Source organism: Burkholderia sp. BCC1988 (assembly GCF_905339895.1).
Taxonomy (GTDB): domain Bacteria; phylum Pseudomonadota; class Gammaproteobacteria; order Burkholderiales; family Burkholderiaceae; genus Burkholderia.
In genome coordinates this window covers 228,727-277,125 of record NZ_CAJPHA010000010.1, presented here as the reverse complement: position 1 = coordinate 277,125, position 48,399 = coordinate 228,727, and the positions used below count along the sequence as shown (strand labels likewise).

Annotated in this window: 46 protein-coding genes and 1 pseudogene; 6 read left to right on the top strand and 41 right to left on the bottom strand. The window is 60.5% G+C overall.

Annotated elements, in window-relative coordinates; translation table 11 throughout:
• Window positions 1–103: 103 nt before the first annotated feature.
• The 8 genes from U4012_RS17145 to U4012_RS17110 all read right to left on the bottom strand — a co-directional run bounded on the left by U4012_RS17145 (window position 104) and on the right by U4012_RS17110 (window position 8,595).
• The gene (locus U4012_RS17145; protein WP_321800162.1) at window positions 104–1,672 is read right to left on the bottom strand and encodes an FAD/NAD(P)-binding protein; all 1,569 of its coding nucleotides are present in this window, start codon (window positions 1,670–1,672) and stop codon (window positions 104–106) included.
• Window positions 1,673–1,772: 100 nt separating this feature from the next.
• Window positions 1,773–2,801, bottom strand: coding sequence for a methyltransferase (locus U4012_RS17140; RefSeq protein ID WP_321800160.1), 1,029 nt, complete (start codon window positions 2,799–2,801; stop codon window positions 1,773–1,775).
• Between the two features lie 1,405 nt (window positions 2,802–4,206).
• Entirely contained in the window at window positions 4,207–4,374 is a 168-nt protein-coding gene (locus tag U4012_RS17135) for a DUF6726 family protein (RefSeq protein ID WP_321800158.1), read from the bottom strand.
• 18 nt (window positions 4,375–4,392) lie between these two features.
• On the bottom strand, window positions 4,393–4,773 hold the full coding sequence (locus U4012_RS17130; protein ID WP_321800186.1) for a PqiC family protein: 381 nt from the start codon (window positions 4,771–4,773) through the stop codon (window positions 4,393–4,395).
• A 197-nt stretch (window positions 4,774–4,970) separates the two neighbouring features.
• Window positions 4,971–6,599: an intermembrane transport protein PqiB gene (locus tag U4012_RS17125; protein ID WP_415750384.1), complete on the bottom strand. Its 1,629-nt coding sequence runs from the start codon at window positions 6,597–6,599 to the stop codon at window positions 4,971–4,973.
• Window positions 6,592–7,860: a paraquat-inducible protein A gene (locus U4012_RS17120; protein ID WP_321800156.1), complete on the bottom strand. Its 1,269-nt coding sequence runs from the start codon at window positions 7,858–7,860 to the stop codon at window positions 6,592–6,594. Before U4012_RS17120 ends, U4012_RS17125 begins: the two co-directional genes overlap by 8 nt.
• Window positions 7,857–8,066 carry a hypothetical protein gene (locus U4012_RS17115; RefSeq protein ID WP_321800154.1) on the bottom strand — a complete coding sequence of 70 codons (210 nt, stop codon included), beginning with the start codon at window positions 8,064–8,066 and terminating at the stop codon, window positions 7,857–7,859. The genes U4012_RS17120 and U4012_RS17115 overlap by 4 nt, the downstream gene beginning before the upstream one ends.
• Before the next feature lie 109 nt (window positions 8,067–8,175).
• Window positions 8,176–8,595 carry a DUF3313 family protein gene (locus tag U4012_RS17110; RefSeq protein WP_321800152.1) on the bottom strand — a complete coding sequence of 140 codons (420 nt, stop codon included), beginning with the start codon at window positions 8,593–8,595 and terminating at the stop codon, window positions 8,176–8,178.
• 229 nt (window positions 8,596–8,824) lie between these two features.
• Between U4012_RS17110 and U4012_RS17105 the strand changes: the two genes are divergently transcribed.
• A complete protein-coding gene (locus tag U4012_RS17105) occupies window positions 8,825–9,406 on the top strand; it encodes a TetR/AcrR family transcriptional regulator (RefSeq protein WP_321800150.1) in 582 nt (193 codons plus the stop codon).
• Window positions 9,407–9,473: 67 nt separating this feature from the next.
• On the opposite strand, the pseudogene U4012_RS17100 reads toward U4012_RS17105, so the two are convergent.
• Both U4012_RS17100 and ltrA read right to left on the bottom strand, forming a co-directional pair.
• Window positions 9,474–9,834 (bottom strand): annotated as a pseudogene (locus U4012_RS17100) (UTRA domain-containing protein); the annotation flags it as partial.
• A gap of 230 nt (window positions 9,835–10,064) precedes the next feature.
• A complete protein-coding gene (ltrA, locus tag U4012_RS17095; protein ID WP_124586142.1) occupies window positions 10,065–11,312 on the bottom strand; it encodes a group II intron reverse transcriptase/maturase in 1,248 nt (415 codons plus the stop codon).
• Window positions 11,313–12,390: 1,078 nt separating this feature from the next.
• Here ltrA and U4012_RS17090 point away from each other — a divergent pair.
• Together U4012_RS17090 and U4012_RS17085 are read left to right on the top strand one after the other, a co-directional pair.
• Window positions 12,391–13,224, top strand: coding sequence for a DUF932 domain-containing protein (locus U4012_RS17090; protein WP_321800148.1), 834 nt, complete (start codon window positions 12,391–12,393; stop codon window positions 13,222–13,224).
• Window positions 13,225–13,349: 125 nt separating this feature from the next.
• Window positions 13,350–13,769, top strand: coding sequence for a hypothetical protein (locus tag U4012_RS17085; RefSeq protein WP_321800146.1), 420 nt, complete (start codon window positions 13,350–13,352; stop codon window positions 13,767–13,769).
• 858 nt (window positions 13,770–14,627) lie between these two features.
• On the opposite strand, the gene U4012_RS17080 is transcribed toward U4012_RS17085, so the two are convergent.
• The 4 genes from U4012_RS17080 to U4012_RS17065 form a co-directional block, all read right to left on the bottom strand.
• Window positions 14,628–15,359 carry a hypothetical protein gene (locus U4012_RS17080; RefSeq protein ID WP_321800144.1) on the bottom strand — a complete coding sequence of 244 codons (732 nt, stop codon included), beginning with the start codon at window positions 15,357–15,359 and terminating at the stop codon, window positions 14,628–14,630.
• Complete coding sequence (locus U4012_RS17075) at window positions 15,349–16,056, bottom strand: P-loop NTPase (protein ID WP_321800142.1); 708 nt, start codon at window positions 16,054–16,056, stop codon at window positions 15,349–15,351. Before U4012_RS17075 ends, U4012_RS17080 begins: the two co-directional genes overlap by 11 nt.
• A 9-nt stretch (window positions 16,057–16,065) precedes the next feature.
• Window positions 16,066–16,527, bottom strand: a complete 462-nt coding sequence (locus U4012_RS17070) for a hypothetical protein (protein WP_321800140.1) — start codon at window positions 16,525–16,527, stop codon at window positions 16,066–16,068.
• 531 nt (window positions 16,528–17,058) lie between these two features.
• Window positions 17,059–17,352 (bottom strand): hypothetical protein, encoded by a 294-nt coding sequence (locus tag U4012_RS17065; protein ID WP_321800138.1) that lies wholly within the window; start codon window positions 17,350–17,352, stop codon window positions 17,059–17,061.
• A gap of 106 nt (window positions 17,353–17,458) precedes the next feature.
• Between U4012_RS17065 and U4012_RS17060 the strand changes: the two genes are divergently transcribed.
• Entirely contained in the window at window positions 17,459–17,938 is a 480-nt protein-coding gene (locus tag U4012_RS17060; RefSeq protein ID WP_321800136.1) for a hypothetical protein, read from the top strand.
• A gap of 161 nt (window positions 17,939–18,099) precedes the next feature.
• On the opposite strand, the gene U4012_RS17055 is transcribed toward U4012_RS17060, so the two are convergent.
• The 27 genes from U4012_RS17055 to U4012_RS16925 all read right to left on the bottom strand — a co-directional run bounded on the left by U4012_RS17055 (window position 18,100) and on the right by U4012_RS16925 (window position 46,032).
• Entirely contained in the window at window positions 18,100–19,110 is a 1,011-nt protein-coding gene (locus U4012_RS17055; protein WP_321800134.1) for a relaxase/mobilization nuclease domain-containing protein, read from the bottom strand.
• 546 nt (window positions 19,111–19,656) lie between these two features.
• Window positions 19,657–21,180 carry an LPD7 domain-containing protein gene (locus U4012_RS17050; protein ID WP_321800132.1) on the bottom strand — a complete coding sequence of 508 codons (1,524 nt, stop codon included), beginning with the start codon at window positions 21,178–21,180 and terminating at the stop codon, window positions 19,657–19,659.
• A 57-nt stretch (window positions 21,181–21,237) separates the two neighbouring features.
• A complete protein-coding gene (locus U4012_RS17045) occupies window positions 21,238–23,094 on the bottom strand; it encodes a PriCT-2 domain-containing protein (protein ID WP_321800130.1) in 1,857 nt (618 codons plus the stop codon).
• Complete coding sequence (locus U4012_RS17040; protein ID WP_321800128.1) at window positions 23,091–24,806, bottom strand: type IV secretory system conjugative DNA transfer family protein; 1,716 nt, start codon at window positions 24,804–24,806, stop codon at window positions 23,091–23,093. Before U4012_RS17040 ends, U4012_RS17045 begins: the two co-directional genes overlap by 4 nt.
• Window positions 24,803–25,177, bottom strand: coding sequence for a hypothetical protein (locus U4012_RS17035; protein WP_321800125.1), 375 nt, complete (start codon window positions 25,175–25,177; stop codon window positions 24,803–24,805). Before U4012_RS17035 ends, U4012_RS17040 begins: the two co-directional genes overlap by 4 nt.
• Before the next feature lie 8 nt (window positions 25,178–25,185).
• Window positions 25,186–26,304, bottom strand: coding sequence for a P-type DNA transfer ATPase VirB11 (gene virB11, locus U4012_RS17030; RefSeq protein ID WP_321800123.1), 1,119 nt, complete (start codon window positions 26,302–26,304; stop codon window positions 25,186–25,188).
• Window positions 26,301–27,536 carry a type IV secretion system protein VirB10 gene (gene virB10 / locus U4012_RS17025; protein ID WP_321800121.1) on the bottom strand — a complete coding sequence of 412 codons (1,236 nt, stop codon included), beginning with the start codon at window positions 27,534–27,536 and terminating at the stop codon, window positions 26,301–26,303. The genes virB11 and virB10 overlap by 4 nt, the downstream gene beginning before the upstream one ends.
• Window positions 27,529–28,341 (bottom strand): TrbG/VirB9 family P-type conjugative transfer protein, encoded by an 813-nt coding sequence (locus U4012_RS17020; protein WP_321800119.1) that lies wholly within the window; start codon window positions 28,339–28,341, stop codon window positions 27,529–27,531. Before U4012_RS17020 ends, virB10 begins: the two co-directional genes overlap by 8 nt.
• Window positions 28,342–28,349: 8 nt before the next feature.
• Window positions 28,350–29,048 carry a type IV secretion system protein gene (locus tag U4012_RS17015; protein WP_321800117.1) on the bottom strand — a complete coding sequence of 233 codons (699 nt, stop codon included), beginning with the start codon at window positions 29,046–29,048 and terminating at the stop codon, window positions 28,350–28,352.
• A 209-nt stretch (window positions 29,049–29,257) separates the two neighbouring features.
• Complete coding sequence (gene virB5, locus U4012_RS17010; RefSeq protein WP_321800114.1) at window positions 29,258–29,953, bottom strand: P-type DNA transfer protein VirB5; 696 nt, start codon at window positions 29,951–29,953, stop codon at window positions 29,258–29,260.
• Window positions 29,954–29,969: 16 nt separating this feature from the next.
• Window positions 29,970–31,139, bottom strand: a complete 1,170-nt coding sequence (locus U4012_RS17005; protein ID WP_321800112.1) for a type IV secretion system protein — start codon at window positions 31,137–31,139, stop codon at window positions 29,970–29,972.
• The gene (locus U4012_RS17000; RefSeq protein WP_321800110.1) at window positions 31,139–33,604 is read right to left on the bottom strand and encodes a VirB4 family type IV secretion/conjugal transfer ATPase; all 2,466 of its coding nucleotides are present in this window, start codon (window positions 33,602–33,604) and stop codon (window positions 31,139–31,141) included. The genes U4012_RS17005 and U4012_RS17000 overlap by 1 nt, the downstream gene beginning before the upstream one ends.
• Window position 33,605: 1 nt before the next feature.
• The gene (locus tag U4012_RS16995; RefSeq protein ID WP_059493347.1) at window positions 33,606–33,926 is read right to left on the bottom strand and encodes a type IV secretion system protein VirB3; all 321 of its coding nucleotides are present in this window, start codon (window positions 33,924–33,926) and stop codon (window positions 33,606–33,608) included.
• 18 nt (window positions 33,927–33,944) lie between these two features.
• Window positions 33,945–34,241: a TrbC/VirB2 family protein gene (locus tag U4012_RS16990; RefSeq protein WP_321800106.1), complete on the bottom strand. Its 297-nt coding sequence runs from the start codon at window positions 34,239–34,241 to the stop codon at window positions 33,945–33,947.
• A 93-nt stretch (window positions 34,242–34,334) separates the two neighbouring features.
• Complete coding sequence (locus tag U4012_RS16985) at window positions 34,335–35,006, bottom strand: lytic transglycosylase domain-containing protein (RefSeq protein WP_321800105.1); 672 nt, start codon at window positions 35,004–35,006, stop codon at window positions 34,335–34,337.
• Complete coding sequence (locus tag U4012_RS16980) at window positions 35,003–35,551, bottom strand: hypothetical protein (protein WP_415750383.1); 549 nt, start codon at window positions 35,549–35,551, stop codon at window positions 35,003–35,005. The genes U4012_RS16985 and U4012_RS16980 overlap by 4 nt, the downstream gene beginning before the upstream one ends.
• A complete protein-coding gene (locus U4012_RS16975) occupies window positions 35,544–36,386 on the bottom strand; it encodes a ParA family protein (RefSeq protein WP_321800104.1) in 843 nt (280 codons plus the stop codon). The genes U4012_RS16980 and U4012_RS16975 overlap by 8 nt, the downstream gene beginning before the upstream one ends.
• Before the next feature lie 755 nt (window positions 36,387–37,141).
• Window positions 37,142–37,393 (bottom strand): helix-turn-helix transcriptional regulator, encoded by a 252-nt coding sequence (locus U4012_RS16970; RefSeq protein WP_081052594.1) that lies wholly within the window; start codon window positions 37,391–37,393, stop codon window positions 37,142–37,144.
• 280 nt (window positions 37,394–37,673) lie between these two features.
• Complete coding sequence (locus U4012_RS16965; RefSeq protein WP_124570587.1) at window positions 37,674–38,132, bottom strand: hypothetical protein; 459 nt, start codon at window positions 38,130–38,132, stop codon at window positions 37,674–37,676.
• A 154-nt stretch (window positions 38,133–38,286) separates the two neighbouring features.
• A complete protein-coding gene (locus U4012_RS16960; protein WP_321800101.1) occupies window positions 38,287–39,270 on the bottom strand; it encodes a porin in 984 nt (327 codons plus the stop codon).
• Between the two features lie 115 nt (window positions 39,271–39,385).
• The gene (locus tag U4012_RS16955; RefSeq protein ID WP_321800099.1) at window positions 39,386–39,940 is read right to left on the bottom strand and encodes an amino acid synthesis family protein; all 555 of its coding nucleotides are present in this window, start codon (window positions 39,938–39,940) and stop codon (window positions 39,386–39,388) included.
• A complete protein-coding gene (locus tag U4012_RS16950) occupies window positions 39,937–41,349 on the bottom strand; it encodes an amidase family protein (RefSeq protein WP_321800097.1) in 1,413 nt (470 codons plus the stop codon). Before U4012_RS16950 ends, U4012_RS16955 begins: the two co-directional genes overlap by 4 nt.
• A 52-nt stretch (window positions 41,350–41,401) precedes the next feature.
• On the bottom strand, window positions 41,402–42,580 hold the full coding sequence (locus tag U4012_RS16945; protein WP_321800179.1) for an ABC transporter substrate-binding protein: 1,179 nt from the start codon (window positions 42,578–42,580) through the stop codon (window positions 41,402–41,404).
• An 8-nt stretch (window positions 42,581–42,588) separates the two neighbouring features.
• Complete coding sequence (locus U4012_RS16940; RefSeq protein WP_321800177.1) at window positions 42,589–43,359, bottom strand: ABC transporter ATP-binding protein; 771 nt, start codon at window positions 43,357–43,359, stop codon at window positions 42,589–42,591.
• Window positions 43,346–44,080: an ABC transporter ATP-binding protein gene (locus tag U4012_RS16935; protein WP_321800095.1), complete on the bottom strand. Its 735-nt coding sequence runs from the start codon at window positions 44,078–44,080 to the stop codon at window positions 43,346–43,348. The genes U4012_RS16940 and U4012_RS16935 overlap by 14 nt, the downstream gene beginning before the upstream one ends.
• On the bottom strand, window positions 44,080–45,153 hold the full coding sequence (locus U4012_RS16930) for a branched-chain amino acid ABC transporter permease (RefSeq protein WP_321800093.1): 1,074 nt from the start codon (window positions 45,151–45,153) through the stop codon (window positions 44,080–44,082). Before U4012_RS16930 ends, U4012_RS16935 begins: the two co-directional genes overlap by 1 nt.
• 3 nt (window positions 45,154–45,156) lie before the next feature.
• On the bottom strand, window positions 45,157–46,032 hold the full coding sequence (locus U4012_RS16925; RefSeq protein WP_321800091.1) for an ABC transporter permease subunit: 876 nt from the start codon (window positions 46,030–46,032) through the stop codon (window positions 45,157–45,159).
• Between the two features lie 249 nt (window positions 46,033–46,281).
• Here U4012_RS16925 and U4012_RS16920 point away from each other — a divergent pair, with 249 nt between their 5' ends.
• Complete coding sequence (locus U4012_RS16920) at window positions 46,282–46,521, top strand: helix-turn-helix transcriptional regulator (protein ID WP_321800089.1); 240 nt, start codon at window positions 46,282–46,284, stop codon at window positions 46,519–46,521.
• A 342-nt stretch (window positions 46,522–46,863) separates the two neighbouring features.
• On the top strand, window positions 46,864–48,291 hold the full coding sequence (locus U4012_RS16915; protein ID WP_321800088.1) for an amidase family protein: 1,428 nt from the start codon (window positions 46,864–46,866) through the stop codon (window positions 48,289–48,291).
• Window positions 48,292–48,399: the final 108 nt, after the last annotated feature.

The window sequence follows — 48,399 nt, the reverse complement described above, 5'->3', positions numbered from 1 at the left end:
ACGGGTTAGATTCCGTGCAATCGAAGCGTCGTTCATTGCCCCCCCAGTGATAAGGAAACCACTTCTTCTACGACATATTGTCCACCAGTCACACATCTATTCATCACGCCGAGTAGGCATCTGCCGCGTTGACGACAACATCAAATCCATGCCCGCCCGCCGGACCGTACTCGACTTCCGGTTTTTGCATGCCGGACACCATATTGGTAATCACTCGATCCGCTAACGCGACGATGAAAGGCAGCCCATTAATTGCCAAAAGACGCGTCTGTGCGATGTTGCCCACGAACCAGATGCTCTCGTCACCGTGCAGGCAAGGGTGTCGAGCAGCCATTTCCGACGACACCTCAACGGCGCCCTCTCTACGCTGTCCCAACACGTCGAGTTCCAGTTCGCCCGAATCGTTGAACACGTAGCACGGAATCCGAAAGCCGGCAGCGGAGACCACTGCATCGAAATACTGATTTCCCTCGCCCCAATCGACTGACCAAAGACCGCCCGAGTCACGGGTGATGGAAATTGCGACATGAAATAGCTCGCCTCGGCCAACGCTAAGCGATCCGCCTTCGATGTAGTTCATCAATTTCCTGGCATTGGGCAATGCGATAGCACCGGTATATCGACCGAGAGTTCTCCGAAATTCTGGATGCAAGCCACCGCTAAAGTTCTGTTCTCCCAGGTAAAGCGCATTGGCTGCTGTCAAGTAACTAACAATTATGTCCTGCCATTGACTACCGCCACTCTCGGCGATGGAAATTTCCTCGCGAAGTTTTTCATCGTATCGGCATGCGACAGAAAACTGCCTTCGCCAAGATCTATCCGTATGCGCAGTCAATATAGACGCCACGTATTTTATATAGGCATATTTAATCCCAGCATGAACGGAATTACGCTTTTTCGTATCCCAACACTTCAGAAGAGATTCGAGACGTTTAACGTCAACCGAGATTCCGCCGTTCAGCGGGATACGTTCGCGCACCGAGGGCAATTCTCCCGACGGCGATATCATCACAACCTTGTGCCCCTCGCGACACAGCAAGATGGTCGCATCTATCGCCGAAAGCTTTGTACCAAGTACCAGCACTCTCGATTTGGGCGGTACCTTACCCAACATGTCGGCTTCCGGATATGGACATTCGACGAATGTTGGTTGATCACGAAATTTCAGCAGGAGATCAGGTACACAGGCCGCACCGTGCCCCGTGCAGAAAACAACGTCGGTGACTTCCAACGCGTCCGGCACCGGTGACCCGGTGAATCGAAGCACATAGCGCCTGTCGCCGGCGATCTTCAACGATCGAAAGCGATACGGTAGATAGGTAACCTCGATACCGGCTCGCTGCGCTAAGTCACGATACAAGCGAAAGCGGTTTACCAGATATCGTCTGACCAATGACCTCGGGATAAAGGAGGACCATGTAGCGTTGCAGTCGTTTTCCTCCAGATAGTCGACAAGGTCCAAAGGCTTGCCGGGCACCACCGACATCATGTCCGCGGAGCTGTTGCACAGAATATCTTCGTCGGTACTGGAATATGCAATTCCCGCTCCCACTGGATGAGGATCGATCACAAAGATTCGCCGGGCGACTCGGTGCTTGACTGCAGAGATAAACGTGGCGACACCTGCTGCCCCACCACCGACAATGGCGATGCATGCATTCTGATTGACCATAACGTATACCTGTTTTTTCGCGATGTGACGTTGCAACGCGACAAGGCCTCTGGCCCTGTCGCGTCCGGTCTCGACCGTGAAGTACCCCAAGTGCCGGTTATTAGTCAGGAACTGCTTCGACAATCGAAACGTAAAAACCGGTGTCGACGACACGTGTTAGCCCGAAACCCGCTTCGGAAAGCAGCCGCCTGAAATGAGGCTCGGAGCGTTCTTGGCCAACCGCGTAGATCGCCATGACGAGCATATCCATCAGCTTGCCGGGATGTTCGACGTTTTCTTCCGGAATCACGGGGTCCATGATGATCACTCGCCCCCCCGGCCTGATCGCCTTGCGGATGTTACGCAAGATGCGCACGCAATCGGTGTCGCTATTGTCGTGAAGAATGTATTTCAGGACGTAGACGTCTCCTGCGGGAATCGACTCAAAGTAGTTCCCCGCGACGGTCTCCCAGCGCGTATCGTCTCCAAGTTCATTGAGTCGATGGCTGGGCACGATATGTTCCTGATCGAACAAGACGCCGCGCGTGGTCGGATTCTCCTGCATCACCTGTAGCAGCACATCGCCCTTGTTGCCTGCGACGTCCACGACGGTTGCACCCTTCGGAAACTCATAGGCTCGCACGAGAAGCTGATTCTCGAAGCTCGACATCGAGGACATCCCCACATGGAAATGCGTAAGCGATTGGGGATGTTTGGCCCAGTACTCGAAGAAGGTCCCGCCGAATAGTCTCTGGAACACGGGGTTTTCGTCGGCGCTTTTCACGATCTCGGCCAGATCGGCCAATGGCTTCCAGAACGTATCGTCGCCCAGCATCATGATTCCGGCCCGCAACGATTGTGGCCGCTTCGAGCACAAGTACTCTGCCGATGGCGTCAACTCGAACTGCCCCTTGTCGCTCAGACGGAAGACGCCGCGAGAAGCGAGCAGCCGTAATACCCGATACAACTTCCCTTCGTCGGTATTGGTGTCCCGAGCAAGCTCGGCCGCAGTCTTCGGTTTTTCGACGAGATGGTCTGCTATTCCGATGGCCGCAGCAGCGCGCAGCGCGGCCGAGTAGCAATACTCCATCATCTGTTCCAGTAAAAATACCCCAGCTTTTTCACGACCGGAAAGCTCAATCGTACTCATTTTCGATTCTCCATCAAAAGGTGTCGATGAACCATATTGCAGCTTCACCATGCCGGTGATTTGGCGCCGCCATCCACCAATTACTACATAGTGACGTTTATCACACGAAAAACGTAACACACTTACACAGACGAAAGCTTGAGCCAAATAGCGATAGAGCACAACAAAATCCCGACCCAGATCAAACCAAATAATCAATTTGACTCACGATCGACAAAAAATCACTTCAGCGAAAGATGCGACGTACTTATTTTTATTTTTAGAAATAGATTGGATTTAGTTAGGGTGACGGTTTTTTGAAGCGCACAAGGCATTCGACCCGATCTACCGCGCTCACCGACAGGCAGATGTCCGTGAGTAGGCAACCGTGCAGCCCGAATACTGTTTTGATTGTTGCGGACAAGCGGCCCACGAGTGGAAGGCCGCAGGAAACAGGATTCGGCAGCGACATGACGTACTAGACAAGCTTCGCGACGTGGAGAAGAACATGTCTCGAGCGATGGCTCCTCCCGGCGGGACCATATACCGACTGACGGCCTGCCGCACAGTCGCTGCCAACAAATTGCTCTTGAGCCGGATCGGAGCCGCGTCAAGGCCTTTAGCCAAGACAATCCCGTATTAGTCGCCGACAGGATGCCGTTGTGCACTGGCCGATTGCACATATATGGAAGCATCTTAGCCGGGAGTTCCAGTCGCGGCTGCGATAGTTCGATCAACATCCCAAAATCGCATTCAATGCCTCGCGCTTTCATCCTCTGACGCCCTTTAATTAGGTCCAAATGAGACAGCCCGCCTCAAAACGTCAACTCAAGCAATCACCAGCGCTTTGCCAAGCAAAATTTCCCCATGAGCGAAGTCTAGGTCTATGCCAGGAGACATCAATACAACGATTGTCAAAATCACCTCACTCCAGCGAACCCCACCCCAATCACAAAACCCGTCCCTAAATAACTCCAAAATCGATCCTACTGGAGACTTTTACAATTGTTTCATTGATAAACGACCAGAGACATCTATAATCTCGCCGACAACAAACAATTCGAACCAAATATAAACCACCACCAATTGATTATTTCATTTTTACGACACACATTCGATGAAACACATGTCCAGCCGGATCAACAGGAAACCGAGATGAATATCTCGACTTTTTCCCCGTCTGCTGATGGTCAGCAGCGCCACAATTGCGACTTGGCGCGCGTCAGTTCGTCTCCGTCACCGGCCGTGCGATGGGAAGTCGGCTCCGTCTGCACACTGACTCGCCCTTGCCGACAAAGGGGGTACAACTCTGGTATGGCGCAGTCGCCGACGTGTGTGCGGATCGCCGCGGAAACGTTCAGCTTTGCGGTCACGTAGCAAGATTGCTGATTTCCGGAATTATTTTTCCTGGGGTAACCGCTTACGGTCAGTCAATGGCCGCCGCACAGGCGTCGGTTGGCGCTGCGGCCACATGACCGACCACCGGCACGACCTTCAAACCCGCCGAGGCCACACGACATGGTGCTGCGGCCAAACCGCAGCCGCCAAGCGTGGGGCACAGAACCGCCAGCGCCGCACAAGCAAGAAATCTCATCACAACCTCCATGTCGTTTCACTGATCCAAAGCCTTCATCGCAACGGCAATATCCTTGGCCACCGACGCGAGCACCCGACTATGCGCGCTGACCAGCGCATCGTATCCAGGCGCGCCGACGGCCTCATGTACGACCGTGCATCCATCGACTGCCTTCCCCTTCGACGGGCGCAACGACCAGATCACCGCCAGCGTCACCGCACCGCTTGTCGGGGATTCGAAGCGCTGTACGTCGACGGATACCCGATAGCTGTTATCGCCGGCGCGCTGCGGATAAGCCGACACGATCGAACCCGGCATGGTCTGCATGAGATCGGCGGCCAGCGTGCGTGCGATCTGACTCTTCAGCGGATCGGCCCAGCGAGCGAACTCGTCGATGGACACACGGTTCGCGTCGATCGTGGTGACGATTTACGGCCGATCGACCAGCTCGGGCACCGTAACCGGACCGATTGCAATCGCGATCGGCCCGACATCCGGCCCCGGTTCGGCAACGCGAACAGGACTCAGCGTGTAGAACCCGGATGCAGGCGACGCGGCGCATCCCGCGAAAAGGGCCGACACGATCGCCGCCAGAACGCACACCGGATATCGGTTCATGGTTTCTCCTCGCTCTTGCCGCGGATCAGCGCTTCCGGGTGACGTGACAGACATTCCGCCAGCGAGCGAATCGAGACGGCCGCCCGCGAAAGTTCCTGCATTGTTTCAGAAGTGCTTTGCTGCAATGGAGAATCGCTTTGCAACGTGCGATTTGCCGATGTAAGCGCCTCTCGGGCCGTGGCCAGTGTCGCTTTTGCGTCAGGCGCGATGTCGGTATTGACGGTGTTCAGCAGCGTGTCCGCGTCACCGAGCGTCTTGCGCAGGTCCCTGCTGATCCCCTCGAACGGAATCTCGTTGAGCTTCGCGACGAGACGGGTGATGGAATCCTGCAAACCCTGAAGGTTGCCCGGCACCGTAGGCAGTTGAGGCGCCGCTTTGCTCCAGTCCACGGTTGCCTTGGGCGCCGAAGGAAAGAAGTCGAACGCGACATACAGCTGATCGGTAAGCAGACTCCCGGTCCTCAACTGCGCCCGCAGCCCTTTCGATATCAAGTGGCCCGCGAACTGATTTCGTTCCGACGATGTGCTCCCGACGCCGCCTTCCCAGTTGTCGCGCGAAATCAGGCGCTCCGGATAGATGTTCACTTCGACGAGAATGCTGAAATCCCCGGCGGCAGGATCGAAGTGCGCGCGGATTGCCGTCACCTCGCCGATGACGATCCCCCGGAAGTCGACAGGCGCCCCGACCGTCAAGCCGCGCACCGACTCCGTAAACTTCAGCACGTATTTGTCGACGATCGTCGCAGGCGGCTTCATCGCGTCGGCGCGCGTATCGAACAGCTCGTACTGCCGCAGTGCTTCGGCTTCGATCCCGGCGGCCGTGTCCGGCGGGTTCTCGAACGCCAGGCCGCCGATCAGGATCGATACCAGTGACTCCGTGTCGATCTTCACGCCGCTGGTATTCAGCGTCACATCCACACCGCTCGCGTGCCAGAAGCGGGTGGCGCCGGTCACGAATTTATCGTAAGGCGCATCGATGAATACGTGCAGGGTCATTCCCGCGCCGTCGGAATCAAGCGCGTACGAGACGAGCCGGCCTACCTGAAGCCGCCGGAAAAACACGGGCGAACCGATGTCGAGCGAGCCGATGCTTGCGCTCCTAAGCACGAACTCCCGGCCCGGTGTGCCGGAGGCCTGGACCGGCGGCGACTCGAGGCCGACGAAATTGCGTCGTGCCTTGTGCGAAGCGCCGATGTCCATGCCGATGTGAGAACCGGATATCAATGTGCCGATGCCCGACACCGTGCCGCCCGCGATACGCGGCCGAACGACCCAGAAGCGGGTGTCGTCGACGAGCATGTCGGCTGCGCCGCGAGACATTTCGGCACGGGCGAGCACCGTCTTGTGATCGTCGGAAAGTTCAAGGCTCTTGATTACGCCGAGGTCGACGTTCTTGAACTTGATCTTCGTCTTGCCGGCCTCGATGCCATCGCTTGTCGCAAAGCTGATGGTGATGGTCGGGCCTCTCTGCAGAATCGCCTGCACGGCGAGACCGCCCGCAATCAGGACGGCCGCCAGCGGTACGAGCCATACAGCCTGTACTCGCCACCTCGACCGCTTCACGGCGACTGCTGTCGGAAAATCAGCCGCGCCGTCGTCATTTTTCTGTCCCGACAACCTATTCACCTTCTTTCTCCACGGCGTCCCATATCAGGCGGGGATCGAACGACAACGCAGCGAGCATGGTCAGCACGACCACCGCGCCGAATGCGACCGCCCCGGGACCTGCATCGATCGTCGCGACCGAACCGAACCGGACGAGTGCGGCCAGGATGGTAATGACGTAGATGTCGAGCATCGACCAGCGGCCGACAAGCTCGACCACCCGGTACACATGCGTTCGTTTCCGCGGGGCGCCGGGGGAGCGCAGCTGAGTGCTCCAGGCAAGATACGTGAGCGACAGAATTTTGAGCATGGGAACCACGATGCTGGCAATGAAAACGACCATCGCAAGCACCCACGACCCGGAGATCCAGAGCAATGCGACGCCGCTCAGAAGCGTGTCGGAGCGAGTGCCGAACACGGTGCTGGTCACCATGACCGGCAGCACGACGGCCGGAATGTAAAGGGCCGCCGCCGCGGCGAGAAATGCCCAGGTGCGCGCAAGACTATGAGGCTTGCGCAGATGCAATATCGCGCGGCATCGCGGGCAGATCCCGACATGGACATGAGCGAGCGGTTTTGACACCAGGCCACATGCGCGACACATGAATAGACCGGCGCGCGCCTCGGTCGGCGCAGCCGCGCCGACCTGCGGCGCGAGCGACGCGACGTAGTCATCCGACACGCTGTCGATACGCGACCAGATGCCGGCCGGATCGAACGAAATAGCCGCTGTGGCGAGCAGCACCATCACCGCGCCGAATGCCCAGATCCCGACGCCGGGAACGACGGTCACGTAGTGCCCGAGCTTGACGAGTGCGACCAGCATGGCGGGCATCAGCACTTCGACCATCCCCCACGGCGCAACGCGACCGAGTACATGCAGCGCAAGCCCGGCGCGGCAAGGCGACCTGCCCATATGCAACGGCAAGAGCAGATGGATCGCCGCCGCGACGTTCAATGCAGGCATCAGGATCGTCGTCACGAAGACCAGACCCGCCAAAAGCCACATGCCGTCGCCCCACAGCGACGAAACCGCCCCGAACAGCGTCGTTTCGACCAATGCGCCGTTGACCCGAAGCGCGACGATCGGAAAACAGTTGGCCACCGCAAACACGACCGCGGCGGCCAATGTCAGCGCCAATGCGCGGTCGTACGTCGCCGGCAGGCTCCGATCGAGAACCGCGCTGCAACGCCGGCAGCGCGTGGCGCCGGGTTCGGATAGCGGCGTCTTCCACTGGAGCAGATCGCATTCGTGGCACACGACGAGTCTGGTTCCGCTCATTCCAGCATGTCCGCCCGGAAACCCAGCACCACGGTCAGATAGAACAGCGCAGCGAACACGCCGGCCATCGTGCCGTACACATCCCGCGCAACCGCACCCCGGACGATGTGAACGGGAATCCCGATCGCCAGATAGGCCGCGCCGAACACGATCGAAACCATGAGTGGGGGCGGCGTGTTCAGAATGAATTGGGCAAATTCCCGCATGGTTGCGGCTCCACGGCTGACGATCCGGCTGAATGGCGCGTCGTCTCTCGCATGACAGGCGTCGCGAACGCGTGCGTTGACGTACCGCGCGTCGTCATGCGTGAGACGATCATTGCAATTGACTGACGAGAGCGTCGGCGCCCTTGTCGATTCCAGTCTTTGCCGCGCTCAGCGAGCCGAATGCGGCGGGCAGATTCATCGCGTTCGGATATTGCTTCGTCACGTATGCGGTCAGAAGCCGGGGGGAGTCCGCAAGCGCGGCCTTGTCGTCCGCTTTCAGGTCGCCGAACTGATTGTCCTGACCCGCATAGACGACAACTGGATCGACGATGACCTGCCGATATTTCGACCAGTTCACTTGATCCGCGTACCGGTACGGCACCTTTGCGGCGTCGCTGTCACGGTTCTGCGCCAGTTGCGAGGACGACGCAAGGCCGGAATACGCAACGGGCTGCACGCTGGCGCACGCCGTCAACGTAAGCGCCGCGGCGCTCGAAACGAAAAAGGGGATGAGTCGGGTTCTGAACATGTCGGATTCCTTGGAAGATTCCTGGCGCCGCCAGCGGCGAAATGTCGAAAGGTTTGACGTGGCCGAAGCGTAGCACCGTCTCGCCCCATGCAAACCGTCTACCCGGTTTGTTTTTAGGTTGTCAGCCGACAGGGTACAATTCACGCTTTATCGCCCGCAACCCCGCTCCGCCCTCTCACCACCGTCTTGACGCCTCAGCGCCGGCGCGACGCACCACCACGATCAGTACATGGACAACCAGACCCGTTCGGAAATTTCCCGCAAGAAGGCAATCGATGCCGCGTTCAGCATCCTGACCCGGGACGGCGTCGGCGGATTGACGTTCGATTCGCTGTCACGTGAAAGCGGCATCAGCAAGGGCGGCTTGCTGCACCAGTTTCGTACCAAGCAAGGTGTGCTCAAGGCGCTACTGGAATTCCAGCAGGGGCAATTCGAGCAATTCGCGCGCGACTACCTAGCGAACGAGGGCGCGTTGAAGGCCGAACCGAATCTTTCCTCCCAGATCGCTATCTTCCGGGAAGCCATCAGTCAACCGAATTCGGTTGCGCGCGCGATCCTGGCGGCGATCATCGAAAGTCCGGATCTGCTCGACGACAGAAAGCGCGCCGATGCCGACAAGCTGAAGACGCTCGACGAAGAATCCAGCGACTTCGAACTCACGCTGCTGCGTTACTTCGCCGCGAGCGGCATCGCATTCAACGTCTTGCTCGGTTTGACGCCGCTGACCAAGACCATGCGGAATCGTCTCTTCACTCGCCTGCTTGATGACGAGAGTTGGGAAGCGCTGAAGATTAAGCGGGAACCTCGGTAACGAGTCGATACTCGGCGGCCAAACATGTGAATCGCTCCGGGTTCACCGGAGACTGCCGGGTTTGGCACTACGCCGCGCATGCATCGCCGCTTCCTGCGGCACTCCGCCCCAAACGCCCCCGCAGATGAAACCGCGACACCGGATGCCAAGACCGCACCGACGTCGCGACCTGCTCGTCGACCCACGTTCGGCACCTGACCAGCAGGCCCGGCTCGTCGATTTCCACCACGAGGTGCAGGCACTCCTGCGCGTCGAGCTTTTGCGTGTAGAATCGGCTCCGCGCGCTGGATCAACGCGAGCCGCACCATATAATGATGCGGCGTCTCGACCGCGAAATCCTGCTCGAAATATGCGGGAAACAGCGCCGGATTGACGTAGATATCCTAGAACTGGATCGGTTCACCTTCGAAGTAGTGAATTGGCCTTGCCGGACGCGCCTCCGCCGAATAACCCACGCCGAATCACATTGGAACTCTTCGGTAAATTAGTGTTGCCTATTGGCAACAGAAGGAGCGAAGGTGCTGGCGGGGCCTCGGCGTGAGCGGACAAGCAGTCACCAGGTAGAGTGCACTGCGGCACGCTCAGTCGAGTAGCGCAAGGGAATCGCACCCTCACGCTCTCACAGATCCGGACGTGAATCTCTCGATTCATCCGGCTCTTATCGTCCAACCGCTGCCTCCACGCTCCAGTGGGCAAACAACCCGGGCTGCCGGGATCGGATCCCCGACAGCCACGCCCAGGCTCGCGCCGGACGTCTGGAAAGAGACTTGTACTTCCGCCGTGCCCAACGCACCAGCGCCGCATCAACATATCGCAGCACCTGCGCGAGGACCGACCGTGAGAACCGCCCGTAGTACTGAATCCAGCCCCGCAGAATCGGACGCGTGTAATCCGCCAGGTCATCCAGCGTCAGATCGGAACGACGCCACAGCCACTTGCGACGCAACTCCTGGCGCATCGCCTTGGCTGCTTTGTTGCTCACCGCCGGAGTAAAGCCGACAGACAGTTTGCCCATCCGATTCATCACGCTCCGCGGCCGGAACGTAAAGCCCAGAAAGTCGAACTGGCAGGTTGGATAGCCCACAGGCCGATTGGCCTGCTTGCAGTACACGATTTTGGTTTTGTCTGGATGCAGAGCCAGCTTGCACTCCGCGAGCCGCGCCTCCAGTTCCTGCCGGAGCAGCCCAGCCTGCGCTTCGCTCTGGCAGTGATAGACGGCATCGTCCGCGTAACGCTCGAATGGCACATCGGGGTGATGCTTTTGCATCCATCGGTCGAGAGCATAATGGAGAAACAGATTGGCCAGCACTGGACTAACGACACCGCCTTGCGGGGTGCCCTTGTCCGGTTTCATCACGGTCCCATCCGGCATTTGCACGGGTGCCTTGAGCCAGCGCTCGACGTACAGCAGCACCCATGCGCAATCCGTGTGGCGGCGCACCGCTCGCATCATGAGTTCCCAGTCGATGCTACCGAAGAAATTCTTGATGTCGAGGTCCAGCGCCCAGGCGTAGTTCCAGCATCGCTGCCGGGCCACGTCGAGTGCCCGATGCGCAGACCGCCCAGGACGATATCCATATGAATCGTCGTGAAACACAGGCTCCACAAGCGGTTCCAGATATCGCTTGACCACCGTCTGAGCGATGCGATCAGAGATCGTGGGTATACCCAACGGCCTCGTTCCCGCACCCCCAGCTTTCGGTATGTCAACCCGCAGTACCGGTGGCGGCATGTAACTGCCGGACGACATCCGATTCCAGATTCGATACAGATTGTTCTTCAGATCTGCGTCGAACTCCTGCATCGTCTGTTCATCCACGCCCGCCGCCCCACGGTTGGCCTTCACCTGTTTATATGCTTCCCATACCTCACGTTTGGAAATACTAAACGGCTTTGCTTTATTCACGCAGGTCCTCCCCTTGCGGGTTGCCCGCAGCATAAAGCCAGACGATGACGCCCCTTCGGTCCGGTCCCATTACAGGACCATCAACCCTACTACAAGCGTCTCCGCCCCTGTGCCCCGCATCGGTACTCTCATCCTTGCAGAGTCCTTCCACTTGGATTTCTCCCTTCACATCGGGACGACAGGTTCCCAAGTTCCTTACCAAAGCCTGAATCGAAGTCACGCCGCCTATGTGCCGGATGCCGATCGGGCCGTCAGCAGGCATCGTCCGATCTTGTCCCGGAGCAAGTGGGCTCTCCGGTTTCGACATCTTCTGGGACAATTTCGACACGTCTTCAGCGGTTCACTCGCGTTCGTCTCTTCGATCCTTACCTGACAGAGTCGAACTCTGCCTTTTCCATCGACGCTCACCACGCGGACTCTTGACCCGCGCAGCTCGTGGTGGTTTGGAGCCTGCCCCTGCAGGCCGACTCCGAAGGGCCTTCCTTCATCTCTGGTAAAGCACCGCGAGCATCGGTCATCTGATGCTCGCGTTCTTGGCACACCCCACTCGATTGTCAATCCCAAGGCGAGAGCCCAATCAGGACGGCGTTTCCGCCTGGACACGCTGGATCGATACCGCATTAAGCCACGCCCCGGCAAACCCGACACACTGAATCGGAGTTCGCGCTGCGTTTGGATCGTCTATGCTTCGACGAGAATTCTTTGCGCGGAACCGCTCCACTGTCGATCGGTCTTGCACGAGCACCAGCCCGTCGCCTTCAAAACAAGCGCAGCCCCCAAGACCCGGTCAACCCGCGGCATGGCATGCACCCGACTCCCAGCTTCCCGCCCTTGACCCGCGACCGTAGCCGATAGCGGACAGGCATCAAGGGGCGCGGGACCGTGTTGCCCGCACCCCTCCCTCGCCTTTTTCCTTGACGCCTGCCCGCTATCGACTCCTTCAGTCGCACGGGCGGGAATCCGGGAGTCAGGCGGCAGCAACGCCAACCCCGAGTTCCACCGGGAGGTAGCCAGCCGCAATGGCAAGACACACCTCCTCGCCCGGTTCAGGTCCTCAACCTTGACTGTGGAGATTGCCATGCGACTCGCTTCCTCATTCCATTACAGCGCTCCGATGCTCCGAGCGGATTCACCTCTCTCGGACGATCAGATTCGCCGCGTCGCCCCGTCCATCTTCGCGGACGGCAAGCACGAAAGCCGCTCCGAGCGCTACACCTACATTCCCACCATCGACGTGCTGCGCGGGCTGCGCAACGAAGGCTTTCAGCCTTTCATGATCTGTCAAACGCGCGTGCGTGACTCTGGCAAGCGCGAATTCACCAAGCACATGCTCCGGCTGCGCCATGCCGACCAAATCACCGGCGAAGAAGCCAATGAAATCGTGCTACTGAACTCGCACGACGGCACCAGCAGTTACCAAATGCTCGCCGGCACATTCCGGTTTGTCTGCCAGAACGGCATGGTCGCAGGCGAGAACATCGCCGATATCCGTGTGCCACACAAAGGCAACGTGGTGCAAAACGTGATCAACGGTGCGTTCGACGTGCTCGACGGGTTCGAACTGATCCGAGAACAGAAAGACGGCATGCGCTCGGTAACACTCGACCGTGACGAACAGCACGCATTCGCCCGCTCCGCGCTCGCGCTGCGGTACGACCCGACCGACGCCGAAGCCCCGGCGCCCATCTGCGAAAGCCAGATACTTGCCCCGCGCCGTTTCGAGGATCGCCGCGACGATCTCTGGACTGTCTTTAACCGGGTGCAGGAAAACCTGACCAAGGGTGGCCTGCATGGCCGCTCCCGCCCGGGCCGCGCGATGTCGACGCGGCCCATTACCGGTATCGACCAAAACGTGAAGCTCAACCGTGCGCTGTGGATGCTCGCAGACGCCATGCGTCAGATGAAGGCGTAACGACTGCCGGGCGGCGCATTCGCGTCGCCCGGCAGTTCGGCTTTGCGCCATGACGCCCGTCGGGTCACGTCCTGACGCAATCGCACCTTACTGGCCCGGCATCTTCCTTCTATCAGGAGTCGATCATGCAAACCCAATCTGTCGAAACCGTCACACCCACCGTTGCAGCCGCCGAATCGGCCGCTGTGCTCGAAACGAACTTCGGCAATGAACAACCGGTCGTGACGGTGCCGTATTCCAGCCTGCAACGCTCACCCTTGAACGTGCGAACGAAGCCGCCATCCGGTATCGCCGGACTGGCCGCCAATTATGAGAAGGAAGCCGTAATGCGAAGATTGCCCCAGGACGCGTTATCTGACGGGTGCCATAGGCCTTGTCACTTCGCATTACGGCAGGATCAAAGCGCGTCGAGCCAAGCAAGCAAGTCAGGTTTTTTCGCCATCTCGGTGGATTGCCAGGGCGAGTCGAACGATCCACCTGCTCAAGGGCAAGCCGCTTCGTTTCGATGTTGGCTCGAGCGTAGTGATTCGTCGTGTCGAGCCTGACGTGCCCGAACCAGTTTCTGATCACCGTAACGTCGACCTTCGTCAACTGGGTAACGTTGCCCCTTCGCTCCGCCCTCATTACAAGAGCTTCAACGGTACTACGGGCAACTCCGCCCCTTGCCATGACATCGGTATTCTTCCTCATGGTGTCTGCCATTTGTCATTTCCCTTCGCATTCAGGACAAGGTTCTCACGTTCCGTACCAAAGCCTGTGTTGAGCTCATGCCGCCTATACACCGGCTGCCATCGGGTCCGTATCAGGTGACGTCCCGACTGATCCTGGAGCGGGAGCCCTGCTCCAGTTTTGGCAGTACCTTAGATTTCTAACGATGCGTCATCGAACGGTTCGCTTGCGCTCATCTTCTCAACACGTACCTGCCACCCTCTCCGGGTGACTTTTCCACGGTCGCTCACCACCGCGCCTTTTGGACGCAGCAGCACCGGGCGGTTTGAAGCCTGCTCCTGAAAGCCGACTTCGGGAGGCCTTCTCCCATCTTCAGTACAGCACCGCAGGCTCGCGCCTGCGTTCGTGACACACGGCTCCCGGAAATCCTCACCGATCGAGAGATTCCAGCGACGCCCTCATGGAATATTCCTGACGACGAGGAGGCGGACACCGAGGAAGACGGTGACAGACCGGACAAGAAAGTCCCCGACACCGACCAGGAGGCGGGAGATGACGGCGACCGCCTCGATCAGCCGCCTCGCGAGGCGGCCCCTGCTACTGACACAATCGGCGAGCGGCCGCCGTGGCCCTTCCCGACCACCGCTTCGGTAAGCGCGGCGCAAACTGATCCTGACGTTGTGTAACCTTCGCCACGCATGCCGACGATTCGGCACGGCAGACGGCAGCGCGCTTCAGGGCCTGCCGCCTGCTGACTGGACCAGTGCCGCGCGGCAATCCGAGGTCGCCGCATGACAGCCCACTCGCCTTTCCATCCAACCACCCGCGACCAGCAGCATCAGGCAGAGCAAAACCGCGCCCACCAGCCACAGACGGCGCATCGCACGTGCGAAACGCCGCTCCACGCCCGCCGCTATCGCATCCATCCGCGCCGCCGCTGCGGCGACCGCCTGTTCGAACATGCCGATCGCCTCGTCCAGCCGCGCGCGCTGCTCGCGACCCGAGACCGCCGCTGCGCCAATCAGCCGATTCCCGGCCGAACGCACCACCCGGCTGGCCAACTGTGCGCTCAAGGCGGTCAGGGCCGTCTCATTGAGATGCGCCAAGGCTTCCCGGTACCGCGCCTCATGTTCCTGGATCAGGTCTTCCGCCAACTTGATCGTCGCCTTGCACCGATCGAGCGCGTCACGGTGTTGTTGCAACAGAGCATCGGTCGCGCCGCCGACTTCCCGGCGCGCCGCCTCGAGACTGCCCTCGCTCGCCCATCGGACACGTTCGGGCATCGCCTCATACAGGCGTGCGTAGTATTCGAGTGCGGCGATGATCGACCAGAGCGCGTCGTTGTCCCGCAGATTCAGGACGCTCGATATCCGCCGCATCCGGGCCAGACTCGTCTCGTCCGGGACCTCGCCGGCCACCTCTTGAAACAGGCGGATAAGCGGATCGACCGAGCGTTTACGGCCCATCGTCAGCCCCGGTAGTGCCGGTCATCGTCGAGAACATCGCGTCGCACATCGACCGCCAACGCAGCAGTTCCGCCCGCTCGCCGATGTGCATCGTTTCCGACGCCACGCGAATCGACATCCGCTGGCTACGCAGTTCGTCGGCGACGCGATCCGCCAGATCCGGAAAGTCGAGTGTGTGCCCGCGTGCTTCGACCGTCTTGCGAAGCTGCGACGCCTGATACAGCGCAAACTTGTCGGACGCACCGAAATAGCCGTTGCGCACCACATGGATCGTCGCGTCGGGAAAGGTCGGACTGAACGCGCGCAGCAGTTCCAGACTGTCGCGCTGCCGGTTGATCACCCACAGTACGACGAGCTCACGCCGGAGTTCGCCAAGCGTACTGGCCAGCGTTGCACCAAATCGAGCGACACCTGTCTGACTGCGCGCCGCCGTGTTCACGACGACGGCCGCATCCCGGTGTTCGTCACAGAAGTTGACCAGACCGATCCAGCCTTCGGCTTCGTCCAGACTGTAAGCAATGCAACGTAGCTCGTCCTGCACGGCTTTCATCACGTCGGGGTTGGACGTATCGGTTTCTACCAGCACGACAGGAAGGTCGTGCCGCTGCAGATGGTCGGCCAGCGCGAGCGAGACAAAGCTCTTGCCCACACCGCCCTTGCTTCCGCCAACCAGATAGATGGGGTAAGTCGTCGCCATACACGTCCTCTACAGGTTCTCGGTATCGGGCGCGATCTCGAACGAGAACGCGTCCTGAATCACCATGGTCCCCGCTTTGGTCACAGCCTGTCGCCCATCGCGCTGCCCACCGTCATCTATGCGGTCTCTGTGCGATGCCGGAGCCCGATCCGGCCCGCTTCGAGACACAGAGTTCGCTCGAATCGGTTGAGCAGACTTTTTTGCCGGTTTCGACTTGTCCTCTTTCGCACTGCGTTGCATCGCGTAGCGCAATGTGCTGGCGCTGATGTTCACGCCCTCTTGCGCCAATTGCTGAACAATCTCGTCGAGCGTGTAGCCCTTTTTTTGCGCGCCGCTGATCTGAGACTGCATCGACTTCACAGCCTCGCGTACCGTGACACGATGCTCGTGCGCGGGCTTGTGCGGCAGCGCGTCGAGACGGCGAGCTACCGCATCCCATTGGGCTTGAGTAAAGTGCTTCACGACCGGCATGATCCGCCTCATCGCACTGCCTTAATGTCATCTTGCTCACGGAAGCAATGAACGTCAACGCTCGAAAACAAGCCCAATCCTCTGTATCGGAACGCAAGAGAGCGGACCGGAATAGCCCGGAATTGCGAATATTTTTTTGCCGTTGCATGCAGGCAACGCACCTTGGATTGCTCGAAGAGGTACGGCAATGCCTTACGCTCCGATCAACCGATCGGTCACGGTCCGTGAATAACGGTCCATCTTTGGAATGCGTAGCTCGCGAGCACACGCTCGATGAGCGCGGGACTTTCCGTAAAGTGCGCAGCAGACACGAATTTTTCCAGCGCGCCACGCGGACGCCAGCTCATTCGATTTGCGCGAGCGCAGACGTCCTCATGCATCCGGACCATCGCGTTTTATCGCGAAGCATGATCCGTCCACTTTTTCATTCTGTGCTCGACGATCAGCTTTCCTGCGTTGTGTCGTAACCTGATTTGCGCAAAGGTCCCATGGCATTCATCGCTACCGGAATTTCTTTTCACTGCACATGATTCATCTTGCTGCGCGAGATGTGCAGTTTTCCTGCGCGCACGGGAACGGCATTTTGCAGCGACGGCGCATTTTTCCGCGCAACCATGACTCACCGTACTCACGGGATTGGCGAACGACGAAAATAAAGACAAAAAGATAAGTTATAGCAGGATAGGCTTGCGCCGGTTTTGGGCACCATTGAACTTCATCGCGACAAGACATTCTCTTTCCACCAACCACATCACTTTCGAATTCAGCACCTGCAGCGTGAGCACGCAGCACCAGGCACTCGGAAATTTTGAATGTCATCACCATGAACGCGAATTTTCAATATTCTGGATAACGATATTGTTGCGTTCACGGAACGGACGTCTATATTTGAAGGAGCGGAAGTCAGCACGTCGCATTTCGCTGCACCCTCATGTCGACCAACGAGGCACCACCGGGCCCAGCTCTGGAGGAACATTCCGTGGCATTTCTTAAACTTGCGATCGCATTTGGCACAATCATTGCGATTGCGAAGAGCATTCAGCTCTTCGGCCATCACGCTCGACGCCAGTACGGCTACAGTTTTTTCACGACACGTGGCTTTTGGCTCGCTGCGATCGGCATCAATCTCGTGTGGTGGGGATATTTCGGATGGGGAGCCGCACTGCTTCGGCATGAACCGACGTGGAGCGGCCTCGTACTCATGGCAATGGGGCTTGCGGCAGTGATCCGGTTGATCTACGAAAACGTTCGGGGTACGGGCGCGGTACACGGCTTCTGCGGATCAGTGCTGCAGTTCATGTTGTTTTTCCCGGTGGCACTCTACGGCGTACCGCTTCTCGCGATCGCGTTGCTGTTTCTGCTCTTTGCGACATTCAAGGCCGGACCGGTATGGTTCGCTGATCGTGAATAAATAGAGCGCCTCAGGACAGCAGTGTCCGATGCACCTGACCATGAGCAATATCCTCGCAACCGGTCGAATCACCGTCAGAACAGGTTCAACGGATCATCCCTTGGTTCCACGACTCCAGAAGACCGCGGCCAGGTTGAACAAAAGACGCCACGCATCGGACATCAACGCTCCATATCCCGAGTCGCGTCGTCTAAACGATCTGAGTCCGGTCCCAGTCTGGTCGGCTGCTCGCGTCCATTATCCGGATTGCGCGCTACCACTGGCCGCTCTCGTTGCACCGGCATGGCCCCCACGAAGTACGCCATTTCAACGGCCATCAAGCGATCCTCGCGCACGCGCGACCTTGCCATCGCGTAGGCTATCTCCCGCCACGCGGTGAATATACCGCCCTGTGCGACCCATTGTGCGTCGCGCTGAGCATCGGTCGGCAGCGGTTTCCAGTACCTCGGCGTTTCGCCGCGTGCGACCATATGAACGACAGCCTGCTTCGGATAGCGTTGCGTTATGCCGCGAGCACGCCGAGGCGTCGCATTTGCCTCGACGCCATACTCCCGCAGTTGCTCTGCAAAACGCTCGCGCCATCGCTGCAGGTCCATGTGGCGCGGATTCAGGCGGCGCCCGTTAGGGCCACGTACCTGGACACTCAAATGAACATGCGGATGCGCTTCGTCGTCGTGTGCAGCGAAAACGTACGCACGCCCGTCGCCGAACTCAAGTGCCGCGAAATCGCGCGCCGCATCACGCACGGCTTTTCGATCCGTTCCGGGCGGCATCGACAGCAGGATGTTGAAAGTTTCACGCCGCGTACTGGCCTCCGGGATGCCCCAGCCGCCCAGTTGCCATGTCTTTACGAGATCGCTCAGCGCATCCTTGCCTTCAATACGGTTGCCGTTCTGATCTTCCAGTTCGATCCGGCCGTTACGGGAGATATAGCGCAAATGCCGACGTACGGCTCCCATGCCTTGCGCACTCCCCGCCTTGTTGGTGATCTTGACCATGACCTCCGGGGTACGCCTGAGCGTGCGGGCGACCCGAGCGCGCATGAGGACGGCGGCGTTGCGAATATCCACATGTGAGAGCCGCGCGGCACGCGCATGTCGTAGTGGCTCCTGAAACAGGCGGTCACCCCAGTTCACGAGCATCGCATCGATGTAGATCCTCGGATATGGCATGTCAGCGGCTCCATCGGTCAAGATTCGCGCGAATGATGGCAGCCGCCGTACGCAGGTGTTCGTCAACGCGCCTTCGCAACCCTACCCATTCGGACCTCAACTCCCGACGGGCCGGCTCTGCCTCGTCGGCCCGTGCAAGTTGGCCCAACAGACGGCTGATCTCGGCAAGACGCTGATTTGATACCGCGAGGGCGTGCAACTCGGGTTCGCCCAACTGCGGCTCTCCGGTCATTTGCGCACGAATCAGTGACACGATCCATCGATTACTGTGCAGGCCCATCGCCGTCGCTCGCCGTTCGACCGCTCTCCGTTCTGCAATAGTCAGCCGGATTTCTATACGAGTGCGCGGCTCCCCGGCGACCGGCCGAGGTAAGTCAAACAAGATCGAGCCAGGTTCCCCAGCCGCATCGGCACGGATAGTGGTTACAACCAACTGGCGCACGCCCTCACCTGCGGTCAAACCGCGACGAGCACACCAGTCGTCCCAAACTGACCTGAGTACACCGAGTTCGACGCACAGACGCTCGCGTCCGACCACGATTCACCTCAGCGAGATGGTGATGGCGGTGACGGTTCACCAGGCATTCGCTCGATCTCTCGGGTAGGCGTGCGTTCGGAGGTCTGATGCTTGCGACGATTCCGGTCCGATGGCGCGTTCGGATCAAACACCTTCGGCGTCGGTACCGGGATGCCCTCGCGCTGGAACGCGACCAGCATGCGCTCCGCACGCTTCTGTACCCGAGCAATGGAACGCTGGCTGAAACCCTGCTCGCGCATAGCTGCCGTCAGCACGGCCAGATGCAGTGCCCGTTCATTTTCTGAATTGAGCGCGTCATAACGGCCTTGAAGCTCTGGCTCCCTAACCGAGGTAACGTGTGAATCCGCAGATCGGGCTTCTTCGCCCGACGGATTTTCCGATTGCCGCGCGACAGAAACTTCATGCCCCCGCTCCACGACTTCCACCTGCCACGTATTGCGGTAAACGTCTTTCTCGTCTTCGCCAATCACTCGTCCTTCGTCATTCAAAATCGGCACTCGAACCGTGACGAGGCGTTTGCCGAGATTCTCGAGTATCACCTGCTGGCCGATTTGCGCATTCGCTTCACGCATCGTGCGCTCGAGATCGACACCCCACACAACCTGGTCGATTCCAGTCTCATCGCGAAACATGACGTAATACGAGTCGCTACGCGCTGGATTGTGCTGATATGGCGCACCGCCATGCTCACGCAGTTCCCCGACGTAGCGCCGTGGACCATCGATCTCGTCGTTTGCAGCGTTCTGATTTCCCTCGGGAATAGCCGATTCAGAAGCGGACGAACGACGTGGTGCAAATGGAGGAGATCGGTTGACGGCGATTCTTGCGTCGACGCGAGGCGTAGATGAAACCATCGGTCTATCATCCAAGCGTCCCGGTGCGTTCGCGACAGGAGGTGACCCGACGTGTGCCGCCACCTCGATGCGATTGTCCAACCGCGCCTGCCGTGCATCCGCCAGACGCGCCAGATCAGCCGCTTTTGGCTCGTAGCCGCTCACCTCGATGCCGAGCAGCGTACCTTGCAGCCACGCCTCGCCGCGAAATACCTCGTGCCCGGACACTCGAATGCGCCGCCACGACTTCGCATGCGCCATGTCGATCATGGACTCGACTACGTCCGGGCGGTTGTGCTCGGTAACGAGATACGGCCCCAGATCTTCAAATGCCAGCTGATACGGCGCGTCCTTCAGGAAATACTGGTTGCCGGTACGCAGGTAGCGCTTGCGTACTCGTTCAGGCGGTTGGTCGAGAGGCGCACGGACTCGATTCGTCTCATCCGGTATCCCGCTCGGCGACGGAGTCTCGGCATGCTGGGCGACGGTGGCATCATCGCGGATCGCCTTCTCTCGCAATCTAGCCAGGGCAGCGTCGAAGTCCCGTCGGCGTCGAGCCGATACTGCTTCTTTCGCGGCCAGATTCAGCCTCTCATGACGTTCGTCCACCGCAGCTGGACCTACACTAGCGCCCGTTAAATCCTGTTCAATCATGTTGATAACTGGATCGGCTTCATCGGCGACAATTCTCTGGGCCATGTCACTACCTCGCATTTTCACGATCGGCATTACACGTGCGCGCTATGCTGACGAGCCTTATCGGTCGGGCCTCGACCCAGTTTCGCGGGACGCCTCCTGTTCCCGCGACTTTTCGAGCGCGGCGGCCCGCGCCTCCCGGATGCGTGCCCAGGATCTCGCCTGCAGCTGATCGAGCATCCCCTCCAGATTGGGGCTGTAATTCAGCTCGCGGGCGGATTTCTTCAGCGAACCGACCATGCGTTCGAGTAGGTCGCGGGCCCGGTCCCATGGATAGACCTTCGGTTGGCCGCCGTCGTAACCTACCTGTAACTCGGCCCCGTTCAGCCGCGCGTGTTCGTCCATCCATTTCAGCCGCTCGGACACAAACGTCATCTGATCCTTGCGGTGGAACACGACACTACGCGTCGCGACCTCCTGTACCAGATAGTGTTCCGTGTTAAATACCTCGCCACGATAGAGCCCGCCGTTCTCGCGCGGCGTGGCCATCCTGAGCGGCGAACCGAACCGGTGTTCGGCCAACGCCCTCACCTCGTTCGGAACGTCGCCCACTTCGAACAGCGGCTCGCCGACCGGCGGCCGCGACGATGCAAACCTCGGCGGACCGGCAACCGGAGGGGCAACAGCCGGCGATACAGCAGCGGAAGGATCCGTCGATGGTGGTGCCGGACCAGACGCGCCATCCGTTGCCGGCACATCTGGTGCATCCTGTTTTCGCGTACTGTGCTTCGAGGACCGGCGACGCGGCGTCCTTTCGTCGTCGGTTAATAGCTTTTCCTTGACGTTGCCCATCTTTTCGCCCTCCTCACACTGGTCCACCTCAAACACTGTCGCACCGGATACGGTGGCAATATCCGGTTGACCACGCGCGTTCTCAACGAAACGCACCGCGGCGTGCAGGTATTCGCCGACGGCGTCAAAGCCCGACAACACCGCCATGTCGCTGAAGTCGTTCGGCACTTTTCCGTCGATGCGCGCGTCAACAGCAAACTCCGGCCAGACCACATGCGCCTGCGCCACGTCCGCGGCCTGTCGTGCCTGCGTCTCACCACTGCCCAGTTCCCCCAGCACGATCAGGTCCGCATCGCGAAACCTTTCACGCAAACTCTGCGCCACCAGCCTCAAATTCCCGCTTGACAACGCCGCCACTGCGAACCATCCCGTCGCACGAGAAGCGGCCAATGCCGTCGCCATGCCCTCTGCGATCAGAATTCGCGACGATTCGTGTTCGAGAACGAGCGTCGGCGCCATCATCCAGTAGCCACCCTTTTTCACACCGCCGGCCAACGACGATTTCCGCCCGTGTTCGTCGATTAGCTCCAGTGTCGAGATCGGTCCGTTCCAGACAGGCACGATCAACACGCGCCCCGTCAGGGGTTGCTCCTCGCTGGCCGGCGTATAGCCGAGCAGCGCACGCAGTTCCATTGCATCAAGCTCGCGCAGCGTCTCTGACGGCGCAAGGTGCTTGCGCACAAGATAGGGATGCTCCGGACCGACTGGTCTCGCCCACGCCCAGATTGATGCTGCCTCGCGAGCTACTGCTGCATGACGCGCCTCTCGCTGCTCCTCCTGCTTTGCGCGCTGCGCCAGCACCTCGGACGAGGCTGCGAGTATGGCTGTCACGCGGTCGGGATAATGCGTTCGCTTCAGATCAAAGCCATGCTGACGTGCCCGCCAGAACAACGTGGCAAGCGTCTTCCCACCCGATGCGCTGACCGAGCGCCACGTGGTCCGAGCCGCCCGCTCGTTATAGTTGGCGGCCGTCCGGCTCCACGCATCCCAAATTTCAAAACCTTCTTCGCCGAAGCCCTGCTTGAGCGCGAACGCCATATCGACCCATGTCTCGTAGTCGTCGGCCGGAATCATCGCAAGTGCAGCACGCGCACGGTCTGCATCATGCACTTCAGATGTCGTCATTGCCGGGCTCCCATACTGAGTGAGCCGCTCGCGGCTGCATGCCGCGCCGACTCAACAAAATCGAGTTCAGCCACGTCCAGATCGGCCACGCTCAGGTGACGACTTGCCTGGACAACCTTGCTGGCCGGGACGCCCAGCAGCGTGAAATGCCGTTCCACGTAAGCCACGGCGTCCTCCTCACTGATGTCGGTTAGGTTCGGCGGCAGGTCACGTGGATCCCATGCCTGTAATACTTCGAGGTATTCGGACGGCAGACTGACGAGCCCCGCACCGTCCGGATCGATCTCATCGGGATGCAGATCGCGCAATCGGCGCTCGACAACCGCACTGAAATAGGCCATGTTCAGGGCCGGCACGGACGGCGCAGGCAGGACGCGCGACGCAAACTCGGGATCGCGCCAGTAGCAGATCTTGTCGGCCAGGATCGGCTTGGTGTTTTCGAGCAAGATGATTTCCTTGTCACGCCCCAGTTCCTTCAGTTCCTGCGGCAACAGCAACGGCCGGCGCTGTTCCGATACGCTTTCGCTCGAGCCACCGCGGCCCAAAAGCGCATTGGAGCGGCTCACACTGCGCGACTGGTCGGTGAACGTACCGAGCATTTCCGAGTAGTCGTTCGCGTCCTTCTGCTCGCGCGGTGCATAAATAATCTGCATCGCGTGATTCGTGATAAACGTGCGCGCGTCAGCCCGCCCGTACACCGATTCGAGTTGCGCGATCGACTGCACGATCGATAGCAAGCGCAGGTTGTAGCCCGCCATATAAGCGACCGCGCGCGCAATGATTTGGATCTTCCCGATCGAGGTCATCTCATCGAGCAGCAGAAGACACTGAAACCGCAGCGTGGGATCGGCTTCAGGTAGTTGCTTCGTATTCAGGTTGACGAGCTGCGAGAACACAAGATTGACGAGCAAAGCCGCTTCGGACAGATGGTCGGGCGTAATGCCGATATAAATCGACATGCGACGACGGCGCACGTCGCGCAAATCGAAATCGTTCGCGCTGGTCGCCGCGTCGACGAGCGGATTGGCCCAGATCGTGAGTGGCGCGTTGAACGTCGCCAGCACGCTCGCCAGCACCTTGTCGTCGTTGGACAGAAAGCGATTCAACGCATCGATACATTGCCCCGAAAGCAGCCCACGGTGCCGGACCAGCGCACGTTGCAAGTAGCCCTTGACCGGCATGCCATTGCCCGACGATTGCCGTAGCACTTCACCCATCGTGACGGGAAAGTCGAGGATCGACGCTCCCTTGCCGGCCCGGCGCGCGTCGCGCCATTCGCACAGCAGGAGCACGATGCCGAGGAACAGATTTCTTGCCTGGTCTTTCCAGAAGTCGTCGTGGCCGCCTGCGGGATACAACGCATAGCCGATCGCAAGGATGTCGCCCACCCGAAATAATCCATCGGAGATCGCCGACAGCGGGTTGTAGCGATGCGTGCGGCCGTCCTCGGCAAACGGGTTAAACAAGTACACATCCTGCCCATGTGCTCGGCGAAAGCCCGCTGTGGCTGCATAGTTTTCCTGCTTGATATCGAGCGCGACCACCGAATCGGGAAAGGTGAGCAGATTCGGGATCACGACACCAACACCCTTGCCCGAGCGGGCCGGCGCCGCGAGCAGCACGAACTGCTGGCCGGCAAACCGCAGGTAGCGCCCGCGCCAGACGCCCACGACAATCGCCGGCGGAGTATTGAGGTGGGATCGCGTCGTCATAGCAGCCCCGCCCGGCGGATTTCTGACTCTCTCGCAAAGCGCGCGCCGCCATACAGACGGCGTCGACTCGCTCCCGCCCCTAGCACATGCAGACCCAGGACCGGACCGCCGAAGGACAGGAGTACGGCCAACAGCGCAGCGCCCGCGAGTTGGCGGCCGATATTCGGCATCATCCCGTCTCGCCATGCCAGCGCCGCATCGAGCCAGCCCCACAGTCCTGCGTGTAACGGATTGATTCGCAGACTGGCATACAGGAAGAACGACGCGAGCCAGAGCGACGCAGCGATTCCCCCCATCAGGCAAGCCAGCACCGCCACCGTCAAGGCTGCCGTCCGGGTATGCTCGAGCAAAGGGGGAGCGATATGGTCCATATTCGCCCCTACACGAATGCGGTGCGCGCCTTACGCACCGGATCGAACCAGACTTCAGTCATGCCCCAGCGCCTACCAATCTGTTCACCCGCCGCATTGAATATCGGGCGTGACTCCATGTGCGCAACAACATCGACGGTCAGGAACAGCAGCCTCTTGAGCGCGGCATCGTCCCAGGCGGCGGCCTCGGGATGTTCCTTCGCCATCAGCGCGAAACGCTCGATCGCAACGGTTGCATTGGGTGCGTGATAGCTCGTGATCGAACCCGCATGCCCGGTCGTCAGGAGCTTCATGAAGTCGTAGGCTTCGGCGCCGCGTAGCTCAGCCAGCAGCACACGGTCCGGACGCATGCGCATTGCACTCGCAATCAGATCTGCGGGTGTTACGCGTGCGTGTCCATGCCCCCCCTTGCTGTACTGCAAATGTACGCAGTTCTCGATATGCCGGATGAACAACTCGCGAACGTCCTCGATCGTCACGATCCGCTCGGTGGCCGGAATCGAACGGCACAAGGTCTTCATGAAACTGGTCTTCCCAGACCCTGTATTGCCGACCACAGCGATATTGAGTCGGCCCCTGACAGCGTGATCGAAGAAGGCGCTCCAGTCGTGCGCGTCCAGGGTTTCGATAAGCTCGCGATCGTCGGCTCGCAATGCCGACAACGCTGAATCGAGTCTGTCTGGCCGGCGCCATACCGTCTCGTCGAACAACCCCTCGTCACGACACGCATCGAGGGTCTTTTCGTCGGAGGACGGACGACGGATCGTGACCGACACCGTTCGCTGCGGCACGACCGGTGGCACCACGATCTGGATACGTGCGTCATTCGGCAGCAGCGCTGAAAGGACCGGATACTGAGACGATATTTCCTGGTGGGTCAGCGTGGCCACTGCTACGGCGAACGACATCAACCGGTCAAAGTCAAGATCCTCGCAATCGTGGCCATGCCAGCCGAGCGAGTCCTCGGTCAAAGCACGCTGTGGCCGATTGATCACCAACTCTGTCACGTCGGGATCGTCGAGCAGCAGCGCAAATGGACGCATCAGTTCACGAACCGATGCGTCCTCCGGCAGCCGAACCAGTTCGGGGTCACATGACGAATCCTGCCCGTGTGCGCGAATCGTCATCGCATCCCCTCCGGCTGCAGGGCATACACCGATCCGAAGTCCAGATCGCGTGCAATCACAATCGTGAACTCCGCACCCTGGTTCTGGGTGAGCGTCGGCGGAATATTGATCGTGCTATCAAGCACGCGCGTGGCCATGTCGTTACCCTGCTGTTGCGTGCTCTGGAACACCACCGAGCCGTTGGTATTGCCGCCGCGCGTAGACAGATAGCCGATTGCGTCCTGAACTGAGCCGAGCAGCAGCGCCGCGCCGAAGCGCTCGCGCCAGTGGTTATCCACATAACCGTCAATACCCATGCGGCCGAGCGCATCGGCCGCCGGCGAGTCGATTTCGACCGTGACGCCGTAGGGCGTCTTGATGCGGGCCGACAGCACGAACACTCGCTTCTGGCCCGGGGACAGGTTCGAGCGGTACTGGCTGTTGATCTGCGAACCCCGTTCTATCAGCACGACGCTGCCATCGTCGGAATACACGTTCTTGCTCACGGTACAGGTCGACAGGCCAGCCTCCGTCGAGTCGAACGCCGTGTCACCCACGCAGTCGATCTTGGCGCCTTGCGCGAGCACCAGACTTCGATTGCCGAGCGTTCCCGCCTGAACTCGCGGTGTAGCGCTCGGCGTCAGCGCCTGAGCGAGCGAGCCGCCAGCTTGCCCCGATCGTGGAGCTAACGCGCCTGCGGCCCTCGTGACACCTGCTGCAGCTGAGGAAGTTGCGTCCGTCACCCCATCCGACTCCAGCACGCCGGGCTCACCACCCGCTGAATCCTGTCTACCGACCGTTTCGAGTAACGGCGCGTCGTAGTAGCTGCGAGGAACTGCAGCGCGTACGGTACGAGCAGGCGCGAGTGCCCCCGCCGTGGACGCGGGAAGGACGGCAATCGGGCTTGCGGGTACCGGCGCCGAAGCTGGGCCACCGGCCGACGACGCGGGCAGCTCCTTGAACAGGCGTCCCTGAGAAGATGTGCCCGCCATCGCATCGCGCCGCGCCTTCGCTTCGGCATCGTGCCGCGCGAGGAAACCGTGCACGGTCCACACTGCGCCGACGCCGACGACCAATACGATCCCGACGGGCGTGAGCCACCAGGCGCGCGGACGAGCACCGCGGTATTGCCCGAGCTCCGGCATACCGCGATCTGCGGAAATACTTGATGCCCCCTCGTTCTGGTCGTGTCCAAACTGCGAGTCAGCGGCATCGTCGGGCTCGATCGCATCGCGCGGTGTATCGTCATTCATCGCGATGGCTCCGCAGCACGCGCTTCACTCCGTTGACCGTCGTGCCGTCACGGGCCGGTACGCCGTCCATGTCGTAAGCGTCATTCCAGATTCCAACGACCTCTCCTGCCAGCCGCAACACGAAACGCTTCGCCACCTCGTGCACGACGATCGTGTCGCCGTCGATGTGCTTGTCGACGACGCTCTCCGTGCCGTCATCTGCCACGCGAAAAATCGCCGGCATGCGTCGATTGTTCGGAATGCGCAAATAAGTAAAGCGTCCGTCGTCCCATGCCGCGGTCGGTGCGATATCGTCGGAGTTCGGCATGACCTGCATCGAATATCGTGCGTTACGCACGGCTGCTGGCTGCGCAAGACGTTTCGCGACCAGCTCGACATCCGAATTCCCCGCTGCCTGCTTGGCCAACTCATCCAGATAGACGAACGTCACGCGATACATCACACGGCCATTGCCGAACTTCGACTTGAGCGGAAGCACCATCAGATCGAAGCTGTAGCTGTGCCGATCGGTGCGGATTTCGAGATTCGAGTCATGCGCGGCAAGCTGCGGCTTCAGGTACACGTCGTGATCGCCCTTGTTTGCCACGACCTGCCAGCCGTCCCGATCTCCGGGTGCGACGACCTGAATATGCTCGTATGGCCCCAACGCAATGTGCGTCGCGAAGCCACGCTGGGCCTCGACGCGCACCACGTCATCCGCTCGATAGATCACCCGGCGGACACGCGGATCGTTGTTCCATCCGGGCAGATCAACCGCCCGCACCACACCTGCGAACAGTAGGCTCGCCAGCGCGGTGGCCAACATAAGTATTCTCATGGCGTGGCTCCTGAAGCGGATGCCGATGGCGTATATTCCGCATCCCGGCTATAGGCAGTGACCTTGAAGCCGAACGGATTGGCGATCGCCACGCTCTCGCGTGTGAACACCGGCGGTCGGTAGGTATAAGCCAGCGTGATCACGAAACGCTGCGCAGGCTCGGCATGAGCCTCGCCGTTCTTGAACGACGTGCGCTCGACATGCACGACCGCATGGCCCGGTTCGTCGGGTGGCAGCGTGATCGAAAGAATCCGGACGCGCCGTTCGATACCCGCTCCTAACTGCTGGTCCAGTGCGTCCGGACCGCTGTAAATACCGCGATAATCGCGGGCGACGGCGTCATCGCTCATCGCGAGCACGCTGTCATAGTCCATCTGCAGCAGTCCCCAGTCGTAGCGCTCGCGGGCTCGCACATAGTTCTCGACCCAGTGCTTGTCCTGGATTTCCTTTGTGTGCACATGGCGCGCGTCGAGCACGTCGATCACCTGGGATTCGCCCGTCAGGCGATCGACCTCGATCGGCAAGGGGACCACGCGATAGAACGGCACCATCACCGCAAGCGCAATGGCACAAAACACCGCGACACCGACCGCCGAATACGCGACATACCACGCACATCGTTCAGAGCGCTCCTGGAGGTCAGTCAGCGACGCCTCGATGTCGAGCACGCGGCCATAATCGTGCGACGCGTTCATGATCGGTCTCCAACATCCGACGATGCCGGCTGGTTCGGAGCGGTGGGCACCGCCGTTGGCCAGTCCGGGACGGGCGGCACGCGATTGATCGGCACGCGATGCAAACCGTCCGGCAACACGGGTTTCGGTGGCCCGCTGCTGCAAGCGGCCAGACTCCAGGCGAGGCACCCGGCCAACGTCAGTGAGCTCAGCTTGAACATGGCGTCACCTCAGTTTCCGAATGACACAGGCACCATTCGGTCCTGTGGCCGGTTGGTCTTGCTCGCTCGGCTCAATACCAGTTCGCTCCGCTGTTCGGCCACGAGCTTGTCCTCGGTCTCGGCCAGCATCCGGAAGAGTTGCAGCTTCGTCATCTCGTTGCCGACCGCTGTCGATTCCGTCTGAATGCGCGCCTGTAACTCGGCCACGCCCTTCGGGTCCTGCGTCGCATTGATCTGTTGCGCCAAGCTCTGAATCTGGTTCAGCTCCTGCAACTCGGTCTGGTATGCCTGCAGGCCAAACGCCTTATCCTGGTAGGGCTTATTGAGCGCGCGCTGGCACAGCTGTCGATCGATTCCGGTCTGATCCTCGCAGTTGTAAATTTGGCTGGCCGAGCGCAACGCCTGCGCGCTGCCGGTCAGGCCCGCGTAACCACCGTTCTGGATGGCGGTATAGATGCTCTGCCAGTTCGATGGCAACGAGTTCGCGACGACCGGATTACTCAGCAGCGCACCGAAGCCGCGTGTACCGACCGTCGACTGGTAGATCTGGATTTCCTGCTGCACCTGCTGCTTGAGCCGACCGACAGTGGCAATGGCCTGCACCACGTTCTGCGCGTCATAGACTGGGATCCCTTGCGCGTGAGCGCCGGCGCACCACGCCGCCCATATGCATACGGCACGCATCCATCTGCTTCGTCCGTCCATGGTCGTCACCTCCCTCTCAACTGTTCTGCTGGTCCAGATGCGCGCGCGCCACGCGCTGGTAAGCCGGCGCTGCGCCGCTGCCCGATCCACCACTCGATCCGCCACCTAAACCGGTCCGGTCGCGAATCTCACCTCCGGAGCGCGGCCCTTGTCCGTTACGGCTGAACGCCCGTCCAATCGCCGTGACGAGACTTCGTGATGCCATGCCAGCCGCAAACGCCCCAAAGCCCGATAGGGTTGCGCCGCCAGACAGGCCGGCCGCAACAGATGGCAACTGCCAACCGACCATCGCGAGGAACAAGCCGGTCGCAAACATGCCAATCGCGGCGGCGGCCGGAGCGGCATCGTCAAGGGAGGCGGAAATGGCTTGCATCAGGGCTGACCAGTCGGCACCGGGTGAACTGCTCGTCGCATGGAGCGAGGTGAGCTCGGCCGAGAACGCTGTGAGCGCCATACCGAGGAACGCTGCGACAAGCACCTGCAGCAACGCGTAATTGGCAAGCTTCGCGGTCCACGCTTCGAAAAACCGCGCGGTCGGCGCAAATGCCCCGCACGCGATGAAGATCGGGCCCAGTCCGAGCACGAGTTCGAGCAGCATCCTCGCCATCACCACCTCGAAGGCCAGGACAATCAAAAAGATCGAGCCACCGAGCGCGGCAATCAGGCCGCAGAGGAAATCCCCAATCGCGGCGGCCAGACCGCTCGGGCTGATCCCCTCGTGCGTCGCCTTGTTGAAGTAGGCGTCCATCACGAGGTCAACCTGCTGGTCGTAGCAGTCGAGCGTCTGATAAATGCTGGTCGCAGCAGCCTGTCCTGTTACGCTACTGCCATTGGTCGAGCCGCATCCCGGATTACCCCCACCCGTCGTGTTCGCCGCATTCTGGATTGTCTGGGCCAGCCCCGCCGTTGCACCGTTGACCGCACCGACGACGTGCTGCTGGTAGATCCCGGCGCTCAACGCGAACGCCAGCGTGATCGCCACTTTCAACCCTCGCCAGGCAAATGCCGGCACGGCCTCGTGGGCCTCGCCGCGTACTACCGCGAGACCATAGGCCAGCACCCAGATCGTCACGGCCGTGGTCGCAACGGGCACGAGTGCCCCGGAAAGCGCCGACGACACATTCGTCACGTAGCTCGACATGCCGTTTTCAAGGGTGCCACCCACGGCGGTAAAGAGGCCACTCATCACGCACCTCCCGGACTCGGCTTTGAAGACGGTCGCGCTCCGACCTGCGCCGCGCGGCGCTTCACGAGCTCGTCATGGAATACGGGTAGCCAATCGTGCGGTGCGTCGCCGACTCGAGCACGGATCGTGTCGAGCAGTTCCACGTTGTCGGTCGTGCCAGAGAGCACATCGAGCACATCGCCGAGCCCGGCGAGATCGAGCCGGCCAATCGCGGAGCGATGGCCCTGCTTGACGAGGAACAGGCGGCTGCTCTCGCCCAGGTTGCGCACGATATTGAATTCCGCTTCGGTCAGTTTGAAGCCATGCACGTAATCGTCGTAGTCGGCACGCGGATTCGGCAGGAAGAAGAATGTCGCGCTCTGCTCGATCAGCGCACTCGCGATGTCACTACGCAACACATCGGCCGGCGACTGAGTGTCGAAAATACCAAGCCCGTTTTGTTTGCGGATCGTCTTCTGCTTGTTTTTGGCGAAATCCGTAAAGACAGGATCGCTGAGCCGCTTCCAGAATTCGGTCATCACGTAAATAAAGCGTCGACCGTCAATCAAGTGCTCGGTCCGATGCAGCAGGTACATCGTGACGGGCGTCGACACCTCGGTATCGTCCAGCAGCTCGGTATCGTCGAAACCAAACAGGTCCGCGTGCGCCAAATCGATGCGATCGGCCGGATTGTCCAACACCCAACCCAGACGCCCGCCCGCACACCATTTCGCCAACCGCGCGTGCAAGCTGTTTTCACCGACGTTCGGCAAAAGCTGCCGTACCATCGACAGGCGGCGCAGCGGTTTATCCATACGCGCGACCTCGCGAACAGCACGCGAGATGTCGAGTTCGTCCTTCGCCGACAGCGGCGCACCAATGTCGACAAGTTTGCGCACAAGGCGCTCCCAAAAGTCGATCACCAGTTCATCCGGCGCCATCTGGAACGGATTCAGCCCAGTTGGTTCACCGCGGCGGAATACCGTATAGGTCCCACCCATCGCACGAATCGCGATCTCCGTGCCGCGGTCCTTGTCAAACAGCACGGCTGTGATGCCATACTTGGTCGCCATGGCCAGCAGGAATAGCTCGAGCACCGTCTTGCCCGCGCCGGCTCGGCCGATGATCTGGGTGTTGGCAAGCGCCTTCTCGTCGAACGAGTCCTGCTTGTCCGGTGTCGCGTGGAAGTTCAGATAGAGCGGCTGGCCGCTCGGCGTCTTGACGATCGTGATTGCCTCGCCCCACGGATTACCGTCACGTTTGCCGGTCGCGAAGTTGTGCAGACTCGCCAGGCCACAAAAATTGCGCGACGTGAGCTTTGCCTCGCGCGGCCGGTAGCGCCAGTTGGCCGGCAGTTGCGCGAACCACGCCGCATCAGCCACCAGATCGATCAGTGCCGTCTGGAAGCCGGCATCGGCCAGTTGCGTACGGGCTTTGGCGATGCTTCGTGACACTTCGTCCAGCGTGTCACCGAGCACCGCCAGCGAATAGTGGTACTCGCCGAGAACGAAATTCCCGTTGATCAGCTCATCGAGCGCCTGGTCGATCGCTTCGACCTGGGACACAGCGACATCTTCGCCGGCGATGAGCTGATTGCGCTGCCGCTCCAGCGCTTCCTTCCCTGTGGGTTTGTCCAGGATCGTAAAGCTCTGCGTCTCGATATACTCGAAGTCGCCGTACAGCAAGCCATTGAGCATGCCTGGTTCGGTGTCTTCCGGATAATCCTTGAGGTCGAGCATCGCCGCGAAGCGCGTTTTCGTCGGCATACGAATCTCGACTTTCTCGGCACCGACAAACAGCCGCGAAATCGGCAGCGCCTCGCGAATCGGGCCGGCGGGCACGGGTTCGCGCTCCCAAACCCCGTTGACCAGATAGCCTAGCAACTCCAGCGCCGACGAATAGCGGCGCGAGGTCCGCCCGACGGGGCTGGGCCGGCGATAAACGCCCAGCGCAATCGGCTCGTACGGTTTGAGGCTGGATTCAACCTGGGCGGCGAGCTCCGTCATGACCTTCAATGCGTCGACCTGATCGCGTCGGATATCGTCGCGCGTGCGGCGTGCCGCACGGCTGAAGACACGTCCCAGTCGCGTGCGGTTTGGCCGGTAGACCACCGTCAGATACAACTCGTTGGCCATCATCCGGTAGCCCGAAAAGCTCCCGTAGTAGCGTGTCGCCAGCTCCTCGCAAAAGCGATTGCGGTACTGGGTCGAAAACTGGTCCGACACCCGCCGACGCAAACGATGCGACCACAGCGACACATGGCCGCCCGCGAGTCCACGCACGAACTGGTTGAACCCGTCATGCCGCGCGAGGATGTCGGCGGGATCGGCCGCCTCAAAGGCGATGCCGGCGATCTTCCAGATTTGCACGTAGTCGCCTTCGCGCGTCTTAATAATGTGGTCGGTCACATGTGTCGAGTACGGGATATAGCCGGCAAGCGGCACTTCCCGGTTCGCGACGGACACGATCGGCATCTTTCCCGCCATCTCACGCCCTCCTCTTCAGGCGCACCGGCACATAGGCATGCACGCCCCAGAAGCGGCGATTGCGCTGGCACAGCGCCATACGAACGCGTCGCCCGTGCTGCGCGAGCCGCTGGTCGTCATGGCGCGTGATCCACCGCATCGCGACGAACACGGGAATCATCAGAAAGAGGATCGCGACGCCCAGCAGCGGACTGGCCAGCAGTGCCCAGATGGCCGGAATCAGCATGCCACCGCCGATCATCAGGAACGGCACCAGCGGCACCCCCCACAGCATCGCGGGACGGGTACAGCCTTTGAAGACGGGATCTTTGAGTGCGTGCATGGTTCGGCGCCGCCCGGATCAACTCGTCGGGATCAACATGCCGGCGATGACCGTCGCGCAACCGACGAATAGGCCGCCGATAAACACATTCGCGATATCACCGAACCGGGCGTGCTGGAACATCATTCGAAATCCCGCCCAGATAATGGAAATCGAACAGATCACGCCGCCGACGCTCAACAGTGTTGTCTGGATCATGTTCAGCAGCGCATTGACCTGAGAGAGTTGCGCCCATGCCGGAACAACGAACATCAGGGACGAAGCGGCCAGAGCGATTGCGCGAGCCGTTCTTCGCCCGGATAGCAGTTTCACCATCCACACATCTATCACCAATTTATTGCATCGTATTCCTAAGTACATGTCCGACTCCGCGTCGATTGATCACCACCTGATTCCTAAAATGAAGAGCTAGAACACCACTGCACTCGCGTCCGGTTCGCGCTCCGGATCCGCAGCGGGCGACACCGCATTCACTCCGTCGTAATCGCGTCGCGATGGCTGCTGAATCAAAGATCGAGAGCGTGATGAACGGATAGGCGGCACAGAACCGACCGGTAAGACCGGAATCGGCACGATCTCCGGTACGGAAGACTTCAGCGTCGCGGCGTTCTCGACGACATGTTGTACGTAGCCCGTCCGGTAGCCGGTCGAGAAATTACCGCTCGCATAGCAGGACAGACCCGCGCGCAGCGCGGCTTGGACATCAGATTGATGATCGGTCAGTACACGGAACTCGCTGGCCTTCGCCGCCGCGCGAAAACAACGGTGGAGGATCGCCGCACCGGCCGCCAAGTTGCGGCACGGCTCAAACGCGTTCTCGGGGGTCATGCCGTAGGCCGGCCAATTCTCCCGATTCACCTGCGCGAGTCCGACGCTGAAGTTCCAGCCGGTCTCCTCCAACGCACGTGCTGTCGCGACCGCTTCGGCGGCACTCAATGGCTGTCGACGCAACCGACCGTGTACGACGCCAATCGCGTAGGGATTGAATCCAGATTCGGTCCGCACGATCGCCGCCATCGTGGTCGGGTCGATCTGCGGCGCACAGCGTTGCGCGATGGACAAGAAATCGAGCGGCATCATCGATTCCTCCAACCAAGTCGATTGACCTGCTGCAGGTGATCCGCTGTCGAACTTGCAAGGTCAAAGGTCGACGGTGCGCTGCCAGCGCCATAGAATTTCGTGACCGTCGGTCTCTGGTTTCCGACACGCCGCCAGACACGATCATCGAGTTGATAGTCGGCCTTGGCGTTGATCGCACCAATTGCGCGGCACATACGTTCGCTCTGCTCCGACCCGGCCCAGTACAACATGGGTTCTCGGCAATAGCTGGCGTCGGCGAACGTGTTGGTCGCCGATCCGCCTCGCGCGCCACCTGTAGCGAAATCGCAAGTTGGAAACGGATCACCGTGTCGCAGCGCGTCCCATAATCTTTCGATTGGCGGTTCGCATTCCGCGTACTGCTCCGGGCCACCCGGATTAGACAGACACAACATCACCTGACAGCCCCAATCGTCCGCATGCGTCGCATCGGGCCACGCCATGAACGTGCCAAGCACGACGGCAGGCGAAACCACACCGAACCGCACAGTTCGACGTATATTCGGAATCGACGTGAACTTACACATGACACGCCTCGCTCCATTCCGACTGCAACGGGGCCTCGCGTATGGCATCGAGTCGTCGAGCGATCACATCGAAACACGCGCTCATTGCCTGCCGTTTGCGATGAACAGTCAAATCGCCCTGGACAAGTTCCGCTACCGATATCCCACATGCCTGCGCCTGCGGAATGGCGTCGAGCCGAGGCAACAATAGGTGGTCTGTTGGACTTTGATCGTTCGGAGCCAGCCATGCGCCCATGGACGCCTCGAACCGCATGAGCTGAGTTTGTTGCGAAGCCGGCTCGACGCAGTTGGGCACGATGCCGATAAAGCAGAGCGACGGATTGAGGCGCGCGCGTACATCGCGCACGCCCTTGTCGCCGTTGACAAAATCGACGATCGGCGCCAATGCGTCCGGCGACAACGTAACTGGACTGATCAGCGCATCCGCGAGCGCTGCCGCGCATACGGCACGCAAATCAGGCCACGGTGAACTATCGATCAGGCAGATGTCGAACAATGCACCGACTTGGGACAACAAGTGTCGCAAGTTGGCGTAACAACGCGCGCCGACCGGATCGTCCCGATACGCAATGCCGGCGATGGTGGCTGCGGCGAGCACCCCAATGTACGGTCTGGCCGTGTCAGACAGTCGATCGCGCCGAACATTGGATGACGGGCACTTCGTCATGCGCGCGCAGGTGCCGCGTGTGAGCGAAATGGCACTGCATGCCGGCTCGGCCAGATCAAGCACCAACACCCGGCATCCACGTACCAGACGAAGATAATGGGCGAACTGACACACGAACGTCGTTCTGCCTGTACCACCATGGGCCGAAGCCACCAGAAGCGATTTCATGACCGTCTTTCCTCGGATGAGCTCCGAGCGTCGACGGCCGTCCGAGAAAAAGAGAACCCGCGGCGTCACAAAGACCACCGCGGGTTCAACGGGGAATCTTGAAACCCAACCAGCAAACAAAAAGCCTGCGATTGCGAACCAATCGCAGGCCTTCTCATATGCGCTACGGCACACCTTTCACAGACATCGATGCATCGGGGCCGCTAACGCGTACTCGGTCGTGCTACGCACGTTGACCGGATCAGATTGTTGGCTTCACTGTAGGTCAGCCGTCACGGCGATTCAAGCGCCGACGCTCGCCAACAGAACGCATTTCGTTCCCAGTCGCGCCGCAATATTCCTTGCTGTTCCTATATTTATTTTTTGTTCGGCAAGAACGTGATCTTGTCCACGACTCACCATCGCGATGCGCCTGCGCTTCGCGCTGCATGAGCGCCTATGCAACTGAACTCGCCGAACATTCATTCCGCGAACGCTACTGTGTGAACTTGCCTTCCTCAAGGGCGCGGGCAAGCGCGGACCGCGCAGCACGGAGTTCGAAATCGAACAGATGACGTGGATGGCGAACAATCTTCAGTCGTCGACACACGACCTCCCGACTCGCATGCCAGAGGTAGACCATCCGCAGAACCTCCCGATGTCGTGGCTGCAGCGTTCGCCACGCCCGGGTTACACGTTCGGCATCGCCGGGATCGTACGCGCCGCGATTCGACTGCCCCCAATTGCGAAGACGCTCATCGAGTGACGGCGATTGCTCATCGTGCTTCACCGCCATCTCCCCTGTCTTCCGTCTCGTGCGCCTGGGATGCTCGATATCGCGACGGATCGGCCAGGAATTGTTCGATATCGGTCGCCCGCCACCCTACCATTCGCCCACCAAGCGGAATGGCGGGTGGAAACGTTCCGTCTCGCATGCGCTTATAGATTGTCGACCTCGATAGGCCCGTGCACCGCTCGACTTGTCGGCGGCGCAAGATCGTTCGCGTTCCATCATCATTCCAAGACATGATTAGCCCTCCATATCCGGCACGAACATGGCCGGAACTGAAAGGCATTCAAGCAGCAAGGATGATCAGATACCAAACCCGTCGTACCGACGGGACATTCCGTCGGTTAAAAATGGTGTCTCTCCAGAGATTGCACGCGACATGCTCGTGATCCGTCGCAGCGAAGCCTAGCAACGCCATCGCGTTTCGATACGACCTTTCCACAGTGACCGATGTGGTATTGGTCACGCGGCGGCTGAAAGGATGATCTCAGGATGCGCTTACGGTAAGCTGTTTGGCTTCACGGCGCCGCGCCCGACGTCGGAATGGGCGACCGGATCTGTCCGGTCATGAATCGCTGAAGGTCTTCCCAAGCGGTGCAGTACCTGTGCATCGATACCGCCGCCAACTGCTCGTCATGGACGACTAACATCTGCTCGATCGTGGACTGCTCGCGATCGAGCAACAACCAGGCAGCGCCCTGCTCCGCACGTGCAATGCAGGCCTCCAAGGCGGCCTCGGCTTGCCGGTACAGGTTCAAATCCGCCCCCGCTCCCGTCTCATTGCGCATATAGAATGCGAGATAGACGACCCGTAGCAGACAACTGATTTGCTCTTCTCCCCCGTGACCAGCCCTTACAGCGGCCAGCGCCATATGATTTTCGAGGGAAAGCGCTCGGACCTTCGCGGTCGGCAACGGCAGAAGGTCGCCTTTGGTAAGCGGCTTGCGTCCCGCGCGTCGGACTATCGGCAAAACCATGAGCCATGAAGTGTTCGTGATGATGTTGGGACATGATACCGCCAGCCTCACGTCGAGGCAGAGCGAACCGTGCTCTGTCGAATCGATGCGTGCGCAACGCAGCCGAAGTTGGATACCGGCCCGGCCGCGTTCTGCTGCAACGAAGCGGCGCAACTTAGAACTTGACCCGCATCCCGGCGCCTACACTATTGCCAGTCGACACACCCGTGATCGTGTCATAACGCCAAGCTGCATACACATCGGTCCGCTTCGACAACGGGTAGTCGTAGCCGAGCGCGAGCGTCGACCAACGGAGATGATCTCCAACCGACGGTCGCCGCCGCGTTCCCGCCCACGACATCAGTACGCTTCCTAACCCTATCCGAACGCTTGCGCCAAACTGCACCGTATCGTCCGTGACGTGATTGTTGTTGTCCACGCGCTCGTACTGGGCGAACAGCTTGACCAAACGCAACCGATACGCGCCACCGACCATCCATGCAGTCTGAGAAGTGGCACCGTTGAGAAACAGCGATGCCGTGTGCAAACTCTGCACGGCGGCCGTCGCGGAAAAGGGACCGGCAAAGTACAACACGTTCGCGCTGTAGTTGGCCTGCCCGGCATGGCCGGCAACGCCAGCGTTGCTGTACAGCAGGCTTCCGGAGAGACCGGCAACCTCGGGAGTCTGATAAAGGAGCGAATTGTCGATCGCCGTGTCGCTCTGGAGAGACGCAGCACCCATGGCCGAGCCAAGGAAGCTATGTACGACAATCGGCGAGAACACGAACGAATTGCCGAACGGATTGAACAGCAGCGTCGACACGAACAGTGGCGCGGTATTGCGCCCCAGCGTCAACTCTCCGAAATGACCGCTCAGACCAACGAAGGCATTTCGCCCAAAAAATGACTGTCCGGGAAACGAACCGGCCTGACCGCCGTTGATACGATAAAAGCTCTCGAGCGTGAAGACGGCCTTCATCCCCCCGCCCAGATCCTCCGTACCGGACATCCCCCAATACGAAGTCGTCATCCCGCCAGAGCCGACTTGCCACGCGTTGCCGGCTGCACCAGCAGGATGCACTTCGCCAATGAATGCGTCGGCCAGCCCATAGAGCGAGACCGATGATTGCGCATGTGCGATCCCCGCACAAGTTGACATGCCTAACACCACTGCCCACTTCCCTGCGTTACCCCGAAATTTCCTTAACTGCATGATGTCTCCTTCGTCTTTGTGATTGTTTGTTCGTGTCGTGCCGTCTTGACATCGACACTGTTCAGTCCGGTCGCACACGCGCGAGCGGCCGACCGCTATCGGCCAGCGCGATCGCCACCACGATCTCGTTCGGCGCTGGCGCATCGGCGAGCGTCAGCGAGACCGTGTCAAAGTGGTCAAAGCTCCACATGTCGGTGCTGCCGTGGAGCGGAATGTCCACACATGCGCCTGGCGCGGCACGTTTGGTCACCGACGGAATCAACGACGTGGCGCCTGGCAAGCTCTCGCGCATGGCCCTTCCCATACGGGGATGCAAGAGCGCCGCCGCACATTCGAGCGGTACCGCGCTGCCCACGAGCGCGGCCTTGCCGTAGGCCTGAATTGCCGACGGCGCGACATCCAGCGCCCATCGCGCCCGTCCGGTCAGCAACGTGCCAAGCTCAGCGCCCAGTTCATAGAGCGGCTCGAGCGCCGCGAGCGGCGCGTCCGCGCGCCATTCGTCCAGCCGCAGAACCGCCGCCGCCACGACTTGCCGATGCGGCGGATCGACCTGTATTTGCAGTTCGGCACGCCGCTCGAGGAGGTAAACGACGATTTTGGTGATGGGCGGATTCATATCCGCACCTCTACGACCTCAGTCTGGCCTTGCATTGCTTCTGGCGGAGCCGGAAACGGACCACGTGCGCACTCGTACGCCCGTGCCGCGCGCAGCACCAGCGCATCGCCGCCCGACGGCCCGATGATCTGTAGGCCCGTCGGCAACCCACCAGGCAAACCACACGGCACGCTCGCCGCCGGCAACCCAGTTTGGTTGCACCACGATGTCAACGGCGGCGCCATACGCGAGTGCTCGGGGCGCCCCTCCGCGAGCGGTGGGGCACAATGGAATGTCGGCGTGAGCAGTAAGTCGTAGTCTTCAAAGAACGCGGCCATCGCGACCGTGAGCGCGTGGCGCGCCTGAAGCGCATCGACGAAGGTCGAAGTGGGGACGCTATCGCCCGCTTCAGCCAACGCAGACACATCCGGATCGAGCTGCGGCCGCGCAGAGGGAGGAAGCTGCCGGGCCCTTTGTGCAAAGAAGACCGCCCACTGGATTGCGTGCATGCGACTCTCCAGATAGCCGTCCAGCGGCTTCACATCCGTTTCCTCGACCTGTGCCCCGAGCGCTTCGAACAGGCCCACCGCCTGACGGACACTCACGGTGATGTCAGGCTCAACCTGCACACCCGCAGGCGCCGGGCAATAGGCAATGCGCAATCCGGCGATGCCATCATCCAGACCGATACGCAGATCGGAACAAGCAGGAGCCGGTCTTCGAGCATCGCTCTGGCGGGACATCACGGTCAGCATCAGCGCCGCGTCGCTTACGCAACGCGCGATTGGACCGAGCGTCGACAGGTGAGTCCAACTCACCGCCGCGCCAGCTGGCACCCGGTTGAACGACGGTTTCATTCCGACCACTCCGCTCCAGCATGCTGGGACGCGGATCGACCCACCGCCATCGGTGGCCAGCGACAACGGTCCCATGCCGAGCGCAACCGCTACAGCTGATCCGCCGCTGCTCCCGCCGGACGTGAGACGCCGATCCCACGGGTTACGGGTAATGCCAGTGAGCGGGCTGTCCGTGACGATCTTGTTGCCAAACTCTGAGGTCGTGGTTTTGCCGAACAGCAGTGCGCCGGCCTGTCGCAGTCGCGCGACCGCGGGTGCATCATCGGCCTCCGGCGCGCTGGGTGACGTGAGTGATCCATATCGGGTAGGCAGTCCGCGCACGGCGACGAGGTCCTTGACCGAGACCGGCACGCCATCCAGCAATCCACATGGTTCCCCGCGCATCCAGCGTTGCTCCGATTCGTACGCGGCGGCCAGCACGCTGGCCTCGTCGAGGCTGCACACGCCGTTGACAAGGGGATTGACGAGCGCGACCTGGTCCAGAACCGCGCAAATAACCTCGACAGGCGAGAACGAGCGGCGCCGGTAGCCGACCATGAGCTGCTCGACATTCATTCCCAGTACGTCATTCATGTGTATTCCTAAGTAATTGAGAGAGATTGGAACGTGTTTAATTACCTCATGCCTATCCCGCGCACTGCGGTGGAATTGGTCCGGCCGAGTCCAACACCGCGAAACCGTTGTCCGACAGCGCCCTGCCGATACGGGTTTGGCATAACACATGGTCGCCGTCCTGGCTCACGCCCGCCTTGCCACGCGGCAAATTCAACGAAACCCCCGACAGCGCGGCTTTCACGCGGGTGACGTCGACGCTGCCGGCCACCTTGACAGCCGCTGCAAACAGGCGAAGTCCGGCATACGTGCACTCGCCGTGCGGTAACACCACGGCCAACTGCCCTAACCGAGGGTCGTTTGGGCCAGCTTCATGCGCTGTGTAACGCGCGAGAAAGTCCCGGTTCTCCGGGTTCTCGACGCTCATGAAATACGAGGAAACGCCAACGATCCCGGTCGACGCGCCCGTGGTCGCGATCGACAGCGACTCATGCGCAATGTCAGTTACCAGTTGCGGTTTCATGCCGAACGAGCGGTACTGCTTAACGAAGGTGACCGGATCGTCGCCGATGCTGTGCCAGACGATCTGTGGGCGCTGGCTTGCGATCTGCTGCAACACCGCACCATAATCGCGTGTGCCGAACGGCAACCAATACACGTTGAGAAACTGCCCGCTGTAACGCTTCACCGCTGCCTGCAGCGCGGGCACCAGCACCTTGCGGTTGCTGCCGATGTCCGAGACCACCGCGCAGACCGTGCGACCACCCTTGCGCATCAGCCAATCGATCAGTGGATCGACGCGCTGGTTGACAGTCAGGCCCGTAGTGAACAGATTCGGATCGCAGCGCCCCTCGTCGAAGTTCGGGTAGATCACGAGCCGCCCAGCGGACTTGGCGGCCTGCAACGCAGCTTCGCGCTCGGACGGTAGCACCATGCCGGCCAGGACCGCGACCTCATCGCGCATCAACAGTTGCCGGGCCTTCTGCAGCGTCACGGCGGTGGACATCTGCGTATCCTCGACGCTCAGTTGCAACGGGCGTCCCAGCAATCCCCCGGCGGCGTTGATTTCGTCGACAGCCAACTGCGCACAGTTGCGGTTGGTCTCGCCCACGCGGGTGAGCGGACCGCTCAATGGCGCGAGCAAGCCGATCTTGAGCGACGTGGTGGCCCGTACCAACGACGGCATAGCAGAAGTGGTGAGTGCGCCGACGGCACTGAATAAGGCGGTTCGGGTAAAGGCGCGACGATTCATCGTAGTCTTCATCGGGTGAGGTCCAGGTGGGAATGCGTCGAATGTGGTGAAGAAATTGAAGACGTGTCAGACTCGGCGGCCGGCGACAGGTATCGCGCCAACGGATGAGCCCCCGCCGAACCGCTTCGTGTCTCGATGCGGCCGGCATGGGCAACTCGTCCATTCTTGAGCACGATGCAGCGCTGCGCGCTGCGCAGCACGAGATCGAGGTTCTGCTCGACGAGCAGCACCGCGAGCTGCGATCGGCGGCACAACGTTGGGATGACCTCGCCGATCAGCTCGACCAGATTCGGCTGCACACCGTCGGACGGTTCGTCCAGCAACAGCAGTTTCGGCCGACCGCACAGCGCGCGGGCAATCGCGAGGACCTGTTGCTCACCGCCGGACAGCGTGCCTCCATGCTGCGAGAGTCGGGACTTGAGAATGGGGAAATACTCGAACACCTCGTCGAGAATCGCCCCACCACCCACAGCCTGCGTGCCCATCATGAGGTTTTCGCGCACGGTCAGTTTGGGGAAAATCCAGCGCCCCTGAGGAACCAGTCCGATGCCGCGTCGAGCGATCGCATGGGTGCACAAGCCGTTGATGGATTGCCCCTGAAACCGCACGTCACCTGTCACGCGTGGCAGCAAGCCCATGATCGCTTTGACCAGGGTCGTCTTGCCCACGCCATTACAGCCGAGTACCCCGACAACTTCGTTTGGCCCGACGTCGAGGTCGAGTTGATGCAGCACTGCTACGTCGCCATACCCGGCAGACAGATTCTCAATGTGTAGCATGAGCCGCTCCCTGACCGAGATAGATGCGTCGGATTTCTTCATCGCGCGCGATGTCCGCATAGGAGCCCCGTCGGACGATCCGGCCGCGGTGCATGACCCAGGTCTCGCACTGCAGCGCCTCGACAAAGCTCAGGTCGTGCTCGATCGCGAGTACCGCGCAGCGCTCGCGCAGACGGTGAATCAGGCATACGAGCCGCTGCGCATCGGCGACCGAGAGGCCAGCGGCCGGTTCATCGAGCAAGAGCAACGCGGGTTGGCACATCATCGCCATACCGATCTCCAGCCACTGGCGTTCACCATGCGGCAGGGTCATCGCACACAAGTTGGCTTGGTCCGACAGTCCGATCTCGTCCAGAATGGCGTCCGGGTCCGGCATCGGCGTGTCCCGGTACGAGGCAACACCGAGGCCCGCGACGACGAGGTTCTCGCGCACGCTCATTGAAAGAAATGTGTTCGTGCCTTGGAACTTGCGAACCACGCCGCGTCGGCAGAATCGGTGCATCGGCCGACCCGTCATACGCTCACCGGCGAGATACAACTCTCCGGCCCCTGGCGCGATCGCACCGGACAAAAGCCCGACCAAAGTGCTCTTGCCAGCGCCGTTCGGGCCAATCACGCACAGCAGGTCGTGTGAGCCAATCGACACATCGACGTTGTCGACCGCGTGAATGCCACCGAACGCGCGCTGCAACCCTTCACCCTTTATCAGCGGCGTATCCATTACCGGCCTCCTTCCACGCGTTCGGCACGACGTAAGGGGCTACGTCCCCGTCGAATTCGATCGATCCGACGTGTCCCGGCAATCAAACCATCGAGTCGTACGCCGTTGGGCAGGAACAGCACGCAGCAGAGGAACAATGCGCCGAGCAGCAGCGGCCATCCGTCTGTCGTTGCGCTCGATACCGTTTGCTTAAGCAGCGTCAACCCGACGGCGGCGAGTACCGGACCACCGAGCGTGCCTTTACCGCCGATCGCCACCCATAGAATGACTTCGGTAGCCAGCACCGGCGAGAACACATCGGGCGCCACTACCCCCGAACAGGCGGCCATCAACGTTCCTGCAATAGCGGCAAGTCCGGCCGATGCGACGAACACCAGCAAAAGGTGCCCGGACGTGTGATAGCCGCACGCCTTTGCGCGCCATTCGTTCGTCGCGATCGCGGTCAGCACTTTGCCGTACCGGCTGCGGCATACGAACCAGGTCGCGACGAGCAACATGGCAAGCACGATCACGACCGTGTACCAGGACCCGCGCGCCCCGCTCAAATCGAGCGTCTGCCCGACCGGTGAGACGGACAATCCCGGAATGCCGAGGAGGCCCGTGTCACCGCCCGTGACCGACTGCCAGCTTGTCGCCAGTTGCTGGACGACAATCAGCACGGCCATGCTGATAATGGCGAAAAAGTGCAACCGCACACCGGCGAACAACAGGAAATAGCCCAACACGGCCGCGACGACCATGGCACAGATCAGCCCCACGATCACTCCAACGGCGGACGTCTGTCCATATTGCACGGTGGCGATTGCGAAACCGTACGCGCCGAGTCCGAAGAAGGTCGTGTGTCCGAGCGTGAGCACACCAGCCCTGCCCCACAACACGTCGTAGCTCAGCGCCAGCAGTCCCATGATCAGCGCATCCCGCACGGTCGAAAGCTGGTAGCTCCCCAGGCAATACGGCAAGATCAATGCGGCAGCAACAATCGCGGCGCCGATTGTCATCGGAGAGATGTCTTCGATACCGAGCGCCGGTTGAAACAGCCAGCGGCGCGTATGCGAAAGAAGTTGTCGGAGCATGATTCAACCTTTACCGTGGAGCTGATGGGCGGCGCTGAAACCGGGCAACAGCCCTTGTGGCCGAAAACGGATCAGAACGATGGACAGAATCAGCACGATCGCCGAGGCGAGCGACGGATCCACGCGATAGCTGAGCAGCGTTTCAGCCGTGCCGACGAAGGCGCTGCCCAGAAGACTGCCGGCGATCGAACCGATACCGCCCAACACGATTACGAAGAACGCCTTGGCCAGATAGGCGACGCCAAGATGGGACTCCACCGATATCATCGGCGCGACAAGTACACCGGCCAGCGATGCGAGTGCGGCACCGCCACAGAACGCCAGCCGGTTCAGCCGTCGCGTGTCGATACCGACGGCCTCCGCCATCGCGGGGTGTTGGATTACAGCACGCAGCTGAATTCCGAAGCGCGTATAGGCGAATAGCAGCCAGCAACCGGTCGTCACCACCGCTGCAACGCCAATCACGAAGAGTCGATACGCCGGATAGCTGCCCCCCGGCACGGGAATCGCCCCATCTACGGGCGCGTACACCAACATCGGATGTGTGCCGAAAATCAGTTCGAGGGCTTTCTGGACAATCAAGCTGATCGCGTACGTCGCGAGCAATGTGTCAAGCGGACGGTCGTAGAGCAGTCGGATCACGAGGCGCTCAAGGAACCACCCGAGCACCGCGCCAACCGCCGGCGCGACAAACACCGCGAGCCAGAACGCATGCGGCCCGCCCAACGATTGCGCCACTGCCAACGTGTAGGCCCCGATCGTCACCCATTCCGCGTGTGCAAGGTTCACGATGTCCATCAGGCCGAAAACAATGGCTAGCCCCAAAGCAATCAGCATCAAGATGCAGACGTAACTCAATATATTAAGTATTCCTACCATATATCCCTCACAAGCTCATACCAATCAAAGGGGCACGTGCGATCTCAACGTGACACGTCACCCTAGCGGGGTCGACGTCCCCTGACTCAAACACCCCCTCCATCCACCGGCCCAGCGCTTGACCGACACCCCCCAAAATTCACAATATATTGTGAATGCTAGGACAAAACAAATCGAATTCACAATATATTGTGAATTTCGGAGCGAATGCTCCCCGATACTCGATTTGCCTAATCAAATCGAGTTGGCATGACCACAGAATCGTTCATCAAAGCGCTCGGCAACGAGATACGCAGCCGTCGCAAAAGAAAAAAGCTGACACAGGTCGGGCTCGCTGTTCGCGCAAACGTCCATCCCAACACCGTCTCACTCATCGAACGCGCTGAGACGGTTGCCGGACTCGAGGCCCTGCTCGTTCTGGCTGCGGCACTCGACACGCCGCTGTCGCAAATCATCAAAGGCGCCGAGGACCGCATCAGTCTTCGTTGATCTGTTCTGTTTCGGCTCCCCATCTCAGCGGAGCTCTTCCCCGGTCGCAACACTTGCCGTAGCCCTACCCGCCAACACCGCACTATCAGCCGTGGTGGCGCACGCTCGGGGACATATCTGACTTCGCCATCGCGCGAGCTGGAAGCGCTAGACCATACAGGCCGCTCTCGAGCGGCGACACCGTTCTTCGGCATATTTATTATCACTAATCTACGAGCCTAATAATCAGCTGTCAACGGCCGTCATCATCGCGTTTACCCTACAAATACCAGCCGCATGGTGGCCTTGACATACACCATCATCGCACCTACCTTCAATTTATTATAATTAATTGGAGGCGAGATGACGAACAACCTTTGCGAGCTAACGGCCCACGAGCTCAGCGCGCTCTACGAAAACGGTGAAGTCTCGCCGGTCGACGTCATGCGTGACGTGCTCGATCGCATCCAGTCGCTCGACCCGGCGGTCAATGCGGTCTGCAAAATTACCGACACAGCGCTCAGCATGGCAGAGGCCTCCGAAGCTCGATGGCGACGCGGCATATCCCTGGGGCCGCTTGACGGCATACCGATCACCATCAAGGACAACGTTTCCATCGCGGGCGTCGCAACTCGGTTCGGCTCTCGCGTTACCGGGTCAGAAGCGTCGCATTCGGACAGTCCCTGCGTTGCAAGACTGCGAGAAGCGGGTGCAATCTGCTTTGCCAAGACCACGCTACCCGACTTTGCACACAAAATAGTCACAGATAGCCCTCTTACCGGTACTACACGCAATCCGTGGGATCTCACGCGTACGCCCGGCGGCAGCAGCGGTGGTGCAGCAGCAGCAGTTGCGCTCGGGATGGGCTCCGCAGCGATCGGGACCGACGGCGGGGGTTCCATTCGTATTCCCGCGGCATTCACCGGAACGTTCGGGTTCAAACCAAGCTTCGGGCGCGTGCCTCATGCGCCACGCGGCCCGTTCGGTTTGCTCAGCCATGTCGGCCCTATGACGCGCTGCGTCGAAGATGCGGCGCGCATCCTGACCGTGATCAGCCTGCCAGACAGCCGTGACTGGTACGCCCTACCGTTCGATGGTGGTGACTACGCACGCGGTCTGCAATGTCGGCCTGTCCCCGACGGTATCCGTATTGCCTGTAGCCCAACGCTCGGGCTACCGATTGCGGTTGAACCTGGAATCCATGCCGCCGTGATGCGTGCCGCAATCACCCTCCGCGAATTAGGCGCCCGAGTTGATGCTGCCGACCCGCCCAGCATCGGTCGATGCAACGCCGTCCATGCGACCCTCTGGCGCGCGTTTTGCCGACAGCTCACGTCCGGCCTGCCAAGTGGCATCGATGATCTGGATCCGACGCTACAGGCATATGCTCGTGAAGGAGAGGACGTGTCGCGCGAAACATTGCTTGGCGCGTTGATCGAACGCGGCGACCTAGGTGCGGCAGTCAATGCCTTTTTCGAGCGACACGATATCCTGATCTGCCCTGTGTACCCGCGTGTCGCCATGCCGCTCGCCGAGGTAGCGTCGACCAATGAGCTGTTTCCACATTTCACTGCGTGGTGTAATCAACTCGGCTTGCCCGCGGCGAGTCTTTACGCAGGCTTAACGGACGACCAACTACCCATTGGCGTACAGATCGTCGGAGGCCGTCACTCTGATGCATTGGTCCTTTGGGTCAGCCATGAGCTTGAGCTCGCATTGGGAAGAGCGCCATTTGCTAAGATGACGCGCGCTCTGTCGGCTTCCGTCGCCGGCGGGGGGCGGATGATCTGAGTCGCCCAAGCGGATTACGCCTCGATCGTAGCGAACTTAAGCTGATGCGTCATGCGGACGCTGATTGGCGGAAAGAGCCGCAACGTCCGCGCACATCCAAACTCATCG

Bases quoted from the DNA above. Each gene is read 5' to 3' on its own strand.
- U4012_RS17145 (WP_321800162.1), bottom strand. From the start codon at position 1,672: ATGGTCAATCAGAATGCATGCATCGCCATTGTCGGTGGTGGGGCAGCA.
- U4012_RS17140 (WP_321800160.1), bottom strand. From the start codon at position 2,801: ATGAGTACGATTGAGCTTTCCGGTCGTGAAAAAGCTGGGGTATTTTTA.
- U4012_RS17135 (WP_321800158.1), bottom strand. From the start codon at position 4,374: ATGAGATTTCTTGCTTGTGCGGCGCTGGCGGTTCTGTGCCCCACGCTT.
- U4012_RS17120 (WP_321800156.1), bottom strand. From the start codon at position 7,860: ATGAGCGGAACCAGACTCGTCGTGTGCCACGAATGCGATCTGCTCCAG.
- U4012_RS17115 (WP_321800154.1), bottom strand. From the start codon at position 8,066: ATGCGGGAATTTGCCCAATTCATTCTGAACACGCCGCCCCCACTCATG.
- U4012_RS17110 (WP_321800152.1), bottom strand. From the start codon at position 8,595: ATGTTCAGAACCCGACTCATCCCCTTTTTCGTTTCGAGCGCCGCGGCG.
- U4012_RS17105 (WP_321800150.1), top strand. From the start codon at position 8,825: ATGGACAACCAGACCCGTTCGGAAATTTCCCGCAAGAAGGCAATCGAT.
- U4012_RS17090 (WP_321800148.1), top strand. From the start codon at position 12,391: ATGCGACTCGCTTCCTCATTCCATTACAGCGCTCCGATGCTCCGAGCG.
- U4012_RS17085 (WP_321800146.1), top strand. From the start codon at position 13,350: ATGCAAACCCAATCTGTCGAAACCGTCACACCCACCGTTGCAGCCGCC.
- U4012_RS17080 (WP_321800144.1), bottom strand. From the start codon at position 15,359: ATGGGCCGTAAACGCTCGGTCGATCCGCTTATCCGCCTGTTTCAAGAG.
- U4012_RS17075 (WP_321800142.1), bottom strand. From the start codon at position 16,056: ATGGCGACGACTTACCCCATCTATCTGGTTGGCGGAAGCAAGGGCGGT.
- U4012_RS17070 (WP_321800140.1), bottom strand. From the start codon at position 16,527: ATGCCGGTCGTGAAGCACTTTACTCAAGCCCAATGGGATGCGGTAGCT.
- U4012_RS17065 (WP_321800138.1), bottom strand. From the start codon at position 17,352: ATGGTGATGACATTCAAAATTTCCGAGTGCCTGGTGCTGCGTGCTCAC.
- U4012_RS17060 (WP_321800136.1), top strand. From the start codon at position 17,459: ATGTCGACCAACGAGGCACCACCGGGCCCAGCTCTGGAGGAACATTCC.
- U4012_RS17055 (WP_321800134.1), bottom strand. From the start codon at position 19,110: ATGCCATATCCGAGGATCTACATCGATGCGATGCTCGTGAACTGGGGT.
- U4012_RS17050 (WP_321800132.1), bottom strand. From the start codon at position 21,180: ATGGCCCAGAGAATTGTCGCCGATGAAGCCGATCCAGTTATCAACATG.
- U4012_RS17045 (WP_321800130.1), bottom strand. From the start codon at position 23,094: ATGACGACATCTGAAGTGCATGATGCAGACCGTGCGCGTGCTGCACTT.
- U4012_RS17040 (WP_321800128.1), bottom strand. From the start codon at position 24,806: ATGACGACGCGATCCCACCTCAATACTCCGCCGGCGATTGTCGTGGGC.
- U4012_RS17035 (WP_321800125.1), bottom strand. From the start codon at position 25,177: ATGGACCATATCGCTCCCCCTTTGCTCGAGCATACCCGGACGGCAGCC.
- virB11 (WP_321800123.1), bottom strand. From the start codon at position 26,304: ATGACGATTCGCGCACACGGGCAGGATTCGTCATGTGACCCCGAACTG.
- virB10 (WP_321800121.1), bottom strand. From the start codon at position 27,536: ATGAATGACGATACACCGCGCGATGCGATCGAGCCCGACGATGCCGCT.
- U4012_RS17020 (WP_321800119.1), bottom strand. From the start codon at position 28,341: ATGTTGGCCACCGCGCTGGCGAGCCTACTGTTCGCAGGTGTGGTGCGG.
- U4012_RS17015 (WP_321800117.1), bottom strand. From the start codon at position 29,048: ATGAACGCGTCGCACGATTATGGCCGCGTGCTCGACATCGAGGCGTCG.
- virB5 (WP_321800114.1), bottom strand. From the start codon at position 29,953: ATGGACGGACGAAGCAGATGGATGCGTGCCGTATGCATATGGGCGGCG.
- U4012_RS17005 (WP_321800112.1), bottom strand. From the start codon at position 31,139: ATGAGTGGCCTCTTTACCGCCGTGGGTGGCACCCTTGAAAACGGCATG.
- U4012_RS17000 (WP_321800110.1), bottom strand. From the start codon at position 33,604: ATGGCGGGAAAGATGCCGATCGTGTCCGTCGCGAACCGGGAAGTGCCG.
- U4012_RS16995 (WP_059493347.1), bottom strand. From the start codon at position 33,926: ATGCACGCACTCAAAGATCCCGTCTTCAAAGGCTGTACCCGTCCCGCG.
- U4012_RS16990 (WP_321800106.1), bottom strand. From the start codon at position 34,241: ATGGTGAAACTGCTATCCGGGCGAAGAACGGCTCGCGCAATCGCTCTG.
- U4012_RS16985 (WP_321800105.1), bottom strand. From the start codon at position 35,006: ATGATGCCGCTCGATTTCTTGTCCATCGCGCAACGCTGTGCGCCGCAG.
- U4012_RS16980 (WP_415750383.1), bottom strand. From the start codon at position 35,551: ATGTGTAAGTTCACGTCGATTCCGAATATACGTCGAACTGTGCGGTTC.
- U4012_RS16975 (WP_321800104.1), bottom strand. From the start codon at position 36,386: ATGAAATCGCTTCTGGTGGCTTCGGCCCATGGTGGTACAGGCAGAACG.
- U4012_RS16970 (WP_081052594.1), bottom strand. From the start codon at position 37,393: ATGTCTTGGAATGATGATGGAACGCGAACGATCTTGCGCCGCCGACAA.
- U4012_RS16965 (WP_124570587.1), bottom strand. From the start codon at position 38,132: ATGGTTTTGCCGATAGTCCGACGCGCGGGACGCAAGCCGCTTACCAAA.
- U4012_RS16960 (WP_321800101.1), bottom strand. From the start codon at position 39,270: ATGTCAACTTGTGCGGGGATCGCACATGCGCAATCATCGGTCTCGCTC.
- U4012_RS16955 (WP_321800099.1), bottom strand. From the start codon at position 39,940: ATGAATCCGCCCATCACCAAAATCGTCGTTTACCTCCTCGAGCGGCGT.
- U4012_RS16950 (WP_321800097.1), bottom strand. From the start codon at position 41,349: ATGAATGACGTACTGGGAATGAATGTCGAGCAGCTCATGGTCGGCTAC.
- U4012_RS16945 (WP_321800179.1), bottom strand. From the start codon at position 42,580: ATGAATCGTCGCGCCTTTACCCGAACCGCCTTATTCAGTGCCGTCGGC.
- U4012_RS16940 (WP_321800177.1), bottom strand. From the start codon at position 43,359: ATGCTACACATTGAGAATCTGTCTGCCGGGTATGGCGACGTAGCAGTG.
- U4012_RS16935 (WP_321800095.1), bottom strand. From the start codon at position 44,080: ATGGATACGCCGCTGATAAAGGGTGAAGGGTTGCAGCGCGCGTTCGGT.
- U4012_RS16930 (WP_321800093.1), bottom strand. From the start codon at position 45,153: ATGCTCCGACAACTTCTTTCGCATACGCGCCGCTGGCTGTTTCAACCG.
- U4012_RS16925 (WP_321800091.1), bottom strand. From the start codon at position 46,032: ATGGTAGGAATACTTAATATATTGAGTTACGTCTGCATCTTGATGCTG.
- U4012_RS16920 (WP_321800089.1), top strand. From the start codon at position 46,282: ATGACCACAGAATCGTTCATCAAAGCGCTCGGCAACGAGATACGCAGC.
- U4012_RS16915 (WP_321800088.1), top strand. From the start codon at position 46,864: ATGACGAACAACCTTTGCGAGCTAACGGCCCACGAGCTCAGCGCGCTC.